This is a genomic window from Bacillus sp. FSL W8-1202, from assembly GCF_038006165.1.
In the GTDB taxonomy this organism is placed as follows: Bacteria; Bacillota; Bacilli; order Bacillales; family Bacillaceae; genus Bacillus; species Bacillus subtilis.
Map to the genome: position 1 here is coordinate 346,030 of NZ_JBBOUR010000001.1, position 57,671 is coordinate 403,700.

General features: G+C 46.2%; 52 protein-coding genes, 1 pseudogene and 1 other annotated feature (2 of these 54 only partly in view). Of the genes and pseudogenes, 11 read left to right on the top strand and 42 right to left on the bottom strand.

What is annotated here, in order from left to right; all coding sequences use genetic code 11:
* Positions 1-112: the 3' portion of a GNAT family N-acetyltransferase gene (locus NSQ09_RS01820; protein WP_076457576.1), read on the top strand. It extends 356 nt beyond the left edge of the window; the window shows 112 of its 468 coding nt (coding positions 357-468); its start codon lies off the left edge, out of view; it ends in the stop codon at positions 110-112.
* A 43-nt stretch (positions 113-155) separates the two neighbouring features.
* On the opposite strand, the gene eno is transcribed toward NSQ09_RS01820, so the two are convergent.
* From eno to araE, 7 genes are all read right to left on the bottom strand, one after another.
* Positions 156-1,448, bottom strand: a complete 1,293-nt coding sequence (gene eno / locus NSQ09_RS01825) for a phosphopyruvate hydratase (RefSeq protein ID WP_003228333.1) — start codon at positions 1,446-1,448, stop codon at positions 156-158.
* Between the two features lie 29 nt (positions 1,449-1,477).
* Complete coding sequence (gene gpmI / locus NSQ09_RS01830) at positions 1,478-3,013, bottom strand: 2,3-bisphosphoglycerate-independent phosphoglycerate mutase (RefSeq protein ID WP_003228330.1); 1,536 nt, start codon at positions 3,011-3,013, stop codon at positions 1,478-1,480.
* Positions 3,006-3,767 carry a triose-phosphate isomerase gene (tpiA, locus tag NSQ09_RS01835; RefSeq protein WP_003243394.1) on the bottom strand — a complete coding sequence of 254 codons (762 nt, stop codon included), beginning with the start codon at positions 3,765-3,767 and terminating at the stop codon, positions 3,006-3,008. The genes gpmI and tpiA overlap by 8 nt, the downstream gene beginning before the upstream one ends.
* Before the next feature lie 30 nt (positions 3,768-3,797).
* Entirely contained in the window at positions 3,798-4,982 is a 1,185-nt protein-coding gene (locus NSQ09_RS01840; protein WP_269767328.1) for a phosphoglycerate kinase, read from the bottom strand.
* A gap of 316 nt (positions 4,983-5,298) precedes the next feature.
* Complete coding sequence (gene gap / locus NSQ09_RS01845; RefSeq protein WP_041054814.1) at positions 5,299-6,306, bottom strand: type I glyceraldehyde-3-phosphate dehydrogenase; 1,008 nt, start codon at positions 6,304-6,306, stop codon at positions 5,299-5,301.
* Between the two features lie 46 nt (positions 6,307-6,352).
* The gene (gene cggR / locus NSQ09_RS01850) at positions 6,353-7,375 is read right to left on the bottom strand and encodes a gapA transcriptional regulator CggR (RefSeq protein WP_009968188.1); all 1,023 of its coding nucleotides are present in this window, start codon (positions 7,373-7,375) and stop codon (positions 6,353-6,355) included.
* A gap of 297 nt (positions 7,376-7,672) precedes the next feature.
* Positions 7,673-9,067: an arabinose-proton symporter AraE gene (araE, locus tag NSQ09_RS01855; RefSeq protein WP_003243899.1), complete on the bottom strand. Its 1,395-nt coding sequence runs from the start codon at positions 9,065-9,067 to the stop codon at positions 7,673-7,675.
* 203 nt (positions 9,068-9,270) lie between these two features.
* On the opposite strand from araE, the gene araR reads away from it, so the two are divergent.
* Positions 9,271-10,359: an arabinose utilization transcriptional regulator AraR gene (gene araR, locus NSQ09_RS01860; protein WP_003243070.1), complete on the top strand. Its 1,089-nt coding sequence runs from the start codon at positions 9,271-9,273 to the stop codon at positions 10,357-10,359.
* Between the two features lie 48 nt (positions 10,360-10,407).
* Here araR and NSQ09_RS01865 read toward each other — a convergent pair whose 3' ends face one another.
* A complete protein-coding gene (locus tag NSQ09_RS01865) occupies positions 10,408-11,418 on the bottom strand; it encodes an LLM class flavin-dependent oxidoreductase (RefSeq protein ID WP_014480920.1) in 1,011 nt (336 codons plus the stop codon).
* A gap of 156 nt (positions 11,419-11,574) precedes the next feature.
* Positions 11,575-12,453, bottom strand: coding sequence for a LysR family transcriptional regulator (locus NSQ09_RS01870; RefSeq protein WP_341030483.1), 879 nt, complete (start codon positions 12,451-12,453; stop codon positions 11,575-11,577).
* 99 nt (positions 12,454-12,552) lie between these two features.
* Here NSQ09_RS01870 and NSQ09_RS01875 point away from each other — a divergent pair, with 99 nt between their 5' ends.
* Positions 12,553-13,470, top strand: coding sequence for a DMT family transporter (locus NSQ09_RS01875; RefSeq protein WP_029946021.1), 918 nt, complete (start codon positions 12,553-12,555; stop codon positions 13,468-13,470).
* A gap of 40 nt (positions 13,471-13,510) precedes the next feature.
* Here NSQ09_RS01875 and NSQ09_RS01880 read toward each other — a convergent pair whose 3' ends face one another.
* The 6 genes and pseudogenes from NSQ09_RS01880 to yvfU all read right to left on the bottom strand — a co-directional run.
* The gene (locus NSQ09_RS01880; protein WP_341030486.1) at positions 13,511-14,854 is read right to left on the bottom strand and encodes an amino acid permease; all 1,344 of its coding nucleotides are present in this window, start codon (positions 14,852-14,854) and stop codon (positions 13,511-13,513) included.
* 68 nt (positions 14,855-14,922) lie between these two features.
* Positions 14,923-15,158: a binding site (T-box leader), on the bottom strand.
* Between the two features lie 97 nt (positions 15,159-15,255).
* Positions 15,256-16,290, bottom strand: a complete 1,035-nt coding sequence (locus NSQ09_RS01885) for a glycoside hydrolase family 18 protein (RefSeq protein WP_341030487.1) — start codon at positions 16,288-16,290, stop codon at positions 15,256-15,258.
* 106 nt (positions 16,291-16,396) lie between these two features.
* Positions 16,397-17,119 (bottom strand): lactate utilization protein LutC, encoded by a 723-nt coding sequence (lutC, locus tag NSQ09_RS01890; protein WP_024573285.1) that lies wholly within the window; start codon positions 17,117-17,119, stop codon positions 16,397-16,399.
* Entirely contained in the window at positions 17,119-18,558 is a 1,440-nt protein-coding gene (gene lutB, locus NSQ09_RS01895) for a lactate utilization iron-sulfur protein LutB (protein ID WP_041338942.1), read from the bottom strand. Before lutB ends, lutC begins: the two co-directional genes overlap by 1 nt.
* A gap of 26 nt (positions 18,559-18,584) precedes the next feature.
* On the bottom strand, positions 18,585-19,301 hold the full coding sequence (lutA, locus tag NSQ09_RS01900) for a lactate utilization iron-sulfur protein LutA (RefSeq protein ID WP_041338939.1): 717 nt from the start codon (positions 19,299-19,301) through the stop codon (positions 18,585-18,587).
* Positions 19,302-19,475: 174 nt separating this feature from the next.
* Positions 19,476-19,706 (bottom strand): annotated as a pseudogene (gene yvfU / locus NSQ09_RS01905) (two-component system response regulator YvfU); the annotation flags it as partial.
* A gap of 268 nt (positions 19,707-19,974) precedes the next feature.
* Here yvfU and rsbQ point away from each other — a divergent pair.
* Positions 19,975-20,784, top strand: coding sequence for a sigma factor SigB/phosphatase RsbP regulator RsbQ (gene rsbQ / locus NSQ09_RS01910; protein WP_003228292.1), 810 nt, complete (start codon positions 19,975-19,977; stop codon positions 20,782-20,784).
* A gap of 35 nt (positions 20,785-20,819) precedes the next feature.
* Positions 20,820-22,031: a phosphoserine phosphatase RsbP gene (rsbP, locus tag NSQ09_RS01915; RefSeq protein WP_041338933.1), complete on the top strand. Its 1,212-nt coding sequence runs from the start codon at positions 20,820-20,822 to the stop codon at positions 22,029-22,031.
* 52 nt (positions 22,032-22,083) lie between these two features.
* Here rsbP and ganB read toward each other — a convergent pair whose 3' ends face one another.
* The 7 genes from ganB to lutR form a co-directional block, all read right to left on the bottom strand.
* On the bottom strand, positions 22,084-23,373 hold the full coding sequence (gene ganB / locus NSQ09_RS01920) for an arabinogalactan endo-beta-1,4-galactanase (RefSeq protein WP_341030490.1): 1,290 nt from the start codon (positions 23,371-23,373) through the stop codon (positions 22,084-22,086).
* A gap of 79 nt (positions 23,374-23,452) precedes the next feature.
* The gene (ganA, locus tag NSQ09_RS01925; RefSeq protein WP_080478427.1) at positions 23,453-25,516 is read right to left on the bottom strand and encodes a beta-galactosidase GanA; all 2,064 of its coding nucleotides are present in this window, start codon (positions 25,514-25,516) and stop codon (positions 23,453-23,455) included.
* An 18-nt stretch (positions 25,517-25,534) separates the two neighbouring features.
* Positions 25,535-26,386, bottom strand: a complete 852-nt coding sequence (ganQ, locus tag NSQ09_RS01930; protein ID WP_014478026.1) for an arabinogalactan oligomer ABC transporter permease GanQ — start codon at positions 26,384-26,386, stop codon at positions 25,535-25,537.
* A gap of 3 nt (positions 26,387-26,389) precedes the next feature.
* Positions 26,390-27,646 carry an arabinogalactan oligomer ABC transporter permease GanP gene (gene ganP / locus NSQ09_RS01935; protein ID WP_014480936.1) on the bottom strand — a complete coding sequence of 419 codons (1,257 nt, stop codon included), beginning with the start codon at positions 27,644-27,646 and terminating at the stop codon, positions 26,390-26,392.
* Between the two features lie 39 nt (positions 27,647-27,685).
* Positions 27,686-28,951, bottom strand: a complete 1,266-nt coding sequence (gene ganS, locus NSQ09_RS01940) for an arabinogalactan oligomer ABC transporter substrate-binding protein GanS (protein ID WP_014480937.1) — start codon at positions 28,949-28,951, stop codon at positions 27,686-27,688.
* A gap of 140 nt (positions 28,952-29,091) precedes the next feature.
* On the bottom strand, positions 29,092-30,084 hold the full coding sequence (ganR, locus tag NSQ09_RS01945; protein ID WP_003244199.1) for a galactan degradation operon transcriptional regulator GanR: 993 nt from the start codon (positions 30,082-30,084) through the stop codon (positions 29,092-29,094).
* Positions 30,085-30,265: 181 nt separating this feature from the next.
* A complete protein-coding gene (gene lutR / locus NSQ09_RS01950; RefSeq protein ID WP_041351728.1) occupies positions 30,266-30,988 on the bottom strand; it encodes an L-lactate utilization/bacilysin biosynthesis transcriptional regulator LutR in 723 nt (240 codons plus the stop codon).
* 227 nt (positions 30,989-31,215) lie between these two features.
* On the opposite strand from lutR, the gene lutP reads away from it, so the two are divergent.
* Positions 31,216-32,907 carry an L-lactate permease LutP gene (lutP, locus tag NSQ09_RS01955; protein ID WP_048654993.1) on the top strand — a complete coding sequence of 564 codons (1,692 nt, stop codon included), beginning with the start codon at positions 31,216-31,218 and terminating at the stop codon, positions 32,905-32,907.
* Between the two features lie 26 nt (positions 32,908-32,933).
* On the opposite strand, the gene rpoN is transcribed toward lutP, so the two are convergent.
* Entirely contained in the window at positions 32,934-34,244 is a 1,311-nt protein-coding gene (gene rpoN, locus NSQ09_RS01960) for an RNA polymerase factor sigma-54 (RefSeq protein WP_024573107.1), read from the bottom strand.
* Between the two features lie 78 nt (positions 34,245-34,322).
* Here rpoN and yvfG point away from each other — a divergent pair, with 78 nt between their 5' ends.
* Complete coding sequence (yvfG, locus tag NSQ09_RS01965; RefSeq protein ID WP_003219905.1) at positions 34,323-34,541, top strand: protein YvfG; 219 nt, start codon at positions 34,323-34,325, stop codon at positions 34,539-34,541.
* 9 nt (positions 34,542-34,550) lie between these two features.
* On the opposite strand, the gene NSQ09_RS01970 is transcribed toward yvfG, so the two are convergent.
* From NSQ09_RS01970 to NSQ09_RS02040, 15 genes are all read right to left on the bottom strand, one after another.
* On the bottom strand, positions 34,551-35,519 hold the full coding sequence (locus NSQ09_RS01970) for a polysaccharide pyruvyl transferase family protein (RefSeq protein ID WP_041333215.1): 969 nt from the start codon (positions 35,517-35,519) through the stop codon (positions 34,551-34,553).
* On the bottom strand, positions 35,498-36,664 hold the full coding sequence (locus NSQ09_RS01975; protein ID WP_014480943.1) for a DegT/DnrJ/EryC1/StrS family aminotransferase: 1,167 nt from the start codon (positions 36,662-36,664) through the stop codon (positions 35,498-35,500). The genes NSQ09_RS01970 and NSQ09_RS01975 overlap by 22 nt, the downstream gene beginning before the upstream one ends.
* Before the next feature lie 4 nt (positions 36,665-36,668).
* Positions 36,669-37,319 carry an acetyltransferase gene (locus tag NSQ09_RS01980; protein ID WP_341030493.1) on the bottom strand — a complete coding sequence of 217 codons (651 nt, stop codon included), beginning with the start codon at positions 37,317-37,319 and terminating at the stop codon, positions 36,669-36,671.
* Positions 37,316-37,924 (bottom strand): sugar transferase, encoded by a 609-nt coding sequence (locus NSQ09_RS01985; protein WP_015251185.1) that lies wholly within the window; start codon positions 37,922-37,924, stop codon positions 37,316-37,318. The genes NSQ09_RS01980 and NSQ09_RS01985 overlap by 4 nt, the downstream gene beginning before the upstream one ends.
* A complete protein-coding gene (locus tag NSQ09_RS01990) occupies positions 37,921-39,438 on the bottom strand; it encodes an MATE family efflux transporter (RefSeq protein ID WP_341030495.1) in 1,518 nt (505 codons plus the stop codon). Before NSQ09_RS01990 ends, NSQ09_RS01985 begins: the two co-directional genes overlap by 4 nt.
* Positions 39,435-40,469, bottom strand: coding sequence for a glycosyltransferase (locus tag NSQ09_RS01995; RefSeq protein WP_041351734.1), 1,035 nt, complete (start codon positions 40,467-40,469; stop codon positions 39,435-39,437). Before NSQ09_RS01995 ends, NSQ09_RS01990 begins: the two co-directional genes overlap by 4 nt.
* Complete coding sequence (locus NSQ09_RS02000) at positions 40,466-41,542, bottom strand: polysaccharide pyruvyl transferase family protein (protein WP_041351735.1); 1,077 nt, start codon at positions 41,540-41,542, stop codon at positions 40,466-40,468. Before NSQ09_RS02000 ends, NSQ09_RS01995 begins: the two co-directional genes overlap by 4 nt.
* A 4-nt stretch (positions 41,543-41,546) precedes the next feature.
* The gene (locus tag NSQ09_RS02005; RefSeq protein ID WP_041338912.1) at positions 41,547-42,581 is read right to left on the bottom strand and encodes a glycosyltransferase family 2 protein; all 1,035 of its coding nucleotides are present in this window, start codon (positions 42,579-42,581) and stop codon (positions 41,547-41,549) included.
* 24 nt (positions 42,582-42,605) lie between these two features.
* Complete coding sequence (gene epsG, locus NSQ09_RS02010; RefSeq protein ID WP_041338909.1) at positions 42,606-43,709, bottom strand: biofilm exopolysaccharide biosynthesis protein EpsG; 1,104 nt, start codon at positions 43,707-43,709, stop codon at positions 42,606-42,608.
* The gene (locus NSQ09_RS02015) at positions 43,706-44,860 is read right to left on the bottom strand and encodes a glycosyltransferase family 1 protein (RefSeq protein ID WP_021480649.1); all 1,155 of its coding nucleotides are present in this window, start codon (positions 44,858-44,860) and stop codon (positions 43,706-43,708) included. Before NSQ09_RS02015 ends, epsG begins: the two co-directional genes overlap by 4 nt.
* Complete coding sequence (epsE, locus tag NSQ09_RS02020; RefSeq protein ID WP_003244557.1) at positions 44,853-45,689, bottom strand: glycosyltransferase EpsE; 837 nt, start codon at positions 45,687-45,689, stop codon at positions 44,853-44,855. Before epsE ends, NSQ09_RS02015 begins: the two co-directional genes overlap by 8 nt.
* A complete protein-coding gene (locus NSQ09_RS02025) occupies positions 45,686-46,831 on the bottom strand; it encodes a glycosyltransferase family 4 protein (protein ID WP_041333237.1) in 1,146 nt (381 codons plus the stop codon). Before NSQ09_RS02025 ends, epsE begins: the two co-directional genes overlap by 4 nt.
* An 11-nt stretch (positions 46,832-46,842) precedes the next feature.
* Positions 46,843-48,663, bottom strand: coding sequence for a polysaccharide biosynthesis protein (locus NSQ09_RS02030; protein ID WP_171518537.1), 1,821 nt, complete (start codon positions 48,661-48,663; stop codon positions 46,843-46,845).
* 234 nt (positions 48,664-48,897) lie between these two features.
* Complete coding sequence (gene epsB, locus NSQ09_RS02035) at positions 48,898-49,581, bottom strand: protein tyrosine kinase EpsB (protein ID WP_041333238.1); 684 nt, start codon at positions 49,579-49,581, stop codon at positions 48,898-48,900.
* A 5-nt stretch (positions 49,582-49,586) separates the two neighbouring features.
* Entirely contained in the window at positions 49,587-50,291 is a 705-nt protein-coding gene (locus NSQ09_RS02040; protein ID WP_041333241.1) for a YveK family protein, read from the bottom strand.
* A 245-nt stretch (positions 50,292-50,536) separates the two neighbouring features.
* Between NSQ09_RS02040 and slrR the strand changes: the two genes are divergently transcribed.
* The 3 genes from slrR (at position 50,537) to NSQ09_RS02055 (ending at position 52,733) form a co-directional block, all read left to right on the top strand.
* Positions 50,537-50,995, top strand: coding sequence for an HTH-type transcriptional regulator SlrR (gene slrR / locus NSQ09_RS02045; protein ID WP_014480956.1), 459 nt, complete (start codon positions 50,537-50,539; stop codon positions 50,993-50,995).
* A gap of 74 nt (positions 50,996-51,069) precedes the next feature.
* Complete coding sequence (gene pnbA, locus NSQ09_RS02050) at positions 51,070-52,539, top strand: para-nitrobenzyl esterase (protein ID WP_284929264.1); 1,470 nt, start codon at positions 51,070-51,072, stop codon at positions 52,537-52,539.
* A gap of 2 nt (positions 52,540-52,541) precedes the next feature.
* Entirely contained in the window at positions 52,542-52,733 is a 192-nt protein-coding gene (locus NSQ09_RS02055) for a hypothetical protein (protein ID WP_048654998.1), read from the top strand.
* Positions 52,734-52,760: 27 nt separating this feature from the next.
* On the opposite strand, the gene padC is transcribed toward NSQ09_RS02055, so the two are convergent.
* The 4 genes from padC to NSQ09_RS02075 all read right to left on the bottom strand — a co-directional run bounded on the left by padC (position 52,761) and on the right by NSQ09_RS02075 (position 55,909).
* Positions 52,761-53,246, bottom strand: coding sequence for a phenolic acid decarboxylase (padC, locus tag NSQ09_RS02060; RefSeq protein WP_015384708.1), 486 nt, complete (start codon positions 53,244-53,246; stop codon positions 52,761-52,763).
* 22 nt (positions 53,247-53,268) lie between these two features.
* Positions 53,269-53,724, bottom strand: coding sequence for a DUF3237 domain-containing protein (locus NSQ09_RS02065; protein ID WP_129137954.1), 456 nt, complete (start codon positions 53,722-53,724; stop codon positions 53,269-53,271).
* Between the two features lie 130 nt (positions 53,725-53,854).
* Entirely contained in the window at positions 53,855-54,538 is a 684-nt protein-coding gene (racX, locus tag NSQ09_RS02070; protein ID WP_306372903.1) for a broad specificity amino-acid racemase RacX, read from the bottom strand.
* A gap of 15 nt (positions 54,539-54,553) precedes the next feature.
* A complete protein-coding gene (locus NSQ09_RS02075; RefSeq protein ID WP_341030500.1) occupies positions 54,554-55,909 on the bottom strand; it encodes a serine hydrolase in 1,356 nt (451 codons plus the stop codon).
* A 538-nt stretch (positions 55,910-56,447) separates the two neighbouring features.
* Here NSQ09_RS02075 and sacB point away from each other — a divergent pair.
* A protein-coding gene (sacB, locus tag NSQ09_RS02080) for a levansucrase (protein WP_001022105.1) crosses the window boundary here: on the top strand, positions 56,448-57,671 show its 5' portion. The gene runs 198 nt beyond the window's last position; only the first 1,224 of its 1,422 coding nucleotides appear in the window; it begins with the start codon at positions 56,448-56,450; its stop codon lies off the right edge, out of view.

The window sequence follows — 57,671 nt, forward strand, 5'->3', positions numbered from 1 at the left end:
ATTTCGTCTTCAGGCGATCGACCATGATTTTTTTATTAGACACTATGATGAGGAGATCTTTGAAAACGGCATTCAATGCCGTGATATGGTGAGGCTTTATTTGGATCTCTGAAAGCATAAAAAAAGCCGCCGAGAAAATCCCGGCGGTCATTTTATTACTTGTTTAAGTTGTAGAAAGAGTTGATACCGTGGTATTGAGCAGTTTCAGCCAACTGATCTTCGATGCGAAGAAGCTGGTTGTATTTCGCAACACGGTCCGTACGAGACGGAGCACCTGTTTTGATTTGTCCTGCGTTTGTTGCCACAGCGATGTCAGCGATTGTGCTGTCTTCAGTTTCACCAGAACGGTGAGAGATAACGGCTGTGTAGCCTGCGCGTTTCGCCATTTCGATCGCATCGAATGTTTCAGTCAATGTACCGATTTGGTTTACTTTGATCAGGATAGAGTTGCCTACGCCGTTTTTAATACCTTCAGAAAGTTTTTTCGTGTTTGTAACGAAGAGGTCGTCACCAACAAGCTGAACTTTTTTGCCAAGACGCTCAGTAAGAAGCTTGTGGCCTTCCCAGTCGTTTTCGTCAAGTCCGTCTTCGATAGAGATGATTGGGTATTTAGAAACAAGCTCTTCATACCAGTCAACCATTTCAGCAGATGTTTTCACAACGCCTTCGCCAGACAGATGGTATTTGCCGTCTTCTTTGTTGTAGAACTCAGAAGATGCAGCATCCATAGCAAGTTTAACTTCTTCGCCAGGTTTGAAGCCGGCTTTTTCGATTGCTTCAACGATTGTTTGAAGCGCTTCTTCGTTAGAACCAAGGTTTGGAGCGAATCCGCCTTCGTCACCTACAGCAGTGTTTAAGCCTTTTGCGCTTAATACTGATTTCAGGCTGTGGAAGATTTGAGCGCCCATGCGAAGTGCTTCACGGAAGTTAGGAGCACCTACAGGCATGATCATGAATTCTTGAATATCCACGTTGTTATCAGCATGCTCTCCGCCGTTTACGATGTTCATCATCGGTACAGGAAGCGTTTTTGAGTTGAATCCTCCAAGGTATTGGTAAAGAGGAATCTGTAAGAAATCAGCAGCAGCACGCGCACAAGCCATAGATACGCCAAGGATTGCGTTCGCACCAAGTTTGCCTTTGTTTTCAGTACCGTCAAGCTCGATTAAAAGCTGATCGATTGCGTTTTGTTCAGTTACATCAAAGCCAAGAAGCTCTGGAGCAATGATTTCGTTTACGTTGTTAACAGCTGTTAACACGCCTTTTCCAAGGTAACGGTCTTTGTCGCCGTCACGAAGCTCAACCGCTTCGTATTCACCTGTAGAAGCTCCGCTTGGCACTAATGCGCGGCCGAAAGCTCCTGTTTCTGTATATACTTCAACTTCAACTGTTGGGTTGCCGCGGGAGTCTAATACTTCGCGTGCATAAACATCAACAATGTATGGCATGAGTTTTGTCTCTCCTTTTGATTTTCAAATTATTTTTGAATTAAAGATGTTCCTGTCATTTCTTTCGGTTTCTCAACACCAAGAAGGTCTAATAACGTTGGTGCAAGGTCGCCTAGGATTCCGCCTTCACGCAGCGTAATGCCTTCTTTCGTTACAATCACAGGGACTGGGTTTGTTGTATGCGCAGTGTGCGGTTCGCCTGATTCTGTAATCAGAATGTCAGCATTACCGTGATCAGCGGTAATGATGGCGTGTCCGCCTTTAGCAAGAATCGCGTCAACGACTTCGCCCAAGCATTCGTCCACTGCTTCAATTGCTTTAATTGTTGGTTCAACCATTCCGGAGTGGCCGACCATATCAGGGTTTGCGAAGTTAAGAATGATCGCGTCATGCTTGTCAGCTTCAATTTCTTTGACAAGCGCGTCTTTCACTTCATAAGCACTCATCTCAGGCTTCAAGTCATACGTTGCAACTTTAGGCGAGTTGATGAGAATACGCTCTTCACCCGGGAATTCAGCTTCACGGCCGCCGCTCATAAAGAACGTGACGTGCGGATACTTTTCAGTTTCTGCAATTCGAAGCTGTTTTAACCCGTGCTGAGATAATACTTCTCCGACTGTGTTATCAAGATTTATCGGTTTAAACGCTACATAGCCGTCAACAGTTTCACTGAAGTGAGTCAGGCAGACGAAATACAGGTTCTTTGGATAATTCTCGCCGCGGTCGAAGTCACGGAAGTCTTTGTTTGTGAACGTGTTGGAAATCTGGATGGCGCGGTCCGGTCTGAAATTATAGAAAATCACAGAATCGCCATCTTGGATTTTCGCAACAGGCTCACCGTTTTCTTTTGTGATGACAGATGGAATCACGAATTCATCGTAGATACCATTTGCATATGAATCATCAACAACATCCAGGGCGCTGCGGTAAGATGGGCCTTCGCCGTACGCCATTGCGCGGTACGCTTTTTCTACACGGTCCCAGCGTTTGTCGCGGTCCATAGAGTAGTAACGTCCGGAAATGCTGGCGATTTCACCTACACCGATTTCCTTGATTTGATCGTTCAACTGGTTGATGTACGTTTTCGCTGTCTGCGGACCTACATCACGGCCGTCAAGGAAGCCATGGATATAAACCTTTGTCAGCCCTTCTTTTTTCGCAAGCTTTAACAGTGCGAATAAATGATTGATATGGCTGTGCACGCCTCCGTCAGATAAAAGACCGAACAAGTGCAAGGCTTTGTTGTTTTCTTTCGCGTTGCTGATCGCGTCAAGGAATGTTTGATTGCGTTCGAACTCTCCTTCACGAATGGCAACATTTACGCGTGTTAAGCTTTGGTACACAATACGTCCCGCACCGATATTTAAGTGACCTACTTCGGAGTTCCCCATTTGCCCTTCAGGAAGACCTACAGCCTCGCCTGAAGCAGTCAATGTTTGATGAGGATACTGGTTCCAATAGCGGTCAAAATTCGGTTTTTTCGCTAAAGCGACTGCGTTCCCTACTGTTTCGTTACGTAATCCGAACCCATCAAGAATGATGAGTGCAGCTGGTTTTTTACTCATATTGACCTTCCTCCAATAATTGAACGAATGACTGTGGCTCAAGGCTCGCGCCGCCGACCAAAGCACCGTCAATATCGGACTCTGCCATATATTCTTTAATGTTTGCAGGCTTTACGCTTCCGCCATATTGGATGCGAAGCTTGTCTGCAGCTTCTTGGCTGAAGCTTTCAGCGACGGTTTTACGGATATGCGCACACACGTCATTCGCATCTTTCGCTGTAGAAGATTTGCCTGTTCCGATTGCCCAGATTGGCTCATACGCAATAACAGAAGCAGCAACTTGTTCTTCAGAAAGACCAGCAAGGCCTTTTTTCACTTGGTCAGCAACAAGATCATTTGTTTTGCCGGCTTCACGCTCTTCAAGCGTTTCACCTACACAGATGATCGGTACAATGCCGTGTTTGAAAGCTGCGTGTGCTTTTTTGTTAACTGTTTCATCAGTTTCAGCGAACATTTCACGGCGCTCAGAGTGGCCGATGACGCAGTAGTCAACGCCAAGATCTTTCAGAGCAACCGGGCTGATTTCACCTGTGAACGCGCCGCTTTCTTCGAAGTGCATGTTTTGAGCGCCGACTTTTAGGTCAGTGCCTTTCACAGCAGAAGCAAGCTTTTCTAAGAAAAGCGCTGGCGCGCAAACAACAGCTTCAGCTTTGTCTGCTGCTGGAATGGAAGATTTCACTTCTTCAACGAAGCTGACAGCTTCGCCAAGTGTTTTGTTCATTTTCCAGTTACCGGCGATAATTGGTTTTCTCATCTGTTCCACTTCCTTATAGCAGTTTTGAGATTATTTATCGTTCAGTGCAGCTACCCCTGGAAGCTCTTTGCCTTCCATAAACTCAAGGGATGCGCCGCCGCCTGTTGAGATGTGGCTCATTTTGTCAGCAAGGCCGAATTTTTCAACCGCTGCCGCAGAGTCTCCTCCGCCGATGACAGAGTATGTATCTTTCGCCTCTGCCAATGCTTCCGCAACCGCTTTTGTTCCTTGAGCGAACAAGTCGATTTCGAATACGCCCATTGGTCCGTTCCACACGACAAGTTTGCTGTTTTTGATGACGTCAGCATACTTTTCGCGTGTTTTCGTACCAATGTCGATTGCTTCTAAATCACTAGGGATTTCAGAGATCGGCACAATTTTCACGTTTGCATCGTTAGAGAAATCATCTGCAACGAGTACATCTTCAGGCATGTAGAAGTTAACGCCTTTTTCTTTAGCGCGGTCCATAAATGATTTCGCAAGCTCGATTTTATCCTCTTCAAGAAGAGATTTACCGACTTCATAGCCAAGCGCTTTTACGAAAGTATAAGCAAGACCTCCGCCGATGATCAGGTTGTCTACTTTATCAAGAAGACTTTCGATTACACCGATTTTGTCTTTTACTTTCGCTCCGCCGATGATCGCTGTGAACGGGCGGTCAGGATTGGAAACCGCTTTTCCAAGTACATCAAGCTCTTTTTCCATTAAGAAACCTGCAACTGCTGGCAGATGCTCGGCAATTCCAGCTGTAGATGCGTGAGCACGGTGGGCAGCACCGAATGCGTCATTTACATATACATCTGCAAGCTCAGCAAATGCTTTTGCAAGCTCAGGATCATTTTTCTCTTCACCAGGATAGAAACGTACGTTTTCCAATACAAGAACGTCTCCGTCCTTCATCTCGGAAATTTGTGCTTTTACAGCATCGCCGTATGCTTCATCCGCTTTTTTCACTTCTTTTCCAAGCAGTTCGCCGAGACGTGCAGCGACAGGAGTTAAACGAAGCTCCTCAACCACTTCGCCTTTCGGGCGGCCTAAGTGGCTCGCAAGAAGGACTTTTGCGCCTTGGTCTGCAAGGTGTTTGATTGTTGGAAGCGCAGCACGGATACGTGTATCGTCTGTTACTTCCCCGTCTTTCATTGGAACGTTAAAGTCGACGCGGCAGAATACAACTTTGCCTTTTACGTCGATGTCTTTGAGAGTTTTTTTATTCATGCCTAGGAGATCCTCCTTCAAAATGGTTTGCATACAGCACGAAAAACGTGAAACCGTCTGTTCAAGCGATAACTCCGCTAGGGCAGATCGCAGTCTTTTTCGGCACAGGGCAGTTCGTCTAAAAGCCAGGGCAGCGGCCTTAGGCGAAAGCGCCGGCAAAGCTGCTTAAAACGCGGTCGTTTCTCTATCACAGAGCGTTTTCTGAAAGCCGGTCTTCATGGAAAAAGGGAAAGGGAGTCCGTCCCCTTCCCTTGTCCGCTTTCATTATAGCGCTTCTATTCAAAAGAACCAAGTCAGGTCCTTTTTCAGCTATAAATTAAAGACCTTTTTTTGCGATGTAAGCTGCAAGGTCAACAACGCGGTTAGAGTAGCCGCTTTCGTTATCGTACCAAGAGATTACTTTTACCATGCTGCCTTCCATAACCATTGTAGAAAGAGCATCGATTGTAGAAGAGTTTTTGTTTCCGTTGTAGTCGCCAGAAACTAATGGCTCTTCGCTGTAGCCAAGGATTCCTTTAAGGTCGCCTTCAGCCGCTTCTTTAAGAGCTGCGTTTACTTCTTCAACTGTTACTTCTTGGTTCAGTTCAGCAACCAAGTCAACTAGAGAAACGTTTGGAGTTGGAACACGCATTGCTCCACCGTTCAGTTTGCCTTTTAGTTCAGGAAGAACTAGAGAAACTGCTTTAGCAGCACCAGTTGATGTAGGGATGATGTTTTCAGCTGCTGCACGCGCACGACGGTAGTCTTTGTGCGGAAGATCAAGGATTTGCTGATCGTTTGTGTAAGAGTGAACAGTTGTCATCATACCGCGTTTGATGCCGAATTTATCGTTAAGTACTTTTGCAAACGGCGCAAGGCAGTTTGTTGTGCAAGATGCGTTAGAGATAACATCGTGGTTAGCCGCATCGTATTTATCTTCGTTAACACCCATAACGATTGTGATATCTTCTTCGTTAGCAGGAGCAGAGATGATTACTTTTTTCGCGCCAGCTTCTAAGTGTTTCGCAGCGTCTGCGCGTTTTGTGAAGAAACCAGTAGATTCAACTACGATTTCAACGCCTTGTTTGCCCCAGCTAAGTTTAGCAGGATCGCGTTCTGCAGAAACTTCAATTGTTTTGCCGTTAACAACAAGGTTGTTACCGTCAACTGAAACTTCAGCGTCTAATTTTCCGTGTACAGAATCATATTGTAAAAGGTGAGCCAGCATGTTAGCATCTGTTAAATCGTTAACCGCTACTACCTCAACTTCAGGATTGTTTAATGCTGCGCGGAATACGTTACGTCCAATACGACCAAAACCGTTAATACCGACTTTTACTGCCATGATTGTTTCCTCCTTTAAATAAGTGAGAGATATTTATATTGAGGGATTATTCATCCCTTAATAACTTCTTTGCGGCTCCTTCGTCTGTGACGAGAACCGTGTTGCGTGGCTTTTTAAAGTAAGCCTCGATCGCCTCGGCTTTTGATGATCCGCCCGCTACCGCAATAATATCGGGGATGGCGTCTATGTCATCCAGCTGCATTCCGACAGAATGCACTTTGTGAACCACTTCGCCGTCCGCATTAAAATAGTAGCCGAACGCTTCTGTCACCGCGTCGTTATCATCTATTTTCTTTAAGTCTTCTAAAGGCGTGTTTCTGCGCTGAGCCATAGTTTTAGCTTCGCCGATTCCATGAACCAGCATACTCGCTGATTTAATGGTGTTCAGCACCTCTTTGACAGAAGGCTCTTCAATAATAGATGAATAGGCGCCTTGTGACAGCTGTCCCGGAACAAACAAAAGCCGGTAAGTGCCTGAAGCCTTCTCCGCCATATGCGCGCATATGGTGTTCGCCTGGTTTTTCACGTCTTCGCCTAAACCGCCTCTTGCAGGCACAAACAAAAGCTCGCGGTTTTTAGAATCCGGCGTCATCATTTCGGCGACAGCTTCAATTGTCGTACCGCCAGTTACAGCGACGATATTTTTGCCTGAAAATCTTTTTTTCATACATGCGACAGCCGCTCTTCCCATTTCTTTTTTGACCCATGGGGATTGATCGCTGTCTCCGGATACGATAATGGCATCCTTCAGATTTAAACGTTCTTTTAATGTCTTTTCCAAAAGAGTCAAACCTAAAACATCTTTCATCGTATCTTCCAAAACAGAAAGCAGTTCATAGCCCTCTTCTGTCAATGTCATGCCGTTTGTCTTAATATCGACCAGGTTCTGTTCCTTTAAAAACTGAACCTCGCCCCTCAGCACACGCTCGCTGATTCCGAGACTGGCAGACAGGCTTCTTCGCCCGATGGGTTCTGTCAGCCTGATATACTGCAAGATTTCAAACCTCTTTTGCATAACGAGCAGAAGATCAGGCAATAATTTTTTTTGAGCTTGTATTAACTGGTTCATGACTCAAACGTTCCTTCCTTTTTTGCTGGACGTTATATGTCCCGCTATGACAAAAAACGTCCCGTCATAGCCAAAAAAAATCATTTCTGCTTTCTTTAATTATTTTAACAGGGTGGAATTGTTTATTCAACTGTTAAGAGCCAATTCATCGACAATATTCGCAGAGTTTTCATGCCGCGTCGTTTTATCCAGCAATATTTTATCCTATTTATCTTTATCTTATACAGAAAGCGCCAAATGGTGCATCCCAATATAAACAGCCCTTCCCGCAGAAAGGGCTGTTTCATTAAAGCGTTTTCATTTTATCCAAAGCTTTTCAATTTCCTCGAGCGATTTGTTCTTCGTTTCCGGACAGATCGTAACGACAAACAGGAAACAAAGGATGTTAATCACCGCAAAGATCCAAAATGTATAGGCGAGCCCGAAAGAATCGATCATCATTGGCACAAACTGTCCGATCGCCCAGTTTGCTCCCCATAAAAAGATGGTCGCAATGCCCGCAGCCCGCGCACGCAGATGGTTCGGGAAGATTTCAGAAATCATAATCCATGTGATCGGTCCGACCGAGACACAGAAAGCAGCGACAAAACCTAATATAAGGACGATCATCATGATCCCGCTTGTTAACTCAAAATAAAACGACGTCCCGATTAAAATCATAAAAATAGCCATAAAAGCAGAACCGATGGACATCAGTTTTTTTCGTCCGACTTTATCAATCAGCAACACCGCAATAACGGTAAAAATAACTTCTACAACCCCGACGATACAAGTCGTCACAAATCCGGCGTTTTGCCCGAATCCCATCATTTTAAAGATTTCCGGCCCGTAGTAAGTAATCGCGTTCATGCCGATGACTTGGTTAAACAGCGCCAGCAGGATTCCAATGACAAGCGCCTTTCTGAGACCCGGCTTAAACAGCTGGGAGAGCGACCCCATTTGTTCTATTTTTAAAGAGTTCTCAATGTTCTTTAATTCTTCTTTTGCAACAGTTTCTCCATTAATACGTGTCAGGATCTTTAAAGCTTCATTTGTTTTGCCCGCTTTCGCCAGCCATCTCGGACTTTCCGGGACGACGAGCAGGACAAGGAAAAAGATGACGGACGGCACCATTCCATAAGCAAGCATCCATCTCCAGCCGGTGTGCACGCCCCATTCGTATGTTCCGGACCGCTGCACAGCTAGATTAATAAAGTATGTTGCGGAAATCCCCAGTATCGTAAAGAGCTGATATAAGGAAGATAAACTTCCGCGTATGGCGGGCGGTGCCGCTTCTGTAATATACGTAACAGAGAGCGATGAGCCCATCCCGATTCCCAGCCCCCCGATAATCCTTGCAATGATTAAGGTGGACACGTCTTGAGAAAGCGCTGAAACGATTGCTGATATCGCAAATAACAAAGCGGCTGTCATTAAAATTTTTCTCCGGCCGAATCTGTCACTTAAAAATCCGGATATCCCGACGCCCACAACTCCTCCAATCATAATGCTTGAAATGACAAGTCCCTCCATAAACGGACTCAGGCTGTATAAATCTTTCAGAAAACCGATGGCTCCAGAAATCACTGCCGTGTCATAGCCATACAATAAGCCGCCAAGCCCCGCCGCACATGAGATCAAAATGACAAATCCCATTGAATGGCTTCTTGTTACAGGAACATTTGGTTCTAATTGAGTTGGAGTATTCTTCATTTCCCTGCCCTCCCGAATGTTGAGTGAAGCGTTTTCATTTAAACCTTCAATTGTACGTACTTATATTAAAATTTAACGGAAATTACATTTAATTAGTACGTACAAATATAGAATAATCTTGTTTGCATTTTCTGTCAATGTTTTCTTACAAAGAACGCTGTGATATACTGAAATTTGTCCGTATACATTTTGGAGGAATGGATATGTTACCAAAATACGCGCAAGTAAAAGAAGAAATCAGTTCATGGATTAATCAAGGCAAAATACTGCCCGATCAAAAAATCCCAACCGAAAACGAATTAATGCAGCAATTCGGCGTCAGCCGGCATACCATCCGCAAAGCGATCGGAGACCTCGTATCACAAGGTCTGCTGTACAGCGTGCAAGGCGGAGGCACCTTTGTCGCTTCACGCTCTGCTAAGTCAGCGCTGCATTCCAATAAAACGATCGGTGTTTTGACAACCTACATATCAGACTATATTTTCCCGAGCATCATCAGAGGAATCGAGTCCTATTTAAGCGAGCAGGGGTATTCTATGCTTTTGACAAGCACAAACAACAACCCGGACAACGAAAGAAGAGGCTTAGAAAACCTGCTGTCCCAGCATATTGACGGACTCATCGTAGAACCGACAAAAAGCGCCCTTCAAACCCCAAACATCGGCTATTATCTGAACTTGGAAAAAAACGGCATTCCTTTTGCGATGATTAACGCGTCATATGCCGAGCTTGCCGCGCCGAGTTTTACCTTGGATGATGTGAAAGGCGGGATGATGGCGGCGGAGCATTTGCTTTCTCTCGGCCACACGCATATGATGGGTATTTTTAAAGCTGATGACACACAAGGCGTGAAACGGATGAACGGATTTATACAGGCGCACCGGGAGCGTGAGTTGTTTCCTTCTCCGGATATGATCGTGACATTTACAACGGAAGAAAAAGAATCAAAACTTCTGGAGAAAGTAAAAGCCACACTGGAGAAAAACAGCAAGCACATGCCGACAGCCATTCTTTGTTATAACGATGAAATTGCGCTGAAGGTGATTGATATGCTGAGGGAGATGGATCTTAAAGTGCCGGAGGATATGTCTATTGTCGGGTACGATGATTCACATTTCGCCCAAATCTCAGAAGTGAAACTAACCTCTGTCAAACATCCGAAATCAGTGCTTGGAAAAGCAGCCGCCAAATATGTCATTGACTGCTTAGAGCATAAAAAGCCGAAGCAAGAGGATGTCATATTTGAGCCTGAGTTGATCATTCGCCAGTCCGCACGAAAACTGAATGAATAAAAAAAGCAATGTATGGGTCCCCCCGCTACATTGCTTTTTTTATAGCTGTTATCTGTTGTTCCAAACGTCAGCGATGATTTCAAACGAACGCATTCTGTCTGCGTGTTCAAAGGTTTCTGAGTTAACCATAATTTCGTCAGCCTGTGTCGTTTTGACGAAATCTTCAAGCTTCGCCTTCACTTCTTCCGGACCTCCGACAATCGTGGAGCTCAGCTGCTCATTGACCATCGCTTTTTCATACGGGCTCCAGATTTGGTCCATATCCTCAACAGGCGGTTTAAGCTGGTTCGGCGTACCGCGGACAAGATCAAGAAACCTTTGATAATGCGAAGTCGCAAGGTGCTGCGCTTTCTCGTTTGTATCTGCCGCGATAATGGTGACACCGACCATCGCATACGGTTCGTCGAGCACGTCTGACGGCGTGAAGGAATTGCGGTACAGCTCCAAAGCGGGAACCGTATTCGCCGGTGAGAAATGGGCCGCGAACGCAAACGGAAGACCAAGTTCGCCAGCCAGACGGGCGCTGAAGCCGCTTGAGCCCAGCAGCCAAATCGGCACATCTATGCCCTCTCCGGGAATGGCGCGAACTTGATTACGCACATTTCCTGACGGTTTAAAATAATTGCGCAGTTCCTCTAATTGTTCTGGAAAATCCTCCCCGCTGTTGATGTTTCTTCGGAGCGCTCTGGCTGTCAATTGGTCTGTTCCCGGCGCACGTCCAAGCCCCAGATCAATCCGCCCGGGATACAGTGTTTCCAGTGTGCCGAATTGTTCAGCAATGACTAATGAAGAGTGGTTCGGGAGCATAATGCCGCCGGAACCGACGCGGATTTTCTTCGTGCCTCCGGCAATATGGCCAATCAAAACTGCGGTGGCAGAGCTTGCAACACCTTCTATATTATGATGTTCAGCAAGCCAGTAACGGTGATAGCCCCATTCCTCTGCCCGGCGCGCCAAGTCCATGCTGTTTCGGAATGATTCTGCAATCGTTCCTCCCTGAACAACCGGAGATAAATTCAAGACAGAAAGCAAGGTATCTTTGCGTTGGTTGTTAGACATATTGTTCTCCTTTGCAAATGTGTTATCAGTAAACAGCCCAAAGCTGTCAGGTCATGATTGAAAGAACTTCTATCACACCATAACACAACTGCATTCAGGAATAAAAGAATTTGATTCGATGAAATTCGAACAATATAAAACGAAGGGTTTGGCCCGCTATTCTGCTCCAAACAGCTCCTTAGCCATCTCAATAAAGAGCTTAGCCGCCAGAGAAGCCTCCTTTAGCGACGGAACAGCAAGCTGCACATCACGGTATACCTGCGGGTCCAATTCCCGGGTCACCACATGCTCCGGCAGCGGCATCCCCGACATGGACATTTCTGATAAAATGGCCAGGCCCAGTCCTTCTCTGATCATACTGATCGAGGTGTTGATGTTATAGACCGTGAAAGCTGGGTGCAGCGTAGCGCCCGCCTGCCTGAACATATCGACAAATGGTGATTCATAACCTCCGTCACAGACGATCATCGGTTCATGGTCAAGATCTTTCAGCGTAATGGCCGAATGACCGGCAAGCGGGTGATCGTCCCTGAGCACGACAGCCATTTTGTCTTTTTTCAAATGAATGTACTCCATCTCCTCTGTTGGATACAGAAGAATCCCAACATCTATCATCCGCGTATGAAGCCACTCCTTGACTTCATTTACAGTTCCCTCGTGCAGCACGAGCTCAAGTTTCGGATATTTTTGTTTAAATTCACTGATCAGCTTCGGCATAAAATAAGCCGAGGCAGTTGAGAATGTGCCGATATGGATCGTTCCCAGTTCAAGCCCTTTTTCCGTTGCTGCTACCTGCTCAACTTTTTCAATGCCTTTTAAGACTTCTCTGATGTGTACTAAGATCTGTTTTCCCGTATCTGTCAGCATCAGGCCATTGCGGCGGTCACGAATGATCAGCTTTACATCAAGCTCAGCTTCGATCGCAGAAATCGCATGGCTGACAGCCGGCTGTGTCATGTTCAGCGCCTGACCCGCTTTTGTAAAGCTTCCCGTTTCAGCTATTTTCACAAAAACCTTTAATTGTGTAATGGTCATAACAATTTACTTATGCTCCTTATAAAAAAGATTCATTTTATTTATCTTATGTTCTACCGTATCATATGATGGAAAAGTTCTACAAGGAGTGAATGAACAATGAAGCAGCTCTCAAAAACGCGGACAGCTCTCCTGCTCGCATTTCTCGTCATCATGTGGGGCGTCAATTGGCCGCTGTCCAAAGCCGCGCTCGCCTATTCTCCGCCATTATTGTTCGCGGGCATCCGAACGCTGATCGGCGGGCTTTTATTAGTCATTGTCGCACTGCCGCGTATTCATAAATTACGCTTAAAAGAAACGTGGCCGATTTATCTTGTTTCTGCTCTTTTAAATATTACATTATTCTACGGCCTGCAAACGATCGGGCTGAATTATCTTCCGGCCGGCCTGTTTTCTGCAATCGTCTTCTTCCAGCCTGTTCTGATGGGTGTATTTTCTTGGCTGTGGCTCGGCGAATCCATGTTTGTAATGAAAGTGATCGGACTCATCCTCGGTTTTGCGGGAGTAGCCGTCATTAGTGCTGCGGGCTTTGGCGGGCATATTTCTGTCATTGGGGTTCTGCTGGCTCTCGGCTCCGCAATCAGCTGGGCGCTCGGGACGGTATATATGAAAAAAACAGGCAGCCGCGTCGATTCCATCTGGATGGTCGCTCTGCAGCTGACGATCGGAAGCGTGTTTCTGCTTATATCCGGCTTTTGGACAGAAAGCTTTTCGGCGATCCAATGGACAGCTCCGTTCATTACGAGCCTGCTGTTTATCTCCGTATTCGTTATCGCACTCGGCTGGCTTGTCTTTTTTACGCTTGTCGGTTCAGGAGAAGCAAGCAAGGTCGCATCTTATACTTTTTTGATTCCGCTCATATCAATCGTGGCCAGCTCCATTTTCCTGCATGAACCGCTCACCCTTAGCCTCTTGGCAGGGCTGCTGCTGATTGTCACGAGCATCTGTCTCGTGAATACAAAATCAAAAGCGCAGAAAGCTGCGGCGATTGGTATAAACGAGAAAGCTGCACAATAATAAAAACCCTCTTGCCGGATGCGGCAAGAGGGTTTCTTATTTACTGATGCTTGCGTCCTTTGACCAAATATGCAACTGTAATCAAAAGGTAGATCGCCGCAGTAATGCCAGTAATGACAATTGATGTTGTCGTGATGACCCCGATCAGAATGGCGAGTAATGCCACAATCGCAAACCATGTCGTGTACGGGAACCATTTTACATAATAAGCCGGTGTTTCCGTTTGCTGTTTTCTCGATTTTAAATGAGCGAATCCGATGATCAGCCAAATGAATAAAACGGTATATCCCAATGATCCCATTAAATAATTAAATGTTTGGCTTCCTGCGAACAGAGAAATCAATACGCCAATATAGAGAGAAGAAGTGCACATCAGAATCGCAAACATCGGTACGTTTTTCGATGAAAGCTTCGAGAAGACCTTTGGAAGCCTTCCGTCACTTGCCTGTGTATATAAAATGCGTGATGACCCGTATAAACCTGAATTCATAGAAGAAATGATCGCCAGCAGGATGACTGCATTCATGATATGATCCGCGCCCGGAATGCCTACCATTTTAAAGACCATCACGAAAGGACTTTCCGGAACGGAATTGACTTGGTTCCATGGAATCAGGCTGACGATGATGAAAAACGGCAGCAGGTAAAACGCGACAATCCGTGTCAGTGTGCTGCGGACAGCTTTCGGGACAACCTTTTCCGGATTTTTTGTCTCTGCAAGCGTTACACCGATAATTTCTGTACCGCCGTAAGAGTAGATGACGACAAGCATCGCCGTAATCAGCCCTGTGCCGCCGTGCGGGAAAAATCCGCCGTGGTCTGTCAGGTTGGAAAATCCGGATGCTGTATGATCACCGAATGATACAAATAAGAGCAGCAATCCCAGAATAATAAAGATAATAATAACGGTAATCTTGATCATTGCCAGCCAATATTCGGTTTCGGCGAAGATTTTAACAGAAAGCAAGTTTACAATCGTGACGATAAGAGAAATTCCTAATGCCAACACCCAGATCGGGCAGCCCGGCAGCCAATATTGAATGAAAATCGCAGCTACAACAGCTTCAGCCGCAATGTTGAGCACCCACATTTTCCAGTAGATCCAGTCCAAAAAGTAAGCGGCGTAATTTCCCAATACCTGTTGGACAAGATCACGGAAGGTTCTGGCGTTACGGTTTCGAACAGCCATTTCCGCCAGCCCCTGCATAATAAACAGCAAAATAATCCCGCCGAGCAGATATGCGAGAATGACAGATGGCCCTGCCACATCGATCGCTGAGCTGCTCCCCTTAAATAAACCTGCGCCGATTGCGCCGCCCAGCGCCATCATCATAATATGGCGGGACGTCATCGTGCGTTTTAACGTTTGATTGTCGTTTTTCATCCTCTTCTACCTCTCCTTCTCGTTTTCAAAAACAAAAAAGCCCGCCGTCTCCTACCTAATCTAATAGATAAAGAGACGACGAGCCTTCGGCTGACCGCGGTACCACTCTTGTTGATTCTTCATGAAGAATCCTGCTTTTGACCTGTAACGAAGGTTAGCCGTTAAAACATAGGGAATATTCAATCTATTCCGTTTCGTCTTACCACTCCCGGGCGAGTTCAAAGAAGAATCAGGCTGCGTCGCACCACCCCGCAGCTCTCTGTTCTGATCACTTTCTTTTACTGCTCCCAATCTATGTGTTTTAGTTTTCTGAAAAACTCAAATTTTATGATCTGAATATATTAACATAATATACGTGCTTCTCTTTTAACTGTCAATAACTTCAGAGAAAAAAGAAACTGTTATTTTGTCCCTTTTCGAATGGCTTTCCAAAAGGATTCTGACTCGTTTCCTAATGCGTAAACTGAAACACCTGCTATTTTATATTGCTTTGCCAGATGGCTTTTCGTTTGAACGGTTTTTTCGTTTTCATACCACACGACATGTTTATGCTTCTTTTTGTCAACATAAGAAAACGTCATCGAGCCTGATTTTTTGTTGAATGCCGGCTTTGCTTTTTGTTTTTTGATGAGGGATTTGAGCTCATTCCATTCCCTTATTGTGCTGGTACTTCCGTCTTTTACATCCCAGTCATAGCCGTACGCAGGGATTCCCATGATGACTTTATTGGCTTTGATCTTTTTGACTGAAAACTGCAGAGAACTTTTGATCCAGTTTGTGCTTGCCACTGACCCCGGCTCACCCCAAATGCCATGTTCGTCGTAGGTCATGACTTGTACGAAGTCGGCATATTTGCCGATTTTCGCATAATCATACGGCCAGCTCCAGTCATCACTTTTATCATCGGCGCTTTTGGCCGGAACGGATACCATTGTTTTAATATGTTTCTTATTCAAAGCCTGTGAGACATATTGAATGAAGGTCGAGTACGCAGCGCGGTCTTCTGGATTTACTGCTTCAAAATCGATATTAATTCCGTAATATGAGTGCTTTTTGGCCAGTGTTATTAACTGATCTATGAATCGTTTTTTCGCTGTTTTATTACTCATGACCCGACTCGCTAAATCTCCGTCAAAATCATAAATGGCATCATTATAGTTTGAAATGACAGCCCATGTCTTGATTTTTTTCTTTTTCGCATATGTCAGCTGCTTAGTTGGGGCATCGCCAATCACATGTCCGTTTTTTTCAAACGCAAACGTATCGGTTGCGATGGCATTCATGTATGTATGATATTTTGTAAGAGAATTGTATGAAGCCGTATCCCCAGTCGTGTAGCCTAGTGTCATACCGGCTGCCTTCGCTTCTCCTTTTGTATACATAAACAGAACAATCGCAATCGCCAGTGAAACCGCTATGATCAGCCATTTTTTCATCGCATTTCCTCCTGTATCAAGTCATACTCTTCTCATCGGCCAAAAAATTGGAAGTTGAAGTTTTTTCAAGCAAAAAGCCCGGCAATGCCTGCCGGGCTTCCTGAGTTCAGCGGTCAGAGACGAGAATATATGCTGCCTTTACAGGTCCGTGCACTCCCACAACTAAATCCATTTCAATGTCTGCTGAGTTGCTCGGTCCGGTAATGTAGTTGATACATGAAGGAACAGTGACACCGTCCGCAATGTTTTGGCGGATGATATCACTGGCTTGTGTCATTCTCGGTACAATGCTTGATTTCGGCACGATCGCAATATAAGTCGTCGGCAGAAGGCTGACAGATCGGCCGATGTCTTTTGAGGAGAAGAGGACAACCGTCCCCGACTCAGCCAATGTAATTTCGCTGAATGTAATCCCTACATTGGCTTGCTCCGCTTTTTTAATATTTTCCTCGCCTTTGTCAGCATCCCACTCCCAGACCGGCGTTCCTTCACTCGGCCAGTCCTTGGTGAGCAGGCTTTTCAGTCCGTATTCTTCAAAGCGGGGGTCCTTCGGAATGATGACAGGGCCTCCGGAAAAACGGCTGACTTGCTCGCGCAGGGCATCATAAAGGCCGGTTGAATCCGTTTCAATCAGCTCTGTATGGATTTTGACACAATGGTTTTTGAGCACTGTGACTAAGTCATCCGCTGAATAACCTTCAAGTGTTTTATATTGCGGCTGATGCGCCCATTCAGGGACTGCCACGCCTCCTGTTCTTCGTTCACGGCCCAGGCTGGATGCGATTCGGTTTAAAAAGCTCTCTTGATTCTGAATAGTTCCCTTCGTCATCACTGCTCCTCCTTCGTGCGTTCACTTGTTTCTCTGTCAGCAAACCAGTCTCTGAATCTCGATTTATGCGGTGCCGGGAAGTCACGGATCTGTGTCCAATTTTTAAGCGGGCCGGGCCCTTTCGAAATTTTTTCGTCCTCTGTAAAAGGCGTCATGGCGGCCGGCGCCCATTTTGAGCCCATTTTGTAAAGCGATAAAGAGGATGCGCCAAGTCCGAATGCTTTCATTGCAAGCTTTTCACTGATCGGCGCCCTGCCTTCTTTTTCGACGATATTCTGACGATGCTTGAGTAGCAGCTCATGAAGCGGGATTTTGACCGGGCAGGCTTCTGAACAAGCAGCGCACAGTGAAGATGCGTACGGCAGCTCCTTATAATCGTCATAACCGCCGAGCAACGGCGATAAAACCGCTCCGATCGGCCCCGAGTAGATTGAGCCGTATGAATGTCCGCCGACATGGCGGTACACAGGACAGACATTGATACAGGCGGCACAGCGGATACATTGCAGCACAGACTGGAATTCCGTTCCAAGGATATTGGATCGTCCATTGTCAACGATGACAAGATGGAATTCTTCCGGACCGTCCACTTCACCTTCCAGCTTCGGACCCGTCAAAGCTGTAATATAGCTTGTCAGCCGCTGTCCGACAGCACTTCTTGTCAGCATGCTGACTAGCACTTCAAATTCAGAAAATGACGGGACAATCCGCTCCATTCCCATGACGGTAATTTGTGTTTTCGGCAAGGTGCTCACAAGCCGTCCATTTCCTTCATTGGTCACAAGGCTGACGGAACCCGTGTCAGCGATGGCGAAGTTACAGCCGGTAACGCCGATATCCGCTTCCAGAAACTTTTTCCGGAGAATGGCGCGCGCATGCATCACCAGCTCTTCCGGTTTTTCTGTATGTTGATAGTCCAGCCTTTCTTTAAACACATCGCGTATCTGCTCTTTATTTTTATGAAGGGCGGGCGCTACGATATGTGACGGCGGATCGTGATCATCAATCTGCAAAATATACTCCCCGAGATCGGTTTCTACGACTTCACAGCCTTCCTTCTCCAGCACCTCATTCAGATTGATTTCCTCTGTGACCATTGATTTAGATTTCACAATTTTCTTCCCGTTCTTCTTTTGAATGACATCACGAATATAAGAAGACGCCTCTTCCGCTGTTTCCGCGAAATAGACATGTCCGCCTCTTTTCGCCACATTTTCGGCAAGCTGTCCAAGATAGAAATCAAGGTTTTCAAGGACATGCTGCCTGATTTCCTCTGATAATGAGCGCCACTCCTCCCAGTTTCCCAGTTCTTCTGCTGCCTCTAGGCGCCGCGTCCGCAGACGCTCCTGTGCACCCGAAACAGCGCCTCTCATAAATTCATTATCAATCCCCTGTGATACCCGCTCTTTAAAAGCGTCAGTACCGATTTTCATCGCCATGATCCTTTCCCCCTCTGTATCCAGTTTTATCTGCTGTTGAGCACTTCGGCGATGTGCATCACTTTGACATTCTTATCTTTTCGGCCAAGCCGTCCCCCGATATTCATCAAACAGCCGCAGTCAGCACCGATCAGCACCTCTGCTCCCGTTTCCTCCACACATTCGACTTTTTCATCGACCATCTGCTCAGAAATCTGCGCCATCTTGACTGAGAACGTTCCTCCGAATCCGCAGCAGTTATGTTTGCCCGGAAGCTCTGTAAACTGCAGGCCCTTCACATGGCTCAACAGCTTCATCGGCTCCTCCCGAACACCCAGCAGCCTAGTCATATGGCACGACGTATGTAAGGTCGCTTTTGTATGAAGGGTCGCGCCGACATCCTCTATCCCAAGGATGTTCACAATAAAATCTGTCAGTTCATACGTTTTATCCGCCAGCTTTTGCGCTTTATCGGCCCATTTCGGGTCATCCGCAAACAAGTGCGGGTATTCCCGGAACATCGTTGTGCAGGAACCGGAAGGACTGACAACATATTCGGAATCCTGAAACGTTTCGATCATCCGTTTCATTGCTTTTTTGGCGTCATGTACATAGCCGCTGTTGTAAGCCGGCTGCCCGCAGCAAATCTGCCCTTCCGGAAAATCAACCTCGCACCCAAGCCGCTCCAGCAGCTCAACCGTTGCTTTTCCGACATTTGTTTGAAACATATCAACAAGACAAGTGACAAAAAGTGAGACTTTCATGATGAACCCCTCTCTCATCCCCAATATATGATCAGGTCATCTGATGACCTGAGTTAAAATAACTATATAAATATCGTACACTATTCTGACAATGGAAGGAAAGGGTTTTCTAGGGATATTTTCATTTGTGGCATATCAAAAACACTCCCGATCTCCCAGGAGTGCAGTATATGGTTAGATCCAGCCCTTTTCCTCAGCGATGCTGGCGGCTTCTGTCCGATTTTTCGCATTAAGCTTTTGGATGATTTCTGAGATATAGTTTCGAACTGTGCCTTGAGATAAATAGAGCTCCAGCGTAATGTCTTTTGTTGTCTTGCCTAAAGCCGCAAGCCTCAGAATTTCTTGCTCTCTAACGGTTAGCGGATTTTCGTCTCGCATCATATTAAACGTCAGCTCGGGGCTGAAGCCCTTTTATACATTTTCGGTAGACGGAGCAGCTGTGGTTAGTATGAGGTGTCTTGATGATGGAGTGACAAATGTCATTTTTTTCTCACCCCGGTGTCTAGGCAATCCTCCTCCTGCATCTTCCAATTCATCCATCTTTTCTATCTCCCATGTCCTCTTTCTTTTAAACTGCTGTGACATTCATAGAAAGATACACTCTTCAAACCATCCGAGTGTTATGATAGAAATATTGAACTTTATATTACTTTCCGGCTGAAAGGAGCCAATCATGAACGAAGCGATTTTGTCTAGAAATCATGTGAAGGTGAAAGGCAGCGGCAAAGCATCTATCATGTTCGCACCTGGTTTTGGATGCGATCAAAGCGTGTGGAATGCCGTGGCACCTGCCTTTGAAGAAGATCATCGGGTGATTTTATTTGATTACGTCGGTTCGGGACATTCAGATTTGCGCGCATATGACCTGAATCGTTACCAGACACTTGACGGCTATGCCCAGGATGTTCTTGATGTTTGTGAAGCTTTAGATCTGAAGGAAACCGTGTTTGTGGGTCACTCCGTCGGGGCCTTGATTGGGATGCTTGCATCCATCCGCCGCCCGGAGCTTTTTTCCCATCTGGTGATGGTGGGGCCTTCTCCTTGCTATTTGAATGATCCGCCTGAGTATTACGGAGGATTTGAAGAGGAGCAGCTCCTTGGCTTGCTGGAGATGATGGAGAAAAATTATATCGGCTGGGCGACTGTATTTGCGGCAACCGTTCTGAATCAGCCAGATCGGCCTGAAATTAAGGAAGAGCTTGAAAGCCGTTTTTGTTCTACTGATCCTGTCATTGCCCGCCAATTCGCGAAAGCGGCGTTTTTTTCTGATCACCGAGAGGATCTTTCGAAGGTAACGGTTCCCTCTCTTATTCTCCAATGTGCAGATGATATCATCGCACCTGCAACAGTAGGTAAGTATATGCATCAGCATCTGCCTTATAGCAGTCTGAAACAAATGGAGGCTCGCGGACATTGCCCTCATATGAGCCATCCAGATGAGACGATACAGCTGATCGGCGATTATTTAAAAGCACACGTGTGATATAGGAACGAAAGGGATAGAGGTGACCCTCTTAGATGGACAAACAATTGAATGATGCACCATGCGGTTTCCTCGCTTTGTCAGAAGAGGGGTCGATCATAGCTGCCAACCGCACCCTTATCAAGATTCTGGATTATGAACCGGAGCAGGTTATCGGCCAGCACATGAATATGATGTTGACCATTCCCGCACAGCTTTTCTGCCAGCTTTATTTTTTTCCTCTTTTGAAATTGGAGCATCACATCGAAGAAATATACATTTCCCTGAAAGCTAGAGATGGAGAAGAAATTCCCGTCCTTATCAATGCTACTGCGAGACACGATAGCGGGGCTTCTGTCTTTGATTGTGTTCTTATTCCAATGCGAAAGCGAAATGAATATGAAAATGAGCTGCTGATAGCCAGAAATGAAGCTCAGGAAGCTTTGTTTGCCAAACAGAAAGCCAATGCGGAGTTAGAAATTGCCTTGGAAACGCTGAAAGCAAAACAAGAAGAACTTCTTGAGATCAATAAACAAAATCAACAATTTAAATTAAACACCAAAAGAGAGCTTGAACTCGCCAGAAAGATCCAGAAAAACTCGTTGACTGAACCGATTGTAAACGATCAGGTTCAGATTGACTCTTATTACAACGCATCGAGTGAATTGTCAGGTGATCTTTACGGATATTATCAAATCGATGAACACCGTTACGGCATTATTATCCTTGATGTGATGGGGCACGGAATTTCATCTGCATTGATTACGATGTCTCTTCATCCTTTGTTCCAGCGCCAGATCACGCAAGGTCTCAGCCCCGTTAAAGTTATGAAGGAATTGGACCGGCACCTTCACAGCTTGTTTCAAAATGATGAGGAAGCAAGACATTATTGCACTGCTATTTATCTCGAGATTGACATAGCACGGCAAAGAATTGATTATGTTAACGCAGGGCATCCGCCGGCACTTTGGCAGGATGATAGCGGAACTCAACATCTGCTTCATGCTACCTCGCCTCCGATCGGGATGTTTGAAGACTTAGTGTTTCAGTCAAGCAGCCTTTCATACACGGAGGGCGGAAGATTGCTTCTGTATACGGATGGCGTGATGGATCCTGCGGCTTCATGTTATTTATATGATTTACTAAAGGATCATCCTGATTCGCCGATCGCTGACCAGAAGGAGAAAATCCTTACATCACTGCAGCATCAAAAGGAAGCTCATCATAAGAGTGATGACGAATGTTTTATATTAGTTGATGTAAAATAAAATGATCCATGAGACATAACAATGATTTGTTACATCTCATGGATTTTTTGTTTCAGCGTTTCTTTGGAATATGTCCTGACTCCGCATATTGAAACACCTGCAAGGAAGGCAGCGGGTGTCCATGAAAATCAAATAAAGCTTGATTATCTACAGCACTTCCCCCATACCACTTCCCGGCGTCTTCAGGGTCGTATTCAGCAGCGTAGCTGGAAGCCCACCCTGACCCGTATGTTTCCCATAACACTTTGTTTTTCTCTATCTGTGTTTTCGGCCCGACTGGAATCCACGCCGGCTCCCAGTAGAAAACACCAAGTCCTGCTTTGCCCGTATTCGCCACTGCCTCCATTACATCTCTTACTGCAGTTGCCTGGCCTTGAACAGAAATTGGATATGGCAGCGTCTGCCCGCTTTTTGGCGCTGTATTTCCATGCCCATCGCCATCCTCAGCGGTATAGGTGTACGATGTCTCCGCCACCATGACTTTTTTGCCGTACGTATTGGCAACAGCCTTCAGCACGGAGGTCAAATTTTGTAATGTCCCATGCCAGAAAGGATAATAGGAGCTCGCAAACACATCATAATCCACTTTGTTTTTACTGAGTGTTTGCGCAATAAATGAATACCTTCCAGCCGTTTCAGGATTGGTAAAATGCAGGGCGACCAAAATATTTGAATTTGTCTCCCTGACCGCTCGGCTTCCTTCATTAAATAATTGGCACATCTTCGTCCAATCAGTCTCACCGGCAAATCCTCCTGTTGTTTCATTTCCGACCTGAACCATGCCGATGTCAAAGCCTTCCTTGATCATCTTTTGCAGGCTTTGTTTCGTATACTCATAGAGGTTTGCTTTTTTTGCTTCAAAGCTGAGATTCGCCCAGGCTTTGGGCACCTTTTGTTTCGCTGGATCGGCCCAGAAATCAGAGTAGTGAAAGTCGGCCAGCACCTTCATTCCGTTCGCTGTCGCTCTTTTTCCGATTTCGATGGCTTTTTGAACATCATTGTTTCCCCCGCCATACCCGTTGCCATTTGAATCATACGGGTGATTCCAGATGCGGACGCGAACATAGTTGACCCCAGCCTGTTTTAAGGTTGTAAAGATGTCCTGACGTTTTCCGCTTGTATTGTAAAAGGTGACACCGCTGTTTTCCAAAGCAATAACGCTGGACACATCTGCCCCTTTGATAAAATCCTTGTTCATCCCCTCTACTTTTTTAACAAAAAGATCCTCTGCCCGAAGCTTTGACACGTGCTTCTCCTTCTCAATGGCAGCGGCATATCCTGTTGAACTACATGCACTCCACACGATGGCAGCCGCAAAGAACAATTTCACTTTGCTTTTCATGATTTCATCCCCCCAAGACTTAGTGAGCGCTTTCATTCTATAGAAAAAAGAATCCGCCCATATCGAGCGGAGCATCAGCCTAATGTGTGTTTACGACAATTCTCACTTCATACTTTTCCATCGTCAGGTCGCCTGACAATATGTCTCCTGTCATTATGTCCTTCACACTCTGATCAAACGTGACCAGCTGTTTTTCTTCCGTGAAATTCATGATAAAAATATAATCATTGTCCTGATCCTGCCTCGCTTGTACGGAGACGCCTTTTCCGTGCCGAACCGGAAAAACTGGAGAAAGAGACAGGTCTGTGATCAGACCCTCATAGAAATCACGCTGAAATTGATCCTCCAAACGCGCGCCGATAAAATACGCCTTGCCCTGCTGATACTCATGGCTTGTGACCGCTGGCGTGCGCGCATAAAAATCTTCTTGATACACCGCTTCCACTGAAGCTGTCTTTACATCAATCACGGTTGCATAATCCTTCATTTCATATATTTGGCTGCGGTAGCTGACAGCGTTTCGATCCTTCGGATACAGGGTGTCCGTTTCAAGAGGCTCAACTCCAAATATAGCTTGAAGATCCGGATGCCATCCGCCTGTGTATGTTAAGTCATGCTCATTCACAACCCCGCTGATATACGTCATGACTAAGGTGCCGCCATCAGCCGTAAACGCTTTTAAACGGGAAATGGTGTCCTCGCTGATTAAATACAGCATCGGGACGATCAGCAGTTTATATGGTGAAAAGTCTTGTTCTTTCGTGATGACGTCGACAGGGATATCGTGTTCCCAGAATGTGCGGTAATGCTGCTGAAGCGTTTGCGGATAACGTTTTGTCGCCTTCGCAAACCCCTGAGCATCCTCGAGCGCCCAATGATTTTCCCAGTCATATAAAATCGCGGTTTGAGCCGTCCTCTTCGTTCCGACAACTTCGGACAGCCGTTCCAATGTCTCGCCTACCTTGGCCACTTCTTGAAAGACGCGGTTCTTCGGGCTATTGTCATGATCCACAACCGCTCCGTGTAATTTTTCTGATGACCCTCGTGATTTGCGGTATTGGAAATAGAGAACGCTGTCCGAGCCGTGGGCAATCATTTGCATTGATGACAGCAGATTCATGCCCGGGCGCTTTGCCTTGTTGACGTTATGCCAATTGACCGCGCTTGGCGTACACTCCATTAATAAGAAAGGCTGCTGCTTCAAGCTTCGGTACAGATCATTGATAAAGCCGACCTTCATCGCCAAATCAGCTGTGCTTTCCCAGTCATTGTGCCAGACAGGATAAGCGTCCCAGCTGATGACATCGACATGCTTTGCAAATTTGCTGTAGTCGAGGCCCTGATACGGGATCAAATCCGGTGTATCAGCCATAAAATTCGTTGTGATAGGGATATCAGGCGTCAATTCTTTCAGCGGAATGATTTCATTTTTATAAAACGAAATCGTTTGATCGGTGACGAACCGGCGCCAATCTAAATTCAGGCCATGCAAGCCATTTTCACCGATCGGCGAAGGGCTTTCAATTTGTGACCAGTCATTGAACGTATGGCTCCAAAAAGGGGTCCACCACGCATGGTTCAATGTCTTGAGGCTGTTGTCATATTTCGATTTCAGCCACTCCCGGAAAGCATGCTGGCATAGATCACAGTGGCAATCTCCCCCGTATTCGTTTGAAATGTGCCACATTAACAGCGCCGGGTGATGTCCGTATCGTTCTGCTAATAAGCGGTTGATGTGCCGTGTTTTTTCTCGGTAGACTTTAGATGTGAGGCAGTGGTTGTGCCTTCCGCCGTGCAGCTGTTTGACGCGGGAGGCATTGACGCGCAAAACTTCCGGATAGGTTTGCGACAGCCAGGCCGGACGGGCTCCGCTCGGCGTTGCTAATATGACCCGGCCGCCTATACTGTGAATCCGCTCAAAAATATCATCCAGCCATTCAAATTGATATACGCCCTCCTCCGGCTCAAGTGCGCTCCATGCAAAAATGCCGACAGAAAACGTATTCGTATGAGAAAGCTTCATCAGTTTGATATCGTCAGCTAAAATATCGGGCCGATCCAGCCACTGATCGGGGTTGTAGTCTCCCCCATGGAGCATAAATTTCGCTTCTGTTACGTGCGTTTTTTCAAGCTTTGACATCACATTCTCCTCCTTGTTCTCTTAGCCCTTCGTTCCGCCTGCGGTTAATCCGGATACAAAATTCTTTTGCAGCATGATAAAGATAACGGCAACCGGTATGCTGATAAGCAGGGCTCCGGCCGCAAATGTCGTATAGCTGGCCCCCATGACATCATTCACTAAATTGAATAGACCGACGGGCAATGTATATGATTCAGGCGTTCTCAATATGGTTGAGGACAGCACAAAATCTCCGAGCGGACCGGTAAAGCCGTTCATGGCCACGACTGCCGCCATCGGTTTTGATAATGGCAGAATGATCTGGAAGAAGATTCTGGTGCTGCTGGCTCCGTCAATCTTGGCGCTTTCGTCTAAATCCATCGGAATGGAATCCATGTACCCTTTCATCAAATACGTATTCATCGGGATCAGGCCGCCGATATAAAGCAAGATTAGCAGCCAGTGGCTATTGATCATTCCCAAGATTTGCGCCAGCACAAACAAGGCAATTAAAGCTGAAAACTGAGGAATCATCTGGAGCAATAAAAAGAGCGTTAAAGCGTATTTCCTCCCTTTAAACCGAAAGCGCGAAAACGCATAGGCCGTAAACGTCACACAGAGCAAAGACCCTGCCATTGTAAACAGGCTGATCTTCATAGAGTTGACATACCACTGCACATATTGAAGGCTTTCCTTGCCCGCAAATAATTCCTTGTAATGATCGAATGTCGGATGCTTCGGAATGATGGATGTACTGATTAAGCTGTTGCCGGGATTAAAGCTTGCGCCTGCCGTCCAAAGGAGAGGATAAACAATGATGACCGCCATAAAGGCTAGCAACAAGTAAGAGAAAAGGAGACGGATATATTTTCTGACCTTCATATCTGCCAGCATGCCTTATGCCCCCTCTTTAAAAGACTTTGTCTGTCTGAATTGCCACAATGCGATGGAGATAACAAATACAGATAATAAAATGGTTAAAGCCGCAGCAAGAGAATATTGACTGGACTGCATTGTCAATTTATAAATCCATGAAACGAGGATATCTGTCCCGCCGGCTGTTGATCCGGTTACAGCCGGACCTCCACCATTGAATAGATAGATAATATTAAAGTTATTAAAATTAAACGTAAACTGGGTAATGATAATCGGAGCCATTGCAATGAACACCATTGGAAGCGTGATGTATCTCAACTTTGAAAAGACAGAAGCGCCATCAATCGTAGCTGCTTCATACAGATCGTCCGGGATGGATTGCAATACGCCTGTTGAGACGAGAAAGATGTACGGAAATCCAAGCCAGCCCTGCATGAGAATCAACGCAAGCCTCGACCAATTGGCATCTGTCATCCACGGAAGCGGATCTATCCCGAAGAAAGCCAAGATGTCGTGATTCATCGCACCGAAGCTATCATTAAACAGTCCCGCAAAAATTAAAATCGTCACAAAACCGGGAACGGCCCATGGCAAAATCAGAATCGTCCGAAAAAAACGTTTAAACCGAAGGTCTTTCTGGTTAACAATGATCGCGAGAAAAATCCCCAATGTGACTTGCAGTGTGGATGCAGCAAGTGTCCAAACCACCGTCCAAGCCAGTACATCAAAAAAAGTCGACCTCCAAATATCAACTGTGAAAATATTTGCGAACGTTTGAAAACCGACCCAATCAATTAATTTTGCAGGAGGAGAATGATACAAATCATAGTTTGTAAACGCTAATGCAAAGCTGAATAAGATAGGAAAGATCACGGCGAAAATTAAAATAAACAAAGATGGGCCGCTGACGACATAAGGATAGCCCTCAGAAATGATATGCTGGTATTGTTCCTTTAAGGAACTTAATGGCTTATTTTCATCACGTTGTTTTCCGCTTTGGAACGCATCGCGAAGATTCACATAATACACCGCAAGGCCAAAGCAGGTCACGATGACAGCAATAATCCCTTCCGCCAGCAGAAAAACGGAATTATCCCGCGGCACTTCTGTTCCCAGTGTAAAGATTCCCCAAAACCCCATATTGAGCAGATCTCCAAAGACCGCAAAAAACGATGCGCCTAAGAAAAGAAAGACAATACCTTTTATCCATTGCTTGTTATAAAATTGCCCGAGTCCCGGAATGATAGAAAGCAACAAAGCGACTTGACGATGCTGCACCGTTTTCACCTCTCTTACAATACAAATCTAGCTTTCTCTTTATTTTCCGCTGTGCTTTGCCTTAATTTGTCCTTTGGCCGTTTCAGCTGCTTGATCCAATGCTTGTTTCGGATCCGCCTTCCCTGTTGCAACCGTCTGTAATGCTGAATCAGCCGGCGTCCATATTTCATTCATTTCCGGAATATTTGGGGTTGGCTCTGAGAAACGGGATTGTTCAGTAACAGCCCGTGCCGCCTCGCTTTTCATAATAGCCGGGTCATTGGCTAGGGATTTCACAGCAGGAACTTCTTTCGTTTCTTCATATCGTGTTTTAGAATTTTTTTCATTTGCCAGAAAAACGGCTAATTCTTGCGCCAGCTCTTCATTCTTTGAAAATGCACTAACGTTGTAGCTTTTGACGCCGATAAAGGAGCTCATGTTTTTCCCATTTTCCAGCTTCGGCAGTTTCGTAATGCCATAATTGATTCCTGCTTTTGAAAAAGCTTCTACATTCCATGGCCCAGAGATAATCGCGGCGGCTTTTCCTTCTGTGAACAGCGATTCCAATACGTTAATCCCTTGTTCTCCAATAATGCCAGCCGGGAACAGGCCATCTTTGTAAAACTTCTGAATCAGCGCCGCACCTTTGACAGCTCCTTCATTATTAATTCCAATGTCTGACGGGTTATAGCTCCCATCTTTGGCCTTTCCAAAAATGTATCCGCCATATCCGCTCATCACACTTTCTGCATAATAAATTTGATCAAATAGGGCTAAAAAGCCAAATTGGCTGCCATTAGCAGTCTTTTTGGAATAGTCGTACCACTCTTCCAGCGTTTTGGGCAATTCCTTTTCGGAGATGAGATCTTTGTTGTAAAAAAGGACAGTCGTTTCGACCGCTTTTGGCAGTCCATAAAGCTTTTGATCTACCATTTGAGACTGAATGGAAGCGTCAGTATAAAGTGATTGAACGTCTTTTTTGACATGTAATTCCTTGAGTAATCCTTCCGTGACAGCGGTTCCGATTTGGTCCCCTGGCATTGTTAACACGTCAGGGCCTGTGCCGGCCGGTCCGTCCATTCGCAAATCTTCAATCTGCTTGGCATACGGTTTTTCAACGACTTTGACCTTCACATCATGCTCTTTTTCAAACGCAGCAACGGCGTCTTTAATGCCGATGCTCTTTTCTTTATCCTCCCATACAACAAGCTCTGATCCTTTTGAACTCGATTTGGCGCTGCTGCTTTCCTTTGGGCCGCAAGCCGCCAAGGATAAGCTGACAGCTGCGCAGAGCATGAATACGGAACACTTTTTTGCCATTTTCATTGATTGTCACCCTTTCGGTAGGAATGAAAGCGCTTTAAAGATAATATAGCACGCCTGAGAAAATGTGTAAACAAACTATTTACTTCATAGAGTAAATTTTTTTACCTAAATAAAAAATGACTTAGTGTCCTAAGTCATCCTTAATTCATACTCTTCCTGACGATTAATTCTGCGCCCACATATAATGTTTTTACCGTTCTTCTCTTGTCCTGCACTTGTTCAAGCAGTAATTGAACAGCATTTTTACATAATTCATGTATATCAATATGAAACGTCGTCAGAGGAGGCGAGACATACTTCGCGAAGCTGATGTTATTGATACTCACAATGCTTACCCTGTTTGGTATGGCAATTCCTTTTTCGTTCAGGGCTTGCAGACAGCCCACTGCTATCGGGTCCGCTGCAATCATAAAAGCAGTCGGAAGCTGATCGCCTAATGTGTCGATCGCTGCTGACATCAGGCGGTAGCCGTTTTCTACAGAGAATCCGCGATGACAGAAAATATAGCGCTCGTCCAGCATGGCTTTTTCCCTCATATAGGATCTGAAGGTTTGTTCACGGATGTCCATTTCATCCTGATTGGTATTCGGATTTTTGTATGTGCCGCCGATAAAACCGATGCTCTTATGCCCCTTCTCAGTCAGGATGTTTACCGTCTTCCTTGTCATTTGTGCCAAATCGGGCCTTACCGAGTCAAAATGATCGGGATCAGGAGTTGAATCGATGAACACGCCGTTTTCAGTGAGATTTCTGAGGAAAGCCAGCTCTTCATCTGAAAATGTGCCGACGGCAATAAACCCTTCCGTATGTTCAGGAATGCTCTCGATTCCATCCGCTATTTTATAAGTGGTCATATCGACATTGAATGCTTTCGCCAGTTTCTCTACTTCTAATCTCATCGTTTTAAAATAGACATCTTCTAATTCTTCTTTATCTGTCAGCCAATATAAAAACGCAATATGTTTCACCAGCGGCCTTACTGTTTTTTTGCGGTAATTGAGCTTTTCCGCCGCTTCATAGATTTTCTCCCGTGTTTCATCAGGAACAGAAAGGCTTTCATCGTTATTTAAAACGCGGGAAACGGTTGAGATTGAAAATCCCGCTTCCTGCGCGATATCTTTAATTGTCGCCATTGCATCTGCCTCCATTATTCAGCTCGCATTGTTTTAGTAAAATATTTTACTTTCTTTTTCGCAAATGTCAAGTGCACAAAGCCCTCTGGCTGCCTCATGTAAAAAGACTGAACCATTTGCGGCTCAGTCTCAGTTGTTCGTACCATTCGGAACCGGCGGAATTGCCCGGGAAATGAGTTGGTTATTGCACATTTTCCTCGAAATATCCCGAAAGCACATCTTCCACATTCGACAAATGCGCGAGCATGGCGGCTTCCGCCTTTGCACCGTTCCCGGCAGCCACAGCATTGTAAATCCGTTCGTGCTCCTCATACAGCCGCTGAACGGAGGTCTTCTTGGAAAACAGCCAGATTTTCCTCGTTTCCCTCATTGTTTCCAGCAGCAATGATGACACGTGATTCATCAAGTGTTTAAGAAGTTCATTTTGAGAAGCGTCCGCAAGCGCAAGATGAAATGCAAAGTCTGCTTTCTCTCCCAGCTCCCCGTCCGCTTCAATGCTGCCCATTTCCTTCAGTGCATCCTGAATTCTTTCGAGATCTGCTTCTGTCCTTTTTTCAGCCGCTAGTGAAGCCACGCCGATTTCAAGCAGTTTTCTGACCTCGAGCAGCTGCTTGACGTCCTCTTTTTTCATCAGAAGGGCGGCTGAGAGCGGCTGAGAAATTTGATTGAGCTCAAATTCCTTCAGATACGTGCCTTCTCCCTGTTTCATTTCGACAAGCCCCATCGCTTTTAGCGCAGAAAGTGCCTCGCGAACCGCTGAACGGCTGACTTGAAAGCTCTCAGCAAGCGCCTGAACAGAGTCCAGTTTATCCCCCGGCTTCAATTCGCCGTTTTTGATCATATCTAATAGTGCATCCGCTACTTCTTCATATATTTTTTTTGTTTTAATCTGTTTGTATTTCAATGCAATTCACCCCGTAACTTGTAGGTCTGGCTGTTTACGATCTATTATACTCTGTTTTGGGGGCCGCCAAAAGATTTTGACTATTTTGTCAAAAAGTCTTGTACTTTGATTTTTTTCAAAATATAATGCTAGGTAACTGGTCTTATTACCCAGTCATCAGATGATCATATCATCTATAGAAACCGCTTACATATGGCGCCAGTTTATGTTTCAAGGAGGGGTTTGGGATGCAATGGACACAGGCATATACGCCTATAGGGGGAAATTTGCTATTATCAGCGCTTGCCGCACTTGTACCGATTATTTTCTTTTTTTGGGCACTCGCGATTAAACGGATGAAGGGGTATACAGCTGGCTTGGCCACATTGGGGATCGCCCTTATCATTGCTGTATTGGTTTATCGTATGCCGGCGGAAAAAGCGCTGATGTCCGCGACACAAGGAGCCGTATACGGATTGTTGCCGATCGGCTGGATCATTGTGACGTCTGTTTTTTTGTATAAAATCACTGTGAAAACGGGACAGTTTGATATCATTCGCAGCTCTGTTCTCTCGATTACTGATGACCGACGGCTTCAAGCTCTCTTGATCGCTTTTTCATTCGGGGCTTTTTTAGAAGGGGCAGCAGGCTTCGGAGCGCCGGTCGCCATTTCTGCCGCGCTGCTGGTCGGTCTCGGCTTTAATCCTCTTTATGCTGCGGGGATCTGTTTGATCGCCAATACGGCGCCGGTTGCCTTTGGGGCGATTGGGATTCCAATTACAGCCGTAGAAGGGCCAACAGGGATTCCGGCGATGGAGATTTCGCAAATGGTTGGGCGGCAGCTGCCGTTTTTATCCGTATTTATTCCTCTTTATTTAATCATCATCATGAGCGGGTTCAGGAAAGCCTTGGAGATCTGGCCGGCGATTCTCGTATCCGGTGTTTCCTTTGCTGTTGTTCAATATCTCAGTTCCAATTTTTTAGGGCCTGAGCTGCCCGATGTTTTGTCAGCTCTTGTTTCAATGGCTGCGCTTGCTGTGTTTTTGAAATGGTGGAAGCCGAAAACAACATTCCGGTTTGCCGGTGAACAAGAGTCGGCCGCCTCAATTGAAACGGCGCGCACAAATCCGGCGGCGCCTGCGTACAGCGGCGGACAGATTTTTAAGGCTTGGTCGCCATTTCTGCTGCTGACGGCGATGATTTCCGTATGGGGCATTCCATCTGTCAAATCCGCGCTGACCGGGCATTATGAAGGCTCTGCGGTGTTCTTGAAGTGGCTGAATGCTGTTGGAGAAAAACTGACTTTTGCCCCCGGTGTGCCTTTTTTGAACAATCAGATTGTCAATGCTGACGGTACGCCGATTGAAGCGGTTTACAAGTTGGAGGTGCTTGGTTCGGCCGGCACCGCGATATTGATTGCCGCAGTGCTGTCAAAGTTCATCACGGCGATTTCGTGGAAAGACTGGGGAACCGTTTTTAAAGAAACAGTCCAAGAATTGAAGCTTCCGATTTTGACCATTGCTTCTGTCGTTGGTTTTGCCTATGTCACCAACTCCTCGGGAATGAGCACGACACTCGGGATGACACTCGCGCTGACAGGTTCGATGTTTACCTTCTTTTCGCCCGTTCTCGGCTGGCTCGGCGTCTTCATTACCGGCTCGGATACTTCCGCCAACCTGCTGTTCGGCAACCTGCAGAAAGTCACCGCATTATCAGTCGGCATGGACCCCGTTCTGTCTGTGGCCGCCAACTCTTCAGGCGGTGTCACAGGAAAAATGATTTCGCCGCAGTCGATAGCGGTGGCGTGCGCTGCCGTAGGACTCGCCGGAAAGGAGTCAGATCTTTTCCGCTTTACCATTAAACACAGTCTGTTTTTGCTGCTGCTCGTTTGTATCATCACCTTTTTGCAGCATCACATATTCAGCTGGATGATTCCTTAAAAAAATCCTCCCGTCTAGGGAGGATTTTATTTATATCGCTTTCTCGCTGCCGATGACGGAATATTCATTTGATCGCGATATTTTGCCACGGTGCGTCTCGAGATTTGGATGCCGTGTTGTTCATACAGCAAATCGACAAGCTTTTGATCTGAAAGCGGTTTTGTTTTGTCCTCTTGATTGATCAGGTCTTCAAGATGCATTTTGACTGCATAATTCGACGCATCTCCCTCTCCTGAAGCCTCGGCTTTTGCTGAGAAAAAGAGTTTCATCTCAAACAGCCCGTAAGGCGTTTGTATTGTTTTCCCTTTAATGGCCCGGCTCACAGTTGATTCATGAAGGCTTAGACAGTCCGCCACCTCTCTGAGAGTCAGCGGCTTCATTGCGCTTCGCCCTTTCAGAAAGAAATCCTTTTGGCGTGTGATCAGTTCATTGATAATTCTCGTGATTGTCTGTTTTCGCTGCCGCAGCGCGCGGCTCAGCCAGCGCCACTCCTGATATTTCGCAGATAAATAGGAGACAGTATCCTGACAGGAGCCGGATGATAAAAGCGTTCTGTACTGCGGATGCAGATCGATCTCGGGAAACGAGCGGGTATTCAGTTCCGCTGCAATGTGCCCGTTTTTTACGGTGATAAAAATGTCAGGCTCAATATACACATCTTGCTCTGGCCGGGCAAACAGAAGGCCAGGTCTAGGATGAAGAGCCGCGATATCATCTGAGATATCTTGAATAGTATGAAGCGGAATTCCTGTCTCCACTGAAAGCGCTTTCCATTTTTTTTGCGCAAAAGCATCAAAATGAGCTGAAACCAGCATTTCCGCTTGTTCATTTCTGTTCGGCAGCCGCTGTAATTGAAGAAGGATGCATTCCTGCAAAGATCTCGCGCCGATTCCAGCCGGTTCTAACGACTGGAGTTTTGCCAAAACAGCCTCCGCTTCCTTGGCCGATACAGATAATCGCCGTGCTGCCTCCTCTATATCTTCTTCCAAGTACCCGTTTGAATCAAGCGAATGAATCAGATAATTAAAAATCTTTTTTTCAGTGTTGGTCAGATTCATATCGAGTGACTGCTGTTTTAACGCATCCTGCAATGTTTTTTGCGGATTACTTAATTGAAGGCCCGCTTCCTGTGCATTCATCCTGTTTTTGTTTGTTTTATGGTAAGATAGTGGCGGTGTGTCTGTTTCCTTTCGTTCAATAAGAGGGTTTTCCAGTGAGAGCTCATCAATGTACTCCGCGAGTTCTGCCGAATGATAGCCAAGCAGCGTGATGGCCTGCCTGAGCTCCTGTGTCAGTTGAGGCTTTAATACTTGTACTTGCTGAAGTTTCATATCCATCATGCTCACTCCCCTTTCTTCATTGTACATGATTGAGATCACACCGTATACATTTATGAAAAAGGAGCTGCCAAAGAAATGTCTGAACTTTTTTCCGTCCCTTATTTTATTGAGAATTTAAAACAGCATATTGAAATGAATCAGTCTGAGGATAAAATCCACGCGATGAACAGCTACTACCGTTCCGTTGTCTCAACACTCGTGCAGGACCAGCTGACGAAAAACGCAGTTGTCCTGAAACGGATTCAGCATTTAGATGAAGCATACAACAAAGTCAAACGTGGAGAATCAAAATAAACCTTCCGCTCACATGTGAGCAGGAAGGTTTTCCTTCTTTGAGGCGTGTTGGATGAGACGGGTGCTTGGCACGCCTTCCATCCAGGTATGAAAGTAATTGGCGTTTTTCCCGTAGGAATTATCAATGACCGTGTTTTCTTTTTGAAGAAGAGAAGACAAGATGTGTCCGTGCAGCCTTGACGTTTCCACCGATTCGTAACGGCTGAAAAACCGAATCGCTTTTTGGACGATATAATCCGAGTATTTTTCCCATATATACGCAATGGGCAAAGGGTTGCCTGCTTTTTTATTCAAGACGTTCAGCGTTTGGAGAAAAGCAATCGTCCGGCGGTCTGAAGCTGACAGCACCGTGCGCCAGTCGTAGCTTTCCGCTTCTGCGTGTTCCTGAAGCGCCTGGTTTGCTTCATGATCTGTTCGGATAAATCTCAGCTTTTGATTGGACGGCTGCTGCGTGGGAATGACGGGAAACAGCTGATGAGCCATATCAGGCAGAAGCTGAATGTGATTTGTTGTAAAATAGGCCTGTGCCGTAGCATAGGAGGCTTTTTCCCTTGTCATGATGTGAAGGTTCGCATGCTTAGAAAATATCTCTGCCATCCGTTTGAGGTTGTCTTTGTTTTGAAAATAAATCGATTGCGGCAGGATCACAATTTTGTGGTTCGGATAGGTTTGGACGATTTTCTCTCTAAAGCCTTGATAATACGGATACAGATCCCCGAAGTTTCCGCCTCCCTGGCAGACGATGATGAGATTCAGATCAAGCTTTCGCCCGACTGGAAAATTGTCAGGATTCCAGCGTTTTCTGACCCGAATCCCGTGTTCTTTAAAGAAAGCTTCTGTTCCTTTCATAATAAATAAATCCCCTACATTTCCGTATAGAGGATAGTCAGCATATATAATCTCTGATTGTTTCGGTATGACGTCGAGCAGCCCGGACAGTTTCTGTTTTAGGCTGATCATCGAATGCTTGCTGTCCATTTCTTCACCTCGGCAGTTTGGAATAAGCGCAGTAGCACTTCAATGACCCGGTCTTGCTCATCTTCTGTCATATTGGACCCCGATGGGAGACAGATTCCTCGCTTGAACAAATCTTCGCATACGCTTCCTGTATCTTCATGAGAATAAAATAAAGCCGGATCGAATAGCGGCTGGGTATGGAGCGGCTTCCACAGCGGACGGGCTTCAATGTTTTCTTCAGCAAGACGTTGAACTACGTCATATGGGCTGAGCCCGTTATCAAGTGTGAGCGTGGTGAGCCAGCGATTGGATACGCCTGCTGCGTACTCCGGCATAAAGCGGACGCCGTCTATGTGACCGAGCGCATTTTTGTATCTCGTGAAAATGGTCCTTCTTGTCTCCACTCGCTCATCCAGCACCTCAAGCTGGGCAATGCCGACGCCGGCTAAGATATTGCTCAGCCTGTAATTATGTCCAATTTGACTGTGCTGATAATGAACAGCCGGTTCTCGTGCCTGCGAAGCGAGAAATCTTGCTTTTTCAATTGCGGCTTCATCATTTGAAACGAGCATCCCTCCCCCTGATGTGGTAATGATTTTGTTCCCGTTAAATGAAAAAATGCCGAAGCGCCCGAAAGTTCCGCTTTGCTTCCCTTTATAGACTGTTCCGAGAGATTCGGCTGCGTCCTCAATGACAGGAACTCCGTATGCATCGCACAGGCTTACGATTTCATCCATTTTCGCGCTCTGCCCATATAGATTGACGGCAATAACCGCTTTTGGCAGTGTTCCGTTTCTTTTCGCTTCCTCCAATGCTCTTTCAAGGGCTGTCGGCGACATATTCCACGTATCAGGCTCAGAATCAATAAAAACGGGCACCGCTTTTTCATATAAAATCGGATTGGCGGTTGCTACAAATGTGAAGGACTGGCAAAACACGCTGTCACCTTCTTTTACCTCAAGCAAACGCAGGGCCAGATGAATCGCCGCCGTTCCTGAGCCGACCGCAGCTGCTGCTTTTACACCGACTCGTTCTGCCAGCTGTTCTTCAAATGAATTCACGAGCGGCCCAAGCGGCGCGATCCAGTTTGAGCGAAAGGCTTCTGAAATATAGTGCTGCTCCCTGCCGCTCATATGAGGGGGAGATAAGTAGATTTTTTTATGCATAGAATCATCCTTTGTTTGATGTTTGAATGGAAGAAATGATGCGTGCCGGAGCACCGGCCGCCGTTACCCTGTCCGGTATGGGACGGATCACCGCGGAGCCGGCTCCGACAATGCTCCAAGCCCCGATTATGATCTGCGGTATGACGGATGCACCGGTTCCGACGTGAGCGCCTTCCTGAACGGAAACCGCTCCTGACAGCGTGGCACGCGGGGACAGATGAACGTAATCGCTGATTTGATTGTCGTGCTCTGCCACTGCACCCGTATTGATGATGCAATGAGCGCCGATGCGCGCATCCGCCTGAATGATCGCGCCAGCCATAATCACTGTCCCTTCCCCAATGACAGCCGACCTGCTGACGATGGCTGACGGGTGAACCAATGTAATAAAATCATCTTTCTTCAGTCCCAGTCGCTCCGCCAGCTGTTTTCTGACACTGTTATTCCCAACAGCAATCAGAAACAGCACATCAGGAATGAGCCTGCGCAGTTCAGTAACGGCTTCCGGCGGTCCTGTGTACCATTCCTTTCCGCCTTCGAACGTTTTGAATTTATCATCCAGCACCGCGGCTAAGCGCGTATCTGAGCGGGCGTTTATCAGCTCCCTGATCACCTTTCCGTGTCCGCCGTCACCCACAATGGCCACGTTTTTCATGAGGACACATCTCCGCTTCCGGTAAACCGTTCCGCGGTCACATGATTGGTTTGCTGAATCCCTTCTGAAACAAGGACCTTTCGCACCGTCAAACATAAAATTTTCAAATCGAGAAAAAATGACCGGTTGTCAACGTACCAAACATCTAATTCAAATTTCTTTTCCCAGGAAATCGCGTTTCTGCCATTGATTTGCGCCCAGCCTGTGATACCCGGCTTCACCTCATGGCGCCGTGCCTGTTTTTCTGTATAAAGAGGCAGATAGTCCATCAAAAGCGGCCGCGGCCCGACAAGGCTCAGATCGCCCTTCAGGACATTCAGGAGCTGCGGAAGCTCATCAATGCTCAGCTTTCTGATCAGCCTGCCCGTTTTCGTCAGCCGGACTTCATCGGGCAGCAGATTTCCCTCACCGTCCCGTTCATCCGTCATTGTCCGGAACTTATATAGGGTGAACGGTTTGCCGTGCAGGCCCGGCCTTACTTGCTTAAAGAAGACAGGTGATCCTATTTTCAGCCTGACAACGGCGATGGTGAACAGAATGATCACACTTGTACAGCACAACAAAAAAATGGCGGCCGTCAGATCAAAAAGTCGTTTCAGGATCAAAGATTCACAGCTCCTTTCATTTTTCGAAACCGTTTTAATACCAGCTGTCTTTCCTCTTTTGTACAAACGAGCATAAAAGCGAAAACAGCGTAGCAAAAGCTGACTGTCACTCCCGTCGCTATCAGTGACGGCCAGCCGTCAATCTTCACAAAGAATTGAATTGCCTTACAGACCGTCCAGGCAAATACAGCGGCTGAAAGAGGCCCGATTATGCCTTTAAAGAACACGTGCTTTTTGTAGCCTGTAATGCGGGATACGTAAAGCGGCGTAAAGATGGCATTTTTTAAAATAAGAGAAATGGCCCCTGCCAATGTTATGCCGTACAGACCGAGATGAGCCGGCCCGCTCAGCGTGACCGCCAGCACCACATTCACCGCACCTAACAGCAGGGTAACAATCGCCGGTGTTTTTTGTTGATTAAAAGCGGTCCATATATAAAACAGCGGCATAAAGGCGAGGCTGACAACCAAGTATCCGGCATGAATAAATAAAAGCGGTGCTATCGTTGAAAAGGACGGTCCGAGCCAGATTGTCAGAAAAGGTCCCGCCAATCCGCCCAATAAGGCAGCAGGAAGTGCAAGCAAAAGACCATTGAGCCTTACTGCCTTATTGGCGTAATTCATCAATCCTTCCATATCGCCTTTTGAATAATATGAAGTCATGATGGGCGCAAACAGGGATGCGACCGTTCCGGCCAAGCTGCGCAAAAGCAGCGGAAACTGGATAATCGCCGCGTATTTCCCGGATGCGGACGCCCCCAGCATCAAATTGGCGGTTAACAGATCAATCTGCAAAAAAAGCAGGACGCCGATTTGATTGACGGAGCTCCATGCGCCCGCTTGAAACAGCTCCTTGCTTGTGCGGAATGAAAGATCCTTCATACGAAACGAAAACCACGGAATCAGCTTTTTGAAGAAATAGAAAGACAGCACAGACGCAATAACAGCACCAGCTAAAGCTGCAAGCTGGATCTGCCAGATTTTCGGCGCAAAGCATGCAAACAGGAGCAGCACAGACAGCACCCGTATAAGCATTTGCACCGCCTGAATGGAACTGGTGATATAAAGGCGGTTGGCATAAAATGGTGCAGCGCCGAAACCCGCCATCAGAAACGTTAAAATAAACAGCAAACTGCCGATTAAAATCGACAAACGCACATCAGCCAAAAGCGCTTGCGGCACATTCATGACGCGGTCAATAAAAAAAGCCGAACCCGCAAGCGGCAGCAAGAGCAGCAATGAAATCAAAACAGAGGCCGCTAAATAATTGCTGATATACGCATTTGCTTTCTCCCGCTCTTCCCTGTGGGCAGCAACAGAAAAGAACCGAACGACAACCGAGCTGAGCGCCACGGTAATAATCGAAAAGTAATTAATCACATTTTGTGTCAAGTGAACAAAGCCAAACGCTTCCACACCGAGCGTTTTGACAATAAAAGGCGTCATCCAAACCGATAGGAAAACAGACAACAGAAAAGCCGTGAGATTAGCGCTGAAATTTATCGTGAATTTCATGCCTGCTTCGCACTGCCTTTCATTTTCCCCCGCTGCTCGAAAAACAGCTTGATGAGAAAAGTGAGCCGCCATTTACACAGTGCTAATACCAAACGCTCTCCTCTTAATAATTTCTCATGCTGAAACGGTGTATGTCTGACAGCCTGCCGCACCATGTCATAGGATAAAATCTGTCTGATCTTCTTTTTGATGTCTTTCGGCGAATTCGGAGAAGCACAGGCATTTGCCAAAAGCATCGGAAGCTGGTGCCTGCAAATGTACACATTCAAATCTTCTTGGCATGCGCCTGCTAAGCCATAGTGATTGTAGAATGCGATTTTAGCTTGATATTGTTTTTGAAGATGTTCATCCATCGCCGGCTTATAAGGGATTTCTGTCAGGCTGTTCGGGTTTTCACGATAAATGTACAATCCCTCATCAAGCATTTTCACCCGCTCCGCTTCGCAAAAAGCGGACAAATTGAAGGGAGAGTCTTCAGCAAAACGGATGTCTTCATCAAACATCAGATTCGCCCTATCAAAAAGCTCACGGCGGTAAAGATAACGCCATACATACCAGATAAATCTCGTTTCGTGAGCATGTTTAAGCCGTTCAGTCATTTCTCGTTTTGTCAGCACGCGGTTTGCCTCAAGCTGCGGCGGCACATATGTCCGCCTGTCCGATGACTGCTTGTAAAAACCGCATCCGACGATGTCGAGCCGATTTTGCTCCGCTTCTTCAGCCAGCCTCTGGAACATGGCGGATGATACATAATCGTCTCCGTCTACAAAGCCGATGTAAGTTCCCCGCGCAGCCTTTATTCCCGTATTTCGCGCTGAACTAAGCCCGCCGTTTGCCTGATGAATGACCCGGATTCTCGCATCCCGTTTTGCATAATCCTCTGCAATTTCGCCTGAACGATCCGGTGTTCCGTCATTCACGAGGATGATTTCAATATCAGAAAGCGTTTGACGAAGCAAAGAATCAATGCACTCCCCTATAAATGGTTCAACATGATACATCGGGACAATAATGCTGACGAGCGGGGTCATTGCGCTTCACCGCTGATTTTGTCACGCAGACCTTTAAAATACACATCTCTCGGAAAGCCGGCACGGGGTGTTTCTTTTGTTAAAAGCTCATTGACTGCGGCTGTTACGCGCTCTGGCTCCGGATGTTCTATCAGCTTCATGAACGGGATGTCTTTAAGCCATTGATAGCCCTCCATTACCTTATGGTCAAAGGAGCGAATGACAACACACGGCGTTCCTGTCAGCGCGCAAAAAATCATGCCATGAAGCCTGTCAGTGACGACGGCTTCTGCGCTTTGCAGCTTAGACCACAGTGCTTCAAGTTCTTGTTCGCGTGTATCGCGGCTGACCCGGCGGCCGATCGTTGTCGTAAAGGATTGGATCTCGCCGAATTCCTCACATAGCGCAGCCTTGACCCGGTTCCTCTGGTCCTCCTGAAGCACGCTTTCCTGATCCTCGCGCAAACACATATAAACCCCTTCGCGTTCTGCGGGGGTCTTGCTTCTATCTAAATACAGCACCATGTCCGGCTGCTTCAAAATTGTTTTTTCTTGAAAATGCTGTTTCATAAATTGATACGTTGTTTCATCCCGTGCCATGAGCAATAGGCCGGGGTGCGCATTATAAATTTTCTGTGCCCGTTTCAGCTCTTTGCGCCCCTTTTTCGTGTCAGAAAAATGAGCCGTTGCCGGAAGCTGGACAACCCGATAGTCATGGAATGTTTTAATGATGAAGCGGCGCGTCCACTCCTCATAACGGTATAAATCCCCCATGTTTCCGCCGCCGATGATAAAGACCATATCCTCCGGATGGCGCGAGCGGATCAGGCTTTTTGCTGATTTGTAAATGTCCTTCATATCGACCTCGACGATGTCAAAGTCCGGGTACTCTTGCTCAAGAAATGCCTTGCTGGCGTAAGCAATTGCATGATCTCCCAAATTGTCATGGGACGGCAACAGGGTCAGTATGATTTTTTTCTGATGTGCTGCGGCCTTTATCGGCTGATCTGCCGCTCCCAGCCAATATTGGGACGGGTATTTGACCTTAAGCAGCAGCCATTCTGCAAAATTGATTTTCAACGATTGTAACGACATGTCCTCACCCTCTGTTTCTCATTTTGTACTCGATCACCCGCTGATACACAGCCGATGCCATCGCGACGAACGGAATCATTCTGTATTTCGCCATCAGAAGCAGGCATGACCGTTTTGCGTCAAAAGGCGCTGTCCCCGTTTTTGAAAGACTTTCTTGAAACACCGGGTTCGCGCATATCACGCCAACATTTCTAAGCTTTTCAAACAGCCGGCGGCTGCCGCTCGTTTTCCATTCATTCAGCATACAGATGCTGCTGTGAAGAACGATAAAGGTATCAAGCTCCTTGCGATACTCCTCCAGTTTGTTGTTCTCCTGTAAAAACGCCGCATTCGCCTCATACAGCGCAAGTCCTGATTCAAACAATTTTTTCTGATAGCGCTGAACAATGGAGGAAAGGTGAATTCGGTAATGATAGAGCGGCGTTTTTACGTAGGATACTGAGCGGGCGAAAAAATGAGCCCTGAAGCTGAAAAACTGATCCTCGACATGCTCCAGCTCGCCTCGGAGCGGAAACGACAGCCGATGGGCTTCAATCATGCTTCTTCTGTACAGTTTGTTCCATGAAAACCCTCTGACCTTCCCTTCGAATAACGCCTTGATATAGTGCTCCTTCGGCTGATCCTGATAGGTTTGGGCAATGTCTGAGTCCATGGTTTTGCCAGTGTCCTCAAACTCTGCGGCGTAATTGCAAATGACCAGATCAGTTTTATCGCCTGCTGCCCGGAGCATCTGCTCGCAATAATCAGGCTCAATCCAATCGTCTGAATCGATAAACGCGATAAATTCGCCGCGTGCCGCCTCAATGCCTTTATTCCGAACCGCACCGAGACCCTGGTTCTCTTGATGAATCACCTTGAACCTGTTGTCCATTTTGGCGTATTCTTCGGCGATATCCGGGCTGGCGTCTGCTGAACCGTCATTAACAATGATGATTTCTATATTGTCCACTGTCTGGTTCCGCAGTGATTCGAGACACGTTCTGATATATGTTTCTGTGTTATAAACAGCGACTAACAGACTAACCGCAGGTATTTCCATAATGACCGGCTCCTCTTGCATAAATTACCGGGAAAAAATCGTTCTGTAAGGCAGAACGGATGAATCAACCGGCATAAGCAAATAACTGTAAAGAAAATAACAAACAACAATAGCGATATAGATAAGGGCGTTCGATTTTTCATCAAATATTCTTACAAAATAAGGGATTAAGATCATTTGATACAGACCGAAATAAATATTGAATCTGGCAAAAATCACGTCCTTTGTTGCCAAAAGGCCGAACAAAAAACCAAGCAGGCACAAATTAACGACAATATCGATTTGCGGCCACAGACTCCGCAATCGTTCTTTATAGCAAAATGCAAGGAACAGCGGCAGAACCAACACAGCGATTTTGATCACATTCATTCCATTTGTGTTCGTCATGAGCCATTTTTCATAATGGCTGTATGAGCTGTTTTCAAGTACAACGACAAACACAGAAATAAATTTTTGATATAAAAATGTCATGCCGAGAAATAAAGCGGATAGGCCGAATATCGCCGGTGACCAGGCTTTTCTTCTGACAATAAAGTACACCGGAATCATAATCAGCGCCGACGAATGAAAGAGAGAGCTGACCAGCACAATCAGGAAATATCGCTTCCAGTTCCCGCTGATGATATAACGGATCGCCCAAAACAAAGCAGCTGCGACCATGTATTGCCTGATGCCGTTAAAAGACGCGTAGTAATGAAAGGTTCCCAAAAACAAAAAGACACTCAGCTCAAACGGCCTGCCATAGTCGGCGAGTGTCTTCATAATAAAGCTGTAGGTCACGACCGCCACCGTAAAATACATGATTTGAGGATCTTCCGTGATGAAATTCATCAGCCAAAGGAATGCGGTAAACCCCGGATCTGTCGCTGTTTTCGCAGTGCCGAAACCGAATATCTGCCACACATTTTGATAATCGCCCGCCAATTCGTACAGCAGCGTGTACGTCTGAAAATCCGTGCCGACTCGATAGCGGAGACCTGACACGAGCACAAGTGAAGCGAGCGGAATCCAGATCAAAAGCTTATTCGGCCGATACCCCGTGGCAAGCGAATCGTCACGGCCGCCGCACATTTTAGCGAACCAAGACCAAATAAATACAATCCCCATATTGACGGCATATACAATCATCGGTTATGGTCCTTTTCCGTGCTGATGTTGTATACATTCAGCAGCGCTCCTACATTTTGCTGTGCATCGTAGCCAAGTTGAGCGAGTGTTTCTTTGATGAACTCACGCTTCGGCCTGCCTGCGGCGGCCGCCCTTGCAATGGTTTCAGCCCAGACGCTGATCGGCTCAGAAAGACTTAATCTTGTGACAAGCCCGAGACCGGCGTCGACTTTTTCTGTAATGCTGTCTGAAATGATGCATGGAAGCCCCGACGCCTGCGCTTCCACAAGCACAACCGGCAAGCCTTCGTACAGAGACGGCATGACAAATACATCAAATGTGCGCATCAATTCATGGATCCGTTCTTCCGTGCCTAAAAAGAGGACGTCTGAAAGCAAATTCTGCTGCCGCGCCTCCTCCTCTATCTCCCCGCGCAACGGCCCGTCTCCCGCCAGAACGAGCTGAAAGCGAACGCCTCTTTCTTTGAGATGTGCGGCAAGTTTCAGCAGGAACGCGTGGTTTTTCACTTCATGAAACCGGGCCACATGGCCAATGATGAGCCGGTCGGCTGCAATGCCGCGTGCTGCTTTTTCTTCATCAGCCGCCTGCCCATTTGGGGCGAACAACTCAAGGTCAATCCCGTTTGGAAGAAGGTGAACACGCTCCCGCTCCATATTGGACTGTCCAAATAAAAACCTGCCCGCATCCTCTCCGCAGGCACACAGCGCTGTCGCATTCGCCAAGATGAGCCGCCTGAACACCAGCAGCTGCAAGCGATCCTTCCAATTGAAGCCGGTCTTCCAAGACGTATTGTGGGAGTGGCATACCCTGACCGGCACTCCGGCAAGCCTTGCCGCAAGGGCGATAAAACCCGTTTGGAAATCCGTGTGCGCATGAACGGCGCTGAACGGCCCGTTTTCTTTTATCGCGTTTCTCACATTCCTCACAAATGTAAGGGGATTGCTTTGCCCAATGCTCGGGACATAAAAAAGCCGCCCGCCTAAAGATAAAATCTCTTCATCGTAAGCGCACGGATCATTTCGATACGTTAAAAAGTCAAATTGCACTTTGCTTTTGTCCATTTTCCGATATAAATTCATCACCATGGTTTCCGCGCCGCCCCTATTCATGCCGCTGAGAACATGGAGCACGCGTTTTTGGCTGCTATTCATGCTTGACAAGCCCTTCCTTTTGGTTCATCACTCTTTTTTTATGGTAGCGATTCATCACGGCTGCAGGCATAAACGCGCGGATTAACGGTTTTGCGATATATATGTAATCAGATAAAGGAAGCTTCAAGCGTCTGCACGCCTGATAGACAAGGATGGCATTGTCGATTGAATACGTAAATGACCGCCGTTTGAATGCATCGCTGTCTTCCCTCACTTTATACAAGGCTTCCTGAAGATTATAGCCCCTGAAGCCCTCTTCAAAAAAGCGAAGCCACAAATCAATATCTTCCATTCGTCTCGTCCGCCGCACCGACCGGTAGCCTTTCAGCGTGCGGTAGGCACTCGCTCTCATCATAATCGTGCCGTGGCAAAATGGGGTCCCTTTTGCCATGATGCCCGGCTCCGGAACAGAAGGCAGAATGCGGGCGCCTCTTACGCCAAATTCATCAAACACAAGCATGCCGGTGCCAACCACCTGATAGTGTCGGTGCTTTTCTAAAAACGCGACCTGCTTTTCCAGACGGCGCGGAAACGAAAGGTCATCTCCGTCCTGACGTGCGATATAATCGCCTGTCGCATGCGAAAGACAATGATTTAATGATGCGGCAAGCCGCTTATTTGTTTTGTTTTGAATCAGTTTGATGCGGTCGCTGTAATGAGCGGCATACTGCTTCGCGATGCGGAGCGTGCCGTCTGTTGACGCATCATCGCACAAAATCAGCTCCCAATTTTTATAGGATTGGCTGAGTATGGATTCTATGCTTTCTGCCAAAGTGCGTTCGCAATTATAAATGCCCATAATGACAGAAACTTTCGGTCCTGAGTTCATACGCTTTTCTCCTTTGTATCCATATCCATGTACGCGGAATAAATATCTGCCATTTCTTCCACCGTTCGCGCCTCCGAGAAGCGCAAGGCTGTTTTTCGGCCTTCCTGTCCCAGCTTTCGGCAGAGCTCCGGCTTATGGTAAAGCTGTTCAATCCGGCGGGCAAAAGCAGCACTGTCACCGATTTTGATCAGAAAACCGTTTTCTCCGTCGCGAATGATTTCCCGATGCCCGCGATTATCTGTGGCGATCGCCGGTTTTTCTGCCGCCATTCCCTCAAGCACATTCATGCCGAGGCCCTCTCTAATGCTGGATGCGACAGATACATCCGCAAGCTGAATCAGCTCATGTATGTCGCTGCAAAAGCCGTAAAAACAGACATTGGCGGAGGCACCAAGCTTTTCAGCTAACGTTTGATACGTTTGTTCCATTGCCCCTTCCCCGGCAAACACAAGGCGGAGCGAAGGAATTTTTTCTTTTAGCAAGGCTGCGGCTTCAATTAACTGCTTCTGGTTTTTGTTCAGATTGAGCTCAGCCGGATAAACCAATATAAAATCATCTTCACAGAACCCGTGCTTTTCTCTGAGTCTTTGCTGCTCTATCGGACTGACAGGCCGGAAACGCTCGGTGTTGACGCCAATGCCGTGAATTTTCTGCGTCCTTCCGCCCGGCCTTTGAAGTCCTTTCGCCCGTATGTAATCCTCTTCATTAATCGTAATCAGGCAGTCTGTATATGCTGAAAGCCATTTCTCAACCGGATAGTAAAGAAGCCAATTTTTCATCGGTGCCCCTTTGCAGAAGTGAAATCCGTGCGCTGTGTACAGCACCTTTGTTCCGTGCCGCCGTGCCTGCCTCGCCGCCAGTCTGGCGAGAACGCCGCCGACCGGTGTATGGCAATGGACAATGTCGTATTCATAGGTGTCAATCACTTTCTTCAGCTGCCTATAAACGGCCAGGTTCTGAGGGTCAAAAGGTGACCTGCGAATCGGGATGGAGAATTTCTCATCCACATACGGCAGCTTGGTTTGTCCGTTCGCGGCGACATGAACCTCCCAGCCCATTTGCTTGAACCATTTAAAATAAGGGAGGTGAAAGGCCTTAAAATGATAATCAACAGTCGCGCAAAACAATATCTTTTTCGTCATTTTCACTCCCCCTAATGAACGCTGGCAGCCGTCATTTCTTCTGATGTATTGATTGCAGCAAACAGCCTCGCTCTCAGGTCGGCTTCCGGCAGCTCATGAAAATCCTCGATAAAGCGCATCAGCACCGGCCAATCGCCGTCCACCGCTTTACCGATGTGAATTTTTGGAAAGATTTGTTCAGCATGGACTTCATTTTTGTTCAGCAATTCTTCATACATTTTTTCGCCCGGACGAATGCCAGTGAATTCGATTGGAACCTGCTCAGTCGTGTAGCCGGACAAATGAATGAGGTTTTTGGCAAGATCCACAATCTTTACGGGCTCTCCCATATCGAGAACGAAAATTTGACGCCCTTTCGCCAGTGCCCCAGCCTGAATCACAAGCCTTGATGCCTCGGGAATCGTCATGAAATAGCGGGTCATTGCCGGATGTGTTACTGTCACCGGGCCGCCTTTTTCAATCTGTTTTTTGAAAATTGGAATGACGCTGCCGCGGCTCCCGAGTACATTGCCGAAGCGAACAGCAACAAATTTGGTTCTGCTGACTTTCCCAAGATTCATAATAATCATCTCTGCGAATCGTTTTGTCGCCCCCATTACGTTGGCTGGGTTCACCGCTTTGTCCGATGAAATCAGCACGAATGTCTCAGTTCCCGACATATCGGCTGCTTCCGCGACATTTTTTGTTCCGATAATATTGTTTTTGACCGCCTCTTCTGGATTGTGTTCCATTAAAGGCACATGCTTATGGGCAGCTGCATGATAGACAACATGCGGCTCGTATTTTTTCATCAAGGTAAACATTTTATCGCGGTCCTGCACATCAGCGATTTCCGTATGGAACACAATGTGTTTGCCGAATCGTCCATTCAGCTCTGTATAAATCGAATGAATGCTGTTTTCCCCATGGCCGAGCAGAATAATTTCCTTAGGCTGAAACGCGCTGATCTGACGGCAGATTTCCGAGCCGATTGATCCGCCCGCTCCCGTGACAAGAACTGTTTTTCCTTTGATGCGGTTCGAAATTTCGCTAGTGTCGAGGGTTACCGGCTTTCTGCCGAGCAAGTCCTCAGCCTTTACATCTCTGATTTGTCCGGCAGTTCGTGTGCCAAGCAGCATTTCATCAAAATGAGGCATAATTTTAATGCTTACTCCGGTTCGCACACATTCTTTATATAACACCTGAAGCTCATGGGTGCGGAGTGAAGGAATGGCAATAATAATATAATTAATTTTGAGCTTTTGCACCGCAGGCATGATACTTTCTTTACCGCCGATTACGGGCAGCCCCATAATTTCTAATTTATGCTTCGTTTGGTCGTCATCAATAAAAGCGACAGGTATGATATCAGGTTCATCTTTCGAAAGCAGCTGCCTGACCATCAGAGTCCCACCTGAGCCCGCCCCGATAATCAGCGCGCGGGACGAGGCGCAGCGTTTTTTCCTGATGCTTTCGTTTAATACTCTAGATAAAATACGGGTCCCTCCAATAGACAAAAGCTGAAGCACCCAGCACGCGGTTAACAGACGGAAGAACATCGTATGATACACAGCATACTGAATGATACCGGTCACAGCGGCGGAAAGCGTAATCCCCTTAAGTAGGACAATCAGCTCGCCAAGCCCGGTGTATGTCCACACCTGTTTATACTGATTGAACAGGAAAGCACACACATGATAGCTGAGGAGCAAGCTGACAGCGGTAAGCAGTAATGCTCCGGAGTCATAAAATTGATAGGAATCCTTTAAAAATTGATATCCTGCAATAACTGAATTTAAAACGAGGTAAGTATCCAGCGCAATAATCATTGACAGTCTTCTCCGGTAACTCAACCTTTCCCCCCCTAATTCTTTTATCGGTTTAGCTGCGGCGGTTTTCGTCTCTCCAAAAAATCGGCAGCAGCTAAACCGACAATACGTCCTATGTATATATCAGATAAGTGGGCATTTAACCCATCCTCACGCCCCGCCAGCGACGACCAGCATCTAAGGCAGCAACTTCAGCTGCCCACAGCAGAGCCGAGTGCCTCCATTGATACAGGTCAGGAGACATCACCTTTACAAAAACTAGTAGGAATAGTGTTCCGATTTTTTCATTTTCTTTTTGTTTAAAAGAGCGCCTAACAGCTTCGCATTGGATTGTTCCAGTGCATCTTTTGCTTTCAGAACGGTATCGGTTTTTGTTTTTCCGCTTAAAACGACGAGCACGCTGCCGTCTGTTTGATTTGCTAGAATCTGAGTATCTGCAACAGCCAAAAGCGGAGGGGAATCAAAGATGACGAGGCTGAATTGTTCATAGATCTCAGATATTAAGTCTCCCATTGCTTTTGAAGACAGCAGTTCTGCCGGGTTTGGCGGGGTCGGCCCGCTTGTCAGTACATATAAGTTATCAATCGGCGTCTTTTGCACCGTCTCACTGAGTGAAGCATTGCCGACCAGCACATTTGTCAGCCCGGTTACATTATCAACCTGAAACGTCTGATTGATGGTCGGCTTTCTTAAATCGGCATCCACCAGCAGTACTTTCTTTTCCTGCTGCTGCGCAAAGACAGCCGCAAGATTCGCTGCACTGAACGATTTACCTTCACCAGGCACAGAGGAGGTGACGAGGATAGATCGCAAGTTGGTCTGGACAGATGAGAACTCAATGTTTGTCCGAATGGTGCGATATTGTTCCGCAACAACTGATTTATTGTGTAAAACAGATATTTGAGCCAAACCCCGCCTTGCTTTCTTTTTTCTAAAGATCACTCGCTTCACTCCCCGAAATGTTTTATCCCGCGATTCCGCACTTTGTGGACATCAGGAACGGAGCCTAAGCATGGCAATCCGGTTCTCTCGCTGAGCTGCCGTGCGCTTTTGCATGTATCATCGAGAAAATGCAGAAAAAATGCCAGTGTAATGCCGCCCATGACAGCAGCGCCAAAAGCCATGACCATATTTCGCAGCCTGGCCGGCTTGATCATCGGGCTTTCAGAAGCCTTCGCCTCTGATAATATATGTACGCCTTGTACATTCATTCTTTCATCTACTTCTTTTTCAAACTTGTTCACTAACGTGTTCGCAATCTCAGCTGCTTTCGCCGGATCGTGATCCTGAACGGCAACGTTGATTATTTCTGATTCATTTTCACTGCTGGTAACCACTTTTCCTTTCAGCAAGGAAGCCGATTCAGATAGGTGCAATTCCGCCTTAACTTCTTCCATCAAGGCAGTGCTTTTCATAATCGATTGGAACGTGCTGCTATACTGAAGATTTCGCTGGATGTCACTGAGATTCGAGTTTTCTTCACCGTCTGATTCATGAACCAGCACCTGTGTCGACGCCTGGTAGGTCGGTGAAATGACCTTAAATTGCACAAAACCCATCATAAGGGTGACGCCGATTGTGATGAGCAGAATCAGCACGAATCTGTGTCTGACAATCGCATATAATTCTTTGAAACTCATATTCTCATTCATGTATTCATAGCCTTCAGCCTTCCCGCGGCTGGCTTCCCGCGCCCCTTTCTGTTAATGATTGGATTATAAAAGAAAACGTTATTATTTAAAAATTGCAAAATAAGCCAATAAGTTCTCTTTAGAGAACAAAATCATGATTTTCCTCTAATTTACTGCACTTCCCTTATTATTTTAAATTTTATAAAGAACGAAACATTCCTTATAATGAACGAAATAACGACAGGAATAGAGGAGAATTTCATATTATGATTGGAAGAATTATCCGTTTGTACCGTAAAAGAAAAGGCTATTCTATTAATCAGCTGGCTGTTGAGTCAGGCGTATCCAAATCCTATTTAAGCAAAATTGAAAGAGGCGTTCACACGAATCCGTCCGTTCAATTTTTAAAAAAAGTTTCTGCCACACTGGAAGTTGAATTAACAGAATTATTTGACGCAGAAACAATGATGTATGAAAAAATCAGCGGCGGTGAAGAAGAATGGCGCGTACATTTAGTGCAAGCCGTACAAGCCGGGATGGAAAAGGAAGAATTGTTCACTTTTACGAACAGGCTAAAGAAAGAACAGCCTGAAACTGCCTCTTACCGCAACCGTAAATTGACGGAATCCAATATAGAAGAATGGAAAGCGCTGATGGCGGAAGCAAGAGAAATCGGCTTGACTGTCTATGAAGTCAAATCCTTTTTAAAAACAATGGGAAGATGATGATCGGTTAAGGGCTAACGTTCGCATCTGCAGGGTAAATCTGTTTATAATGGGGGAAAAAGGGAGAGAACACGATGACTCATCAAATAGTAACGACTCAATACGGCAAAGTAAAGGGCACAACGGAAAACAGCGTACATAAGTGGAAAGGCATCCCCTATGCCAAGCCGCCTGTCGGACAATGGCGTTTTAAAGCACCTGAGCCGCCTGAAGTGTGGGAAGATGTCCTTGATGCCACAGCATACGGCCCTATTTGCCCGCAGCCGTCTGATTTGCTGTCACTTTCGTATACTGAGCTGCCCCGCCAGTCCGAGGATTGCTTGTTTGTCAATGTATTTGCGCCTGACACTCCAAGCCAAAACCTGCCTGTCATGGTTTGGATTCACGGAGGCGCTTTTTATCTCGGCGCAGGCAGTGAGCCATTGTATGACGGATCAAAACTTGCGGCGCAGGGAGAGGTCATTGTCGTTACACTGAACTATCGGCTGGGGCCGTTTGGCTTTTTGCACTTGTCTTCATTTGATGAGGCGTATTCCGATAACCTTGGGCTTTTAGACCAAGCCGCCGCACTGAAATGGGTGCGAGAGAATATCTCAGCGTTTGGCGGTGATCCCGATAACGTAACAGTATTTGGAGAATCCGCCGGCGGCATGAGCATTGCCGCGCTGCTTGCTATGCCTGCGGCAAAAGGCCTGTTCCAGAAAGCGATCATGGAAAGCGGCGCTTCCCGAACAATGACAAAAGAACAAGCGGCAAGCACTGCGGCTGCCTTTTTACAAGTCCTTGGAATTAATGAGAGCCAGCTGGATCAATTGCATACGGTTTCTGCGGAAGATTTGCTAAAAGCGGCTGATCAGCTTCGGATTGCAGAAAAAGAAAATATCTTTCAGCTGTTCTTCCAGCCCGCCCTTGATCCAAAAACGCTGCCTGAAGAACCAGAAAAAGCGATCGCAGAAGGGGCTGCTTCCGGCATTCCGCTATTGATTGGAACAACCCGTGATGAAGGATATTTATTTTTCACCCCGGATTCAGACGTTCATTCTCAGGAAACGCTTGATGCAGCACTCGAGTATTTACTAGGGAAGCCGCTGGCAGAGAAAGCTGCCGATTTGTATCCGCGTTCTCTGGAAAGCCAAATTCATATGATGACTGATTTATTATTTTGGCGCCCTGCCGTCGCCTATGCATCCGCACAGTCTCATTACACCCCTGTCTGGATGTACAGGTTCGATTGGCACCCGGAGAAGCCGCCGTACAATAAAGCGTTTCACGCATTAGAGCTTCCTTTTGTCTTTGGAAATCTGGACGGATTGGAACGAATGGCAAAAGCGGAGATTACGGATGAGGTGAAACAGCTTTCTCACACGATACAATCAGCGTGGATCACGTTCGCTAAAACAGGAAACCCAAGCACCGAAGCTGTGAATTGGCCGGCGTATCATGAAGAAACGAGAGAGACGCTGATTTTAGACTCAGAGATTACGATCGAAAACGATCCCGAATCTGAAAAAAGGCAGAAGCTATTCCCTTCAAAAGGAGAATAAATATGGGGAAAACAGGATACATTGGTGCTGCCATTGTTGTGGCAGCTTGTATCATTATTTTGTCGGCCGTGGTATGTTTACGGGACACAGTCTATTACCAGCCTATGTGCTGGACTGGCATCATACTGTTTTTCGCGGGAATTGTGATGGTTCCCGCATACTCAGCAAAAAGAAAACCCGGAAAAGAGAAGTAATTCTCTTTTCCGGGTTTTTTATGTTTATTATAATTTTCCCGCGCGAATATCGTCTGTCATTCCCTCATAAGGAGCCTTCGAAATCACTTCTTCGTTGTCGACTCCTTCATTTTTCAGAAATGTAATTTCCGCAAATTCAGGTACAACGTATTTTGGATACGTTTCATATTTTTCGCGGGATTCTTCCATCAAATCAATGTGGTCATTTTGGTAGCAAACCGTAATTTCAGGATGTTCATGCACCCATTTCGGGAAGAAAATAATGCCGTGCATGCGTTTTTCATTTGGCATAAAGTTTAATGAAACATCCGTGCCAGTCGGCTCTGTCCAAGACACTTTATATACGCCTTCTGTCAGTTTGACAATATTCACTTCCTGATCCCGAACCCAGCGTCCGGCAACCATTCCGCTATGAATTCTATAATCAATTGTATGGTCATTTTTAATATAAATCTCGTATTCCCAGCCGTTTTCATACGTATAAATCATGTGGCTTCCGATAAAGTTTTCCATTTTTCACACTCTCCTTAGTCTTTTACTGCACTTCATAAATGTCTAGTCGAACGTAATCAGGGGTTCTTTCTGCGGAACCGATAAACAAGCGGTCATGGAGCCATTGATAGGCTTCACTGCCTGTTTCAAACGTCGGTACCGTACGGAAATAAACATGCTCCGGATCAATAATTTCCCCGGCTGCCGCTTGTTTTCGAAACGGCTCGCTGACTTGCCGTATTCCATTGTTTTCAATGTAAATCAGTTCATGATCTGCTGTTTCGATCACATACCTGGCAGACAAATCGGTTCTGCCGTCAGCGCGAATCATTTGCGAATCGGCACCGCCCGGCAAAATACGTCCCTTTACTTCCCCGGTTATTGTTCCCGAACGAATCGGAATGAATCGTCTCAGTCCCAGGCTTGTCTCACCAATCGTGATAGGCGGATCAACCTTGATTTCTAAAGAGGCGAATGGTTTTAAAACCGGCTTCTTCACGAGAACCACCTCACCTTCAGAAAAAATCATGTAACTATTTACATGTTTACTTTAACATCATTGCAGTTAACTGTCAAACAATAGGAACATAAAAAAACAAGGACTGTTTGAAGACAGTCCTTGTCTGAAGCTAGCTTTGATAAGCAAGATATGTGCTGACAGTGCTTTTGGCAAGACAGGCAGAGGAATCTATAATCGGAATCTCACTTTGAGTATGATCTAACACCGCATTTAAATCCGTGCAGGCTGAAATGATGATGTCTGCATGCTGACTGATTTCTTCATATAGCGTCTGCCACAATGCTTTTGAATGCTGCATATGATTTGGCTGTTTGATTGCGGCGATAAGCTGGTTCACAGCCTGCTGCCAATGGTCCTTGTGAACAACTTCTTGTCCATTTTCCTCCAGAACTTTTTGGTAGATGGCGGATTGGATGGTTGGCTCTGTTCCTAAAACCACCGCTTTTTTTGCAGGATGCGGAATCTCTTTTATCGTTTCCTCAACAATATGCAACATAGGAACCGACAGTGCCTGCTGAATCTCTTCATAGTAGACATGCGCCGTATTACAAGGCAGCGCAATGAAATCCACGTCTGTTTTCTCGAGCTTTACCGCTCCGTCGATAATCGCTTTTTTCATCTCGTCATGGTCAATTGGACGATCTGCATAGAAGGGCGTCGGGCATGAATAGATCATCATGTGCGGGTAGTCAATATCGTTTGAAGCCCCATACAGCTTCTGACAGTAATCAATCACCTTATCAATAAACGGTGAGGTCGATTTCGGCCCCATTCCGGCTAATATTCCGATCATCAAATTCATTCCTTTCTACTTCGTACGGACCGCTTCTTCCTCTGAGCCATCCTCATAGAGGATAAAGCTTTTCGCAGCATCCACACCTAACATGAATTCAATTTCAACAGACAGTGATCGCAGAAAGAAACGGGTTTCCGAGGAAGGAAATAACTCCAGTCTCAGCTGCCCGGTGATCTCCAAATAAAGCCGTTCATTCTCGGCTGTCACCTGTGCAGCCGTCCCATCCTGCAACAGGTAGCTGCCAACATAGCGGCTGTATATCGCCGCATCAATTGCTTTTTTCTTTTTATCAGCAGGACGTTCCGGGACCTCATATGGCTGGCCAAATAGAATATGTTCCGCCGCCTTCAGAATCGCTTGTTCATATTCAGTATCCTCTTCCTTATTACTCAAATAGATCAGCGTTTTACGATGATCGATATATCGGATCATCAACGTCGAATAGCCGGGCCATCCTCCGCTGTGGCTGACAATCCGCCCTTTTTCAGGACTATTTTGCAGTACCCAGCCAAAGCCATAATCAATTGTTTCTCCATTGTTGAGGCGCACTGGAGAAAACGCAGATTCCTTAGAAGCCTTGCTGATGAAATCGTCCTGATATAAAGCCTGATCAAATCGAAACAAATCGCTTGTGACAGAGTTCACCGTCCCATCTCCCTGTATGCCATCGAGATACACAACATAGTTCGTTTCCTCCAGCTCATCAGGGAGGACGTATGTTTCGGAATGTACATCATACACATATCCATATGCATAATGATCAATTCGCTCAGGCGAAAGCCTCCTGTTATACACTCTTGTTTCATTCATGCCGATCGGTGAAAAAATACTTGTTTTCATAAAATCCGCATAGCTCATGCCAGATGCTTTTTCAATGATAACCGCCAGCAGCACATACCCCGTATTGCTGTACATCCAGCCTTCATTCGGTTCAAAATAACCAGATAGCCCCTCATTCATCAGCATATCGACAATATCCTGATTCACCGCAATCTTGTGTGAATCCCAATTGGCAAAAAACCATCCCATATAATCAGGAAGCCCTGACGTATGGTTCAATAAATGCCGAATCGTTACGCCCTGATACGGAAAACCGGGCAGCCAGCGATCCACTTTATCCTCATAGCCAAGAATCCCCTTCTCCTCCAGCAAGATGATTCCCAATGCTGTAAAAGGCTTTGACAAAGACGCTAACTCAAACAAAGAGTTGGTTTTCAACGGGCGTTTTTCCGTCATTTCCGCATAGCCAAAAGAGTGGTGATATAAAATATCGCCACCCTCCGCAGCCAGAACCGTCCCGTTAAACTGATGTTTTTCGCCTAATGTCTCAAATAATGTCTGAAGATGCTTTCTTTTATTCTGCTTCATTCCTCCACCTCCCATATCTCTGTACGTTACTAACCTACTAACGTTTCAAATATTTTGAAAAACCCTTCAGTTAGAGATCTTTTTTAACCCATCACATATACCTGCCGTTCACTACTATTTAGTGAAATGAGATATTATGATATTTTCTGAATTATGATTCAAAAGGCAACTTTATGCCCATGCAGCAGAAGCTATAAAAAATACAGAGAATGAAAAGAAACAGATAGATTTTTTAGTTCTTTAGTCTCGTATCCCGCAAATCCTTTTATGATTTTCTATCAAACAAAAGAGGAAAATAGACCAGTTGCAATCCAAACGAGAGTCTAATAGAATGAGGTCGAAAAGTAAATCGCGCGGGTTTGTTACTGATAAAGCAGGCAAGACCTAAAATGTGTAAAGGGCAAAGTGTATACTTTGGCGTCACCCCTTACATATTTTAGGTCTTTTTTTATTGTGCGTAACTAACTTGCCATCTTCAAACAGGAGGGCTGGAAGAAGCAGACCGCTAACACAGTACATAAAAAAGGAGACATGAACGATGAACATCAAAAAGTTTGCAAAACAAGCAACAGTATTAACCTTTACTACCGCACTGCTGGCAGGAGGCGCAACTCAAGCGTTTGCGAAAGAAACGAACCAAAAGCCATATAAGGAAACATACGGCATTTCCCATATTACACGCCATGATATGCTGCAAATCCCTGAACAGCAAAAAAATGAAAAATATCAAGTTCCTGAATTCGATTCGTCCACAATTAAAAATATCTCTTCTGCAAAAGGCCTGGACGTTTGGGACAGCTGGCCATTACAAAACGCTGACGGCACTGTCGCAAACTATCACGGCTACCACATCGTCTTTGCATTAGCCGGAGATCCTAAAAATGCGGATGACACATCGATTTACATGTTCTATCAAAAAGTCGGCGAAACTTCTATTGACAGCTGGAAAAACGCTGGCCGCGTCTTTAAAGACAGCGACAAATTCGATGCAAATGATTCTATCCTAAAAGACCAAACGCAAGAATGGTCAGGTTCAGCCACATTTACATCTGACGGAAAAATCCGTTTATTCTACACTGATTTCTCCGGTAAACATTACGGCAAACAAACACTGACAACTGCACAGGTTAACGTATCAGCATCAGACAGCTCTCTGAACATCAACGGTGTAGAGGATTATAAATCAATCTTTGACGGTGACGGCAAAACGTATCAAAATGTACAGCAGTTCATCGATGAAGGCAACTACAGCTCAGGCGACAACCATACGCTGAGAGATCCTCACTACGTAGAAGATAAAGGCCACAAATACTTAGTATTTGAAGCAAACACTGGAACTGAAGATGGCTACCAAGGCGAAGAATCTTTATTTAACAAAGCATACTATGGCAAAAGCACATCATTCTTCCGTCAAGAAAGTCAAAAGCTTCTGCAAAGTGATAAAAAACGCACTGCTGAATTAGCTAACGGCGCTCTCGGTATGATTGAGCTAAACGATGATTACACACTGAAAAAAGTGATGAAACCGCTGATTGCATCTAACACAGTAACAGATGAAATTGAACGCGCGAACGTCTTTAAAATGAACGGCAAATGGTACCTGTTCACTGACTCCCGCGGGTCAAAAATGACGATTGACGGCATCACGTCTAACGATATTTACATGCTTGGTTATGTTTCTAATTCTTTAACTGGCCCATACAAGCCGCTGAACAAAACTGGCCTTGTGTTAAAAATGGATCTTGATCCTAACGATGTAACC

Excerpts from the sequence above, each read along its gene's own strand:
- NSQ09_RS01995 (WP_041351734.1), bottom strand. The coding sequence starts at position 40,469 with ATGACCCCGCTCGTCAGCATTATTGTCCCGATGTATCATGTTGAACCA.
- NSQ09_RS01875 (WP_029946021.1), top strand. The coding sequence starts at position 12,553 with ATGAAGCAGCTCTCAAAAACGCGGACAGCTCTCCTGCTCGCATTTCTC.
- NSQ09_RS02005 (WP_041338912.1), bottom strand. The coding sequence starts at position 42,581 with ATGGAAATACCTGCGGTTAGTCTGTTAGTCGCTGTTTATAACACAGAA.
- gap (WP_041054814.1), bottom strand. The coding sequence starts at position 6,306 with ATGGCAGTAAAAGTCGGTATTAACGGTTTTGGTCGTATTGGACGTAAC.
- ganR (WP_003244199.1), bottom strand. The coding sequence starts at position 30,084 with ATGGCGACAATTAAAGATATCGCGCAGGAAGCGGGATTTTCAATCTCA.
- ganB (WP_341030490.1), bottom strand. The coding sequence starts at position 23,373 with ATGAAAAGCAAAGTGAAATTGTTCTTTGCGGCTGCCATCGTGTGGAGT.
- NSQ09_RS01970 (WP_041333215.1), bottom strand. The coding sequence starts at position 35,519 with ATGGACAGCAAGCATTCGATGATCAGCCTAAAACAGAAACTGTCCGGG.
- NSQ09_RS02000 (WP_041351735.1), bottom strand. The coding sequence starts at position 41,542 with ATGTCGTTACAATCGTTGAAAATCAATTTTGCAGAATGGCTGCTGCTT.
- NSQ09_RS01980 (WP_341030493.1), bottom strand. The coding sequence starts at position 37,319 with ATGAAAAACGTGGCCATTGTGGGTGACGGCGGACACGGAAAGGTGATC.
- eno (WP_003228333.1), bottom strand. The coding sequence starts at position 1,448 with ATGCCATACATTGTTGATGTTTATGCACGCGAAGTATTAGACTCCCGC.
- racX (WP_306372903.1), bottom strand. The coding sequence starts at position 54,538 with ATGATCGGAATATTAGCCGGAATGGGGCCGAAATCGACCTCACCGTTT.
- NSQ09_RS01865 (WP_014480920.1), bottom strand. The coding sequence starts at position 11,418 with ATGTCTAACAACCAACGCAAAGATACCTTGCTTTCTGTCTTGAATTTA.
- NSQ09_RS02025 (WP_041333237.1), bottom strand. The coding sequence starts at position 46,831 with ATGACGAAAAAGATATTGTTTTGCGCGACTGTTGATTATCATTTTAAG.
- NSQ09_RS01870 (WP_341030483.1), bottom strand. The coding sequence starts at position 12,453 with ATGACCATTACACAATTAAAGGTTTTTGTGAAAATAGCTGAAACGGGA.
- cggR (WP_009968188.1), bottom strand. The coding sequence starts at position 7,375 with ATGAACCAGTTAATACAAGCTCAAAAAAAATTATTGCCTGATCTTCTG.
- NSQ09_RS01840 (WP_269767328.1), bottom strand. The coding sequence starts at position 4,982 with ATGAATAAAAAAACTCTCAAAGACATCGACGTAAAAGGCAAAGTTGTA.
- NSQ09_RS02040 (WP_041333241.1), bottom strand. The coding sequence starts at position 50,291 with ATGAATGAGAATATGAGTTTCAAAGAATTATATGCGATTGTCAGACAC.
- NSQ09_RS01990 (WP_341030495.1), bottom strand. The coding sequence starts at position 39,438 with ATGAAATTCACGATAAATTTCAGCGCTAATCTCACGGCTTTTCTGTTG.
- araR (WP_003243070.1), top strand. The coding sequence starts at position 9,271 with ATGTTACCAAAATACGCGCAAGTAAAAGAAGAAATCAGTTCATGGATT.
- NSQ09_RS02015 (WP_021480649.1), bottom strand. The coding sequence starts at position 44,860 with ATGAATAGCAGCCAAAAACGCGTGCTCCATGTTCTCAGCGGCATGAAT.
- ganQ (WP_014478026.1), bottom strand. The coding sequence starts at position 26,386 with ATGCTGGCAGATATGAAGGTCAGAAAATATATCCGTCTCCTTTTCTCT.
- tpiA (WP_003243394.1), bottom strand. The coding sequence starts at position 3,767 with ATGAGAAAACCAATTATCGCCGGTAACTGGAAAATGAACAAAACACTT.
- lutC (WP_024573285.1), bottom strand. The coding sequence starts at position 17,119 with ATGACGAAGGGAACTATTCAGAATCAAGAGAGCTTTTTAAACCGAATC.
- gpmI (WP_003228330.1), bottom strand. The coding sequence starts at position 3,013 with ATGAGTAAAAAACCAGCTGCACTCATCATTCTTGATGGGTTCGGATTA.
- ganS (WP_014480937.1), bottom strand. The coding sequence starts at position 28,951 with ATGAAAATGGCAAAAAAGTGTTCCGTATTCATGCTCTGCGCAGCTGTC.
- rpoN (WP_024573107.1), bottom strand. The coding sequence starts at position 34,244 with ATGGATATGAAACTTCAGCAAGTACAAGTATTAAAGCCTCAACTGACA.
- NSQ09_RS01880 (WP_341030486.1), bottom strand. The coding sequence starts at position 14,854 with ATGAAAAACGACAATCAAACGTTAAAACGCACGATGACGTCCCGCCAT.
- padC (WP_015384708.1), bottom strand. The coding sequence starts at position 53,246 with ATGGAAAACTTTATCGGAAGCCACATGATTTATACGTATGAAAACGGC.
- rsbP (WP_041338933.1), top strand. The coding sequence starts at position 20,820 with ATGGACAAACAATTGAATGATGCACCATGCGGTTTCCTCGCTTTGTCA.
- rsbQ (WP_003228292.1), top strand. The coding sequence starts at position 19,975 with ATGAACGAAGCGATTTTGTCTAGAAATCATGTGAAGGTGAAAGGCAGC.
- yvfG (WP_003219905.1), top strand. The coding sequence starts at position 34,323 with ATGTCTGAACTTTTTTCCGTCCCTTATTTTATTGAGAATTTAAAACAG.
- NSQ09_RS02055 (WP_048654998.1), top strand. The coding sequence starts at position 52,542 with ATGGGGAAAACAGGATACATTGGTGCTGCCATTGTTGTGGCAGCTTGT.
- epsE (WP_003244557.1), bottom strand. The coding sequence starts at position 45,689 with ATGAACTCAGGACCGAAAGTTTCTGTCATTATGGGCATTTATAATTGC.
- NSQ09_RS01885 (WP_341030487.1), bottom strand. The coding sequence starts at position 16,290 with ATGAAAAAATGGCTGATCATAGCGGTTTCACTGGCGATTGCGATTGTT.
- lutP (WP_048654993.1), top strand. The coding sequence starts at position 31,216 with ATGCAATGGACACAGGCATATACGCCTATAGGGGGAAATTTGCTATTA.
- NSQ09_RS02075 (WP_341030500.1), bottom strand. The coding sequence starts at position 55,909 with ATGAAGCAGAATAAAAGAAAGCATCTTCAGACATTATTTGAGACATTA.
- slrR (WP_014480956.1), top strand. The coding sequence starts at position 50,537 with ATGATTGGAAGAATTATCCGTTTGTACCGTAAAAGAAAAGGCTATTCT.
- epsG (WP_041338909.1), bottom strand. The coding sequence starts at position 43,709 with ATGATTGTATATGCCGTCAATATGGGGATTGTATTTATTTGGTCTTGG.
- NSQ09_RS01975 (WP_014480943.1), bottom strand. The coding sequence starts at position 36,664 with ATGCATAAAAAAATCTACTTATCTCCCCCTCATATGAGCGGCAGGGAG.
- pnbA (WP_284929264.1), top strand. The coding sequence starts at position 51,070 with ATGACTCATCAAATAGTAACGACTCAATACGGCAAAGTAAAGGGCACA.
- araE (WP_003243899.1), bottom strand. The coding sequence starts at position 9,067 with ATGAAGAATACTCCAACTCAATTAGAACCAAATGTTCCTGTAACAAGA.
- lutA (WP_041338939.1), bottom strand. The coding sequence starts at position 19,301 with ATGAAAGTCTCACTTTTTGTCACTTGTCTTGTTGATATGTTTCAAACA.
- lutB (WP_041338942.1), bottom strand. The coding sequence starts at position 18,558 with ATGGCGATGAAAATCGGTACTGACGCTTTTAAAGAGCGGGTATCACAG.